Source organism: Sphingomonas gellani, from assembly GCF_900110035.1.
Lineage (GTDB): Bacteria > Pseudomonadota > Alphaproteobacteria > Sphingomonadales > Sphingomonadaceae > Sphingomonas > Sphingomonas gellani.
The window spans coordinates 54,814-110,037 of the sequence record NZ_FOCF01000008.1 but is presented as its reverse complement, the minus strand read 5'-3'; the positions used below and the strand labels follow the sequence as shown (position 1 = coordinate 110,037).

Genomic DNA, 55,224 nt, shown 5'->3' with positions numbered 1-55,224 from the left:
GCGTCGATGCCGAGCGCATCCAGCCAGAAGCGGTGGATCAGCGGCGATTTGCTGTGGGAGACGGGGTCGCCGATCACCTCGGCATAGGGTCTGGTCATGAGGCGCTCGTCGGGTTCGAAGTTTACGAAGTTGTCGGCAACGCATGAAATTGCGAGGCTCTGCGCGCGGGGTGCCGGTCAGGCGGGCAGGACCGCACGGGTCCTGAGGAAATCCAGCACCGGCAGCAACGGCATGCCCAGCACGGTGAACTGGCTGCCCTCGATCCTGGAAAACAGCTGCACGCCCGGCCCCTCGATCCGATAACAGCCCACGCACCAGGATATGGCCGGCCATTCGACGTCCAGATAGCGATCGATGAAGCTGTAGGACAGCGGGCGCACATGCATGCGCGCCGCCTCCACGTGCCGCCACACGGGACGACCGTCCTCCGCGATCACCGCCGCGCTCCACAGCTCATGGCGCGTGCCGCTCATCCGGCGCAGATGGTCCGCCGCCTCCTCGCGGCTTTGCGGTTTGTCGAGCAGCGTGCCGTCGGCCAGTGCGACGACCGAGTCCGAACCCAGCACCAGCGCGCCCGGCCGGCGTGCCGACACCCGCAGCGCCTTCAGCTCCGCCAGGGCATCCGCCAGGTCGCGGGGCGAGGAACCGGCCAGCGACGCCTTGGCGGCATCCTCGTCCACGCCCGGCGATTCCGCGGAAAAAGGCACGCCCGCCGCGGTCAGCATCGCGCGCCGCGATGCGGAACCGCTCGCCAGGATCAGGCTCACACCGCCATCGGCCATGCTCATTCGTCGACCGGCATCACCGCTCCCTCACGCTGCTGGACAAGCGCGATCACGGCGGCGGCCGTTTCCTCGATCGAGCGGCGGGTGACGTCGATCACCGGCCATCCCCGATCGGCGAACATGCGCCGGGCGAAAGCGATCTCCCGCGTCACTGCGTCCTGTTCGACATAGCTGGTGTCGGGCATCTGGTTCAGCGACAACAGGCGGTTGCGGCGAATCTGGATCAGCCGGTCGGCGCTGGTCGTCAGCCCGACGACCAACGGCCGCTTCAACTGGAACAGGGCGGCTGGCGGCGGGCTTTCCACCACGATCGGGATGTTCGCGACCTTGTAGCCGCGATTGGCGAGATAGATCGACGTTGGGGTCTTCGACGACCGGGACACGCCGGCGAGCAGGATGTCCGCCTCCTCCCATTCCTCCGACGCGATGCCGTCGTCATGCGCGATGGTGAACTGGATGGCGTCGACACGCGCGAAATACGCGGCGTCGAGGACGTGCTGGCGCCCCGGTTTCGCCTTGCCCTGCTTGCCGAACAGCGCGGTCAGCGCATCGTTGAGCGGGTCCATCGGCGCGACCGTCGGCAGGCCTAGCGCGGCACAGCGTTGTTCCAGGACGCGGCGGGTGGTGGCGTTGACCAAGGTGAACATGACCAGCCCGGGTTTCAGCGCGATCTCCTGAAGGACGCGCTCCAGATGGGTTTCGGTGCGCACCATCGGCCAGAAATGTCGCACCGTCTCCACATCGTCGAACTGCGCCAACGCCGCCTTCGCGATCGTGTCCAGCGTTTCGCCGGTGGAATCGGAGACGAGGTGCAGGTGCAGGCGCGTCATCTGCATGCCACCACCGTCGCGGGCAGGGCAGGGGGGTCATCGATACCCGTTCGGGATGGTTCTGTGGATAACACGGGGACAAAGGCTAGCGTAACTGCGCATCCGGGCCAAGGCGGGGAGCGGCCGTGGAAAAGCAGCGAGTTGTCCACACCGCGCCCCACAGGGAACGCATTCGTCCACAGCCTGTGGATAACGGGGATGGCCATCGCGGAATCGCAGCGCTACCGGGGATGCGCGTCGGTCAAGCTGTGGGCGGAATCGGGATGGCCCGGCAATTCCCGCGTCGGGCTGTGCCAACAACTTCCACATCCTCTTTTGAATCTTCTTTAAAGGTAGAAGGGTGACCGAAAGCTCTCCGCTCCTCGTTTCGACGCGCAAACCCTTGCTCGCGGCCCTGCGCGGCGAGCGGCAGGCGGTGGCCCCGATCTGGCTGATGCGGCAGGCGGGGCGATACCTGCCCGAATATCGTGCACTGCGGGCAGAGAAGGGCGGTTTCCTGGCGCTGGCCACTGATCCCGAGGCGGCGGCGGAGGTGACGCTGCAGCCGATCCGCCGGTTCGGATTCGATGGTGCGATCCTGTTTTCCGACATCCTGATGGTGCCATGGGCGTTGGGGCAGGACCTGACGTTCGGCCCCGGCGAAGGACCCCGCTTGGCCCCGCGCGCCGACACGCGCGAGGCGATCGCGCGGCTGAGTCCGGTCGACTCCGCGCGCCTGGCACCGATCCATGAAACCGTCCGGCGTGTCGCGTCGGCGTTGCCGGACGGGGTGACGTTTCTCGGCTTTGCAGGCTCTCCCTGGACCGTCGCGACCTATATGATCGCGGGCCAGGGGTCGAAGGACCAGGCCGAGGCGCGTAGCCTGGCCTATGCCGATCCGGGCGCGATGGCGGCGCTGGTCGACCTGATCGTCGACGCCACCGTCACCTATCTGGCGGACCAGCACGCGGCGGGGGTCGAGGCGGTGCAGCTGTTCGACAGCTGGGCGGGATCGCTCAGCCCGGCACAGTTCGAGCGGTGGGTGATCGCACCCAATGCCGCCATCACTGCGCGGCTGAAGGCGCTGTGCCCCGATCTGGTGGTGATCGGCTTTCCCAAGGGAGCGGGGGGCAAGCTGCCCGCTTATGCGCGTGAAACGGGCGTGGATGCGGTCGGGCTGGACGAAACGGTCGATCCCGTCTGGGCGAACAGCGTGCTGCCCGCAGGCATGCCGGTGCAGGGCAATCTCGACCCGCTGGCGCTGATGGCGGGCGGCGAGGCGCTGGACGACGGCGTGGACCGCATCCTGGCTGCGTTCGCCGACCGTCCTCACGTGTTCAACCTGGGCCATGGCATCGGCCAGCATACGCCGATCGGCCATGTCGAGCGGCTGATCGACCGGGTGAGGAACGCGCGATGATCCAGATGATGGGCGCGTATTATCTGTGGCTGCTGGCCGCGCACATCGTGTTCGTCATCTTCTGGATGGCGGCGATGTTCATCCTGCCGCGGTATCTGATCCATCATCAGGAAGCCGTGATCGCCGGGCGGACGGACGAGGCGGCGGAGTGGGGCGCGCGCGAGACGAAGCTGCGCCACGTCATCATGACCCCCGCAATGACCATGGTCTGGCTGTTGGGGCTGACGCTCGCGTTCGTCGGCCAGCATTGGGGTGAGGGGTGGCTGCATGCGAAGCTGGTGCTGGTCGTGGCGCTGTCGGGTTATCACGGCTGGGCGGTGGGCTATGCCAGGCGTCTGGGGCGTGGGGAGGTGCGGCTGAGCGGGCGGACGCTCAGGATGCTGAACGAGCTCCCTGCGCTCGGCGTCGTGCTGATCGTCATCCTGGCGGTGGTGAAGCCTTTCTGACGCTTTCGTCGGCCGGACGTGCCGACGCGGCTTGACGGGGGTGGTCGTCGCCCCTAGGTCTTTGGCCCAGCGCAGCGGGCCGTCCGGCCGCCGCTGCCTCCTCTACAGCTTCGCTTTCGCCGCGTTATTTCGCCGATCGACGCTCCCCGACCATCTACCCCGCATTCGGAAATCTCCATGCATCTCAAGGACCTGAAGAAGAAGACGCCAGCCGAGCTGGTGCAGCTCGCCGAGGAAATCGGCGTCGAGGGCGCGTCCACGCTGCGCAAGCAGGACCTGCTGTTCGGCATCCTGAAGGTACAGGCGGAGCATGGCGACCAGATCATGGGGCTGGGCACGATCGAGGTCCTGTCCGACGGTTTCGGATTCCTCCGCTCGCCAGAGGCGAATTATCTCGCCGGCCCGGACGATATCTATGTGTCGCCCAACCAGGTACGCAAACACGGCCTGCGCACCGGTGACACGGTGGAAGGCGAGATCCGTGCGCCCAAGGATGGCGAGCGCTATTTCGCCCTGACGAAGCTGACCAGCGTCAATTTCGACGATCCGGACGCGGTGCGTCACCGGGTCAACTTCGACAACCTGACGCCGCTCTACCCGGAGGAGCGGCTGAAGCTGGAGATTGAGGATCCGACGATCAAGGACCGGACCGGCCGCGTCCTCGACGTCGTCGCGCCGCTCGGCAAGGGTCAGCGCTGTCTGATCGTCGCACCGCCCCGCGTCGGCAAGACGATCATGATGCAGAACATCGCCCGAGCGATCAGCCTCAACCATCCCGAGGTGTACCTGATCGTGCTGCTGATCGACGAACGGCCCGAAGAGGTCACGGACATGCAGCGTACGGTGAACGGCGAGGTGGTATCCTCCACCTTCGACGAGCCGGCGACCCGGCACGTGCAGGTCGCCGAGATGGTGATCGAGAAGGCCAAGCGTCTGGTCGAGCACAAGAAGGATGTTGTCATCCTGCTCGACAACATCACCCGCCTGGGCCGCGCTTACAACACGGTGGTGCCGTCTTCGGGTAAGGTGCTGACCGGCGGTGTCGACGCCAACGCGTTGCAGCGGCCGAAGCGCTTCTTCGGTGCGGCGCGCAACATCGAGGAGGGTGGGTCGCTGACCATCATCTCCACCTCGCTGATCGACACCGGCAGCCGCATGGACGAGGTGATCTTCGAGGAGTTCAAGGGCACCGGCAACGCCGAGATCGTGCTGGACCGCAAGGTGGCGGACAAGCGCGTGTTCCCGGCCATCGATATCGGCAAGTCCGGCACCCGCAAGGAGGAGCTGCTGGTCGAGAAGGGCAAGCTGTCCAAGATGTGGGTGCTGCGCCGTATCCTGATGCAGATGGGCACCACGGACGCGATGGAGTTCCTGATGGACAAGATGAAGGACTCCAAGACCAACGAGCAGTTCTTCGACTCGATGAACCAGTAACGCGGGCGGGCACCCGACTGGGTGCTGCCCCGGCGACCATCGCCGGTCGCGGTGATATGGTACGAACAGGCGTGGGCTTCGCTCGCGCCTGTTTTGTTGTAAGGCCGTGGCGATGCTGCCCACGATCCTCGCCGCTGCCGCCGCCACCATCCAGGGTCCCGGCTCTCTCGCGGACATCTGGCACAATATCCTGAACGACTTCTCGCACCTGACCGACCCGGCCGCACTGGCCGCGTTCGGATCGGTGCTGATGATCGATCTGGTGCTGGCGGGCGACAATGCGATCGTCGTTGGCGCGTTGGCGGCCGGGCTGCCTGCCGAACAGCGGCGTAAGGTCATCCTGTTGGGGATTGGCGCGGCGCTGGTCATGCGCATCCTGTTCGCCCTGGCGGTGACGTGGCTGATGGGGATCGTCGGCCTGATCTTCGCCGGGGGGCTGTTGCTCCTGTGGGTCAGCTGGAAGTTCTACCGCGAGATCCGAACCGGTGCCGGTGGCGAGGCGCAGAACCACGGCATCACCAGAACGCGAAGCTTTGCCGGGGCGGCCTGGGCCGTCGCGGTGGCCGATGTGTCGATGAGCCTGGACAATGTCCTGGCCGTCGCCGGGGCCGCGCGTGCCCATCCTGGCATCCTCGTCGTCGGCCTGCTCCTGTCCGTCGCCTTGATGGGGCTGGCCGCGAACCTGATCGCGCGCATCATCGATCGCTATCGCTGGATCGCCTATGTCGGGTTGGCGGTGATCCTGTTCGTCGCCGTGCGCATGATCTATGAGGGCTGGGTTGGGTCGGATGGAACCGTGGGGCTGTCGAGCCTGTTCGCCTGATCCCCCGACCGGAAGCGCTGTGGAGCTGGTGCCATGAAGGTGAACGTCGAGATCGAATGTACGCCCGAAGAGGCACGGCGCGCCATGGGCCTGCCCGATCTCACCCCGCTGCACGACCGATATGTCACGATGATGCTGGAAGCCATGTCGGGTGGATTCAAGCCCGAAACCATGGAGCAGCTGACCCGCAACTGGGGCCCCATGGGTGAAGCGAGCATGACCCTGTGGCAGAGGCTGGTCGAAACCGGCATGGGCAAGGCCGGAAGCGGCAAGACGACCGACTGACGCCGATGTCGACGATCTTTGCGGTGTCGAGCGGCCGGCCACCGGCGGCGATCGCTGTGCTGCGGGTCAGTGGACCGGATGCGCTGTCCGGTGTTTCCAGGCTAGCCGGAAGGTTGCCGCAGCCGCGACTGGCTGGTCTGCGGACCTTGCGTGCGCCGGATGGTGGCGTGTTGGACCAGGCGCTCGTGTTGGTCTTCCCCGGCCCGAACAGCGCGACTGGGGAGGATCTGGTCGAGCTTCACTGTCATGGCGGCCGCGCGGTCGTGATGGCGGTCGAGGCCGCCTTGGGTGAAATCGCCGGCTTCCGCCCGGCCGAGCCGGGTGAGTTCACGCGGCGTGCCCTGATGAACGGGCGCATAGATCTGGCGGAAGCCGAGGGGCTTGCCGATCTGCTCCAGGCGGAAACGGAGACACAGCGGGTTGTGGCGATGTCCGCTGTCGAGGGCCGCGTCAGCTCGGCAGTGCGCGGATGGATGCAGCGGATCAGTCTGTTGTCCGCGCGTATCGAGGCAATGCTGGACTTTGCCGACGAAGATGATGTGGCGGACGATGCGGAGCTCGTGCGACAGATCGGACGCGAGATGGCGGAGCTTGGCAATGAGATCGCACAAGCACTGGCATTGCCGAGCGTCGACCGGCTGCGCGACGGCATCAGGGTCGTTCTTGCCGGACCGCCCAACAGTGGCAAGTCGACGCTGCTAAATCTAATGAGCCAGCGGGAGGCTGCGATCGTATCTTCCATCGCGGGCACCACCCGCGATCGTATCGAGGCAGCCGTTACTCGGGGTGGGCTGCCGTTCGTACTGACGGACACCGCCGGCCTTACTTTCGAGACCGACGATCCTATCGAACGAATTGGCGTCACGCGCGCCGAAGAAGCGATCGCGAATGCGGATGTGTTGGTTTGGCTAGGTGACGACCAGCCTCCGAGGGTCGACGCGTTGTGGGTCCATGCCCGCGCCGACATGGAAGATCGTCACAACACTCCTACGGGACGCTCACTTATGATCCGGTCCGATCGGCTAAAGACGATCGACACGCTGTGGGATTTCGTGACCAAATTGGCGGAGGACCTCGTACCGGCTGTGGATCGCGTGGCGTTCAATGCGCGTCAGCGGGAGTGTCTGGAGCTTTGCCGACGCTCGCTTTCCGTCGAGTGGACGGACCCGCTGATTGGTGGTGAGCAACTCAGGAGGGCTGGAGGCGCTTTGGCTTCATTGCTTGGACTCAACGCAACCGAGGCGATGCTTGACGCCATGTTCGGCGCATTTTGCATTGGAAAGTGATGTTCCACGTGGAACAACTTTGACGTACGGTACCGCAGCTTCTAGCTGAGTTACATGGTCGACGTAGTAGTAATCGGGGGCGGTCACGCCGGCACGGAAGCTGCCGCCGCCGCAGCACGATGCGGTGCAAGAGTCACTCTCCTGACCTTCGCTAAGTCGCAGATCGGAGCTATGTCCTGTAACCCTGCTATAGGTGGACTCGGAAAAGGTCACATTGTTGCGGAGGTGGACGCGCTGGATGGGTTGATGGCGCGCGCCGCTGACCGCGCCGCGATCCACTATCGGCTTCTGAACAGGAGCAAAGGAGCGGCCGTTCGGGGTCCGCGCGTCCAAACTGATCGCGTCATCTATGCCGAAGCCATACGGGATTTGCTGGCTACGTACCCGAACCTGACCATCGTGGAAGGTGAAGCCGCGGAGTTGGCTGTCCGGGATGGGCGGATCGGTGGTGTCGTTTTGACCGATGGCTCACGTCTAGATGCCGCATCAGTGGTCATCGCGAGCGGCACGTTCCTTGGTGCTTGCATGTACCGAGGTGACCAAGTGGATGAAGGCGGCCGGGTTGGTGAGCGCTCTGCAACCCGCCTGGCTGACCAATTGAAGGCGCTGGGCCTGACGACAGCCCGATTGAAGACTGGGACCCCGCCTCGCCTTGATGGTGGCACCATCGACTGGGCGTCTTTGGATCGGCAGCCTAGTGATGAAGAGCTCTGGACCATGTCGCCTATGTCAGCAGGGCGCAGCCTGCCTCAGCTGTCCTGCGCCATCACGAGGACGAACACGCGCGTACATGATGTAGTCCGGGAGAATATTGGTCGGTCGCCGCTCTTTTCCGGCGCCTTGGATGCGCGCGGCCCTCGATACTGCCCCTCGTTCGAAGACAAGGTGGTCCGCTTTGGCGATCGGGATGGCCACCAGATTTTCCTCGAACCAGAGGGTCTGAGTACATCCCTGGTGTACCCAAATGGACTCTCGACATCTTTGCCGACCGAGGTCCAGCGGACGATCGTTAAGGCCATACCAGGGCTGGAAAAAGCCAGCATCGTGGTTCCGGGTTACGCAGTCGAGTATGATTATCTCGATCCGCGGCAGCTGAGTGCGACCTTGGAGGTGAATGCGATTCCCGGTCTGTTTCTGGCCGGCCAAGTCAATGGAACGACCGGGTATGAGGAAGCTGCCGGCCAGGGGTTGGTCGCGGGCTTGAACGCAGTAGCATCGTCAATGGGCGGCGAACCGATCATGCTCGATAGGGCCTCGAGCTATATCGGTGTCATGATCGACGACCTGACCTTGCAGGGAGTCACCGAGCCCTACCGCATGTTGACCGCGCGAGCGGAGTTTCGGCTGGCGTTGCGTGTCGATAACGCGGCGGAGCGTCTTAGCACCGTTGCCAAATGTGCAGGTTGCCTTACGTCCGCCAGAAAGGCGCTGCAAGATGCACGTGTCTCGCAACTCAACTCTCTAAAGACTGACCTTCAACAGACTATGACAGCGCGAGAGGTGCAAGACGCTGGCGTGGCCGTGAGTGGAGACGGAAGCCGGCGGACTATGTTGCAGTGGCTTGAACGTGATAGCCTGGAGATCGAGCAGCTTTCGCCGGACATTGCCCGCCGATACTCGAGGGACATCGTCGACACAGTGACGCAGGACGCGCGCTACGCACCGTATCTACTACGTCAGGCGGAGGAGGTCGAACGCCTTCGGCAGGATGAGGCTTTGATGCTTCCGGCCGGCTTGGATTACGGGCGAATACCAGGTTTATCGGCGGAGATGATTGAGCGGCTGGGACGTGCCGGACCTCCGTCACTCGGCGCGGCTTCTCGGGTGCAGGGCGTTACGCCCGCGGCGCTTTCCGCGATCTTACTCCATGTGCGTCGCAAGGCAGCATGACCGAGGATCAAGCGCAATCCTGGATTGAGGAACGATTTGGACAGGGCGTCCTCACTCAATGCCAGCGTCTCGTCCGTCTGATACTCGAAGAGAGCGAACGGCAGAACCTGATCTCCCCAGCTAGTCGAGAGCAGATATGGGCGAGGCACGTAGTCGACTCGCTTCAGCTTGCCCTGTTCTCGGAGCAAAGCGGCGCCTGGCTGGACGTCGGCACGGGCGGTGGATTCCCTGGAATGGTGGTCGCTCTGTGCCGGTCTGGGGACCGCACCGTATTGGTGGAGCCGCGTCGCAAGCGGGCAGACTTCCTCTCCGATATGGCCGGCAAGCTCGGCATCAGCGAGCGCGTTGTCGTTCATCAAAGCCGTGTTCAAGTCGTGCGCACCCAGGCCCGCTTCATATCTGCCCGGGCGGTCTCCGACATCGAGGCGTTGTTCGCGATGGCTCAACATTGTACGATCGCCGAAACACGATGGTTGCTCCCACGCGGGACATTGACCAGCTTGGAAATTGACGACCTCGCTGCACGATGGTCGTTCATGTTCCACGTGGAACAAAGTGTTTCGGACAGTCGATCGTCAATCGCGATTTTTGATCAGGTGAAACGCAAATGACCGTTATCGCCGTGGCGAACCAAAAGGGCGGGGTAGGGAAGACTACGACCGCCATCAATGTTGCGACAGCTTTAGCCGCGACCGGCCTCTCTGTCCTGCTGATCGACCTCGATCCGCAGGGTAATGCCTCCACCGGTCTTGGCGTAGCACCTTCGGCACGAAGCCAGTCCAGTTATGATCTGCTGGTTGGGAATGCTAGTTTAAGGCAGGTGGCAGTCGGCACCCGCGTTCCGAACCTGGATCTTGCCCCCGCAACAGTCGACCTTTCCGGTGCGGAAATTGAACTGGTCGAGTTCGAGCATCGCACCCACCGCCTTGCTCAGGCCCTGCAGGCTACGGACAGGCGGTGGGACGTCGTCATCATCGACTGTCCACCATCGCTCGGGCTGTTGACGATCAACGCAATGGTCGCTTCCGATTCATTGCTGGTGCCGCTGCAATGCGAGTTCTTCGCGTTGGAGGGCCTCTCGCAGCTCCTCAACACCGTCGAGCGCATTCGGACCCGCTTCAATCCTGGACTGTCGATCGCTGGCGTTGCGTTGACTATGTACGACCGTCGCAACCGGTTGACCGAGCAGGTTGCGACCGATGTGCGCGCCGTGCTCGGGCGAGTCGTGTTCGACACGGTAGTGCCCCGCAACGTCCGTCTGTCGGAAGCGCCCAGCCACGGGCTTCCGGCGCTAATCTACGACCATCGCTGTCCGGGGTCTGAAGCATACATCGCCTTGGCGAAAGAACTGATCCAACGTCTTCCCGTCGATACGAAGGCCGCATGACCGACATCCGTAAAGCGCGCCCAGGTCTGGGCCGGGGCCTCAGCGCGCTGCTGGGCGACATCGCGCAGGAGGCGCCCGTCGGCGCAGGACAGCAGGCGCCTGGCTTGCGTACATTGCCGGTTAGTTCGCTTGTTCCGCACCCAGGACAGCCGCGCCGTCAGTTCGACGAGGCGGCTTTGGATGAACTGGCGGGGTCGATCGCCGCGCGCGGATTGATCCAGCCGATCGTGGTCCGTCCACATGGGCGCGAGTTTCAGATCGTCGCGGGGGAGCGCCGCTGGCGTGCGGCGCAGCGAGCGCGCCTGCATGAAGTCCCGGTCGTCATTCGCGATCTGAACGACGCGGAGACCCTCGAGATCGCGCTGGTCGAGAACATCCAGCGTCAGGACCTGAACGCGATCGAAGAAGCGAAGGCCTATCAGAAGTTGTCTGCGGAGTTTGGCCACACGCAGGACGCCTTGGCCAAGATCGTGCAGAAGTCACGCAGCCATATCGCCAACCTGCTTCGTCTGCTGGAGCTGCCGGACGACGTACAGGCGCGGGTGATCGACGGCTCGCTGAGCATGGGGCACGCCCGTGCGCTGATCGGTGCTCCCGACGTCAGCAATCTTGCCGAGCAGGTCGTGGTGCGCGGGCTGTCGGTGCGCGACACCGAAAAGCTGACGCGTGAGCGCAAGGGTCGCCAGCCGGGGCCGACGGCATCCGCGTCCGGGTCAACCGCGGCTCCCCATCCGGATGCAGATATCGCGGCGCTGGAGCATCAACTCAGTGATCTGCTGGGGCTGTCGGTGCGGATCGCGCATGGCGCGGCTGGCGGCACACTGACGATCGCCTACTCGACGCTCGATCAGCTCGACATGGTGTGTCAGCGCCTGACTGGCGATACTATCTAAGGGCTCAGCGTCGAGCTATGCGGCGCGCCATATCGAGCATTGCGTTATACGCGATGATGTCGCCCGGGGTATGTGCGGCCATGATCGCGCGCTCGGCGGAACGCACTGCGTCCAGCGCAGCAGCAATTCGCCCAGCTGGCCAGTGAAGCAAACTCGCGCGAACCGCAGCCTCTTGCGTGAAGTGGACGCGATGCCGCTTCATCGCGGTGCCCACATCGCCACCACTGTCGCTTTCCCTCCGTAGGTCCGCCAGCATCATCAGCTTGCGCCCGATCGCGCGAAGCCAGGGAATGGCGGATTGCCCTGACTCTGCCAGTTGCACCAGCAGGTCGCCCGCGTCGGTCACGTGACCCATAGTGACCGCTGTTGCGAAGCTTTCAGCATCCGCGTCGGTTAGATCCGCGCCGATTGCATCTATCGCCGCGTGGTCGAGCGGCTTGGGACGATCAGGCGCGGCATCGAGAAAGAGGGCAAGCTTTTCAACTTCGCGCGCCATGACGGCACGATCGCCAGCACTCGCCTCCGCAATGCGACGGGCAACGCCATGGTCGGGCTGGAGGCCAGCCTGTTGGGCCAACTCGGTGACCAGTCGGTCGGCTTCGCCAGCGCTGGGCTCATAACAGGCGTGGGCCAGCGCCTGACGGGAGTCGATCGCCAGCTTGACGATCTTCGCGCTGGTCTTGACCGTTGGCGCGATGACGAGGACCGGGTTACCGGCCTGTTCGGCCGACAGGAGGAGCGCCAGAGCCTCAAGAATGTCTTCGCCCGCGCCTGATACACGGATGAAGCGCGTTTCCTCGAACAAGGACATGCTGGCGGCCTCATCGGCCAGCAAGGCAGGGGTAGAGCGCAACTGCGACGGGGAAATGTCGACGCGCTCGGCGCCGGTGCCCAATGTCTTGGCGAGCAGGTCGCCGTACAGTCTTGCGCCTGCCTCATCAGGACCATGCAACAGGAACAGGCGGATGTCGGGCGGCGGTGCGCTGAGTGCCGCCCGAAGTCGCGTGGCATCCGCCTTCATCGGCCGGCGCTCATTGCGATGGTTGGGGCTTGCCCGCAAACAGGGCCACGCGCCCGACGATCTTGTCTGCCAGGATGGTGGCCAGACGCTCCAATGCCGTATTCTCCGCCGCGATGGTGGCATATTCGGACTGCACGACGTCGATGCCGGCGTCGGCTCCCGCGGTCGCATCCACCAGCACCGCATTGTTCGTCGTATCGATCAGCTGATAGCGTGCGCGCAACGTCCGACGCTCGCGGCTTACCGAATCGTCGCGTCGGACACCGAAGCCGGCGATCTTGTCATCCAGCCGCACCGACAAGCGGTAGCGTGCACTGCCGCCGGTGTTGGCCAGCCGATCGCGCAAGGCGTTGGCGACAAGCCAGCCCCCCTTTCCCTCGATCGGAGCCACATCCACATCGGCCAGGGTCGTAGCGACGGCGCCGCCCGCCCCGCCGGCATAAAGCGGCTTCAAACCGCATCCGGCCAGCGCAAGTGGCAGGAACAGAGCCAGCGCCCGCTTCATGCGACCAAGTTCACGAGACGGTCGGGGACCACGATCACCTTTCGCGGCGTCTGACCGTCCAGCAGCCGGACGATCTTGTCCGACGCAAGTGCAGCCGCCTCGATCTCGGCCTTGGACTGTCCCTTTGGGAGCACCAGCGTGTCGCGAAGCTTGCCGTTGACCTGGATGGCGATCGTCACCTCATCCTCGACCAGCAGGGCTGGGTCGAAGGTGGGCCAGTCGGCGTCGGCGATCAGGCCCTCGCGCCCGATGGCGGCCCATGCCTCTTCGGCGAGATGCGGCACCATCGGGGCGACCAGCAGCATCGCCGCGCGGATGGCAGCGGTGCGGGAGGCGGAAGGCTGCGCACGCTCGATCGCGTTGACCAGCTCGTACAGTTTCGCGACCGCCTTGTTGAACTGCAGCGCCTCGATATCGGCACCCACGCCGGCGATCGTCTGGTGCAGCTTGCGGTCGAGCGGCACGTCGGACCCGGCCTCGCCCACAGCATCGCCATCGAACAGCCGCCAAAGCCGTTGCACGAAGCGCCACGACCCTTCGATGCCGTTCTCCGACCATTCCAGGTCGCGTTCCGGCGGGGAGTCGGACAGCATGAACCAGCGCACCGCGTCTGCGCCATATTGATCCACGATCGGTTCGGGATCGACCGTGTTCTTCTTGGACTTGGACATCTTCTCGACGCGGCCGATCGTCACCGGCAGGCCGGTCGCGGTTTCCTTGCCGTCCGTGACCTCGTCCGGGTTGAGCCAGCGGCCGTCGTCGGACCTGAAGGTGGCGTGCGTCACCATGCCCTGGGTGAACAGGCCGGCGAACGGTTCCGCCATGTCCAGCTTGCCGATATGCCTCAGCGCGCGGGTCCAGAAGCGGGCATAGAGCAGGTGCAGGATCGCATGCTCCACGCCGCCGATATATTGGCCGACCGGCAACCACTTCTCGGCCACGGAGCGATCAAAGGGCTTGTCGTCGGGCTGGCTGGCGAAGCGTATGAAATACCAGGACGAATCAACAAACGTATCGAGCGTGTCGGTTTCCCGCGCGGCGTCGCCACCACAGGAGGGGCAGGGGATATGCCTCCATGTCGGATGCCGATCCAGCGGATTGCCCGGGATATCGAAGCTGACATCCTCCGGCAGCACGACCGGCAATTGCTCGCGCGGCACCGGCACGGCACCACAGGCATCGCAATGGATGATCGGGATGGGGGTGCCCCAGTAACGCTGTCGGCTGACGCCCCAGTCGCGCAAACGATAGACGGTGGAGCCGCTGCCCCATCCCTCCGCCTCGGCGCGGGCGATCACCTGACCCTTCGCCTCGTCGACGGAAAGCCCGTCGAGGAAGCGGGAGTTCACGATGCGGCCGGGTCCGGTATAGGCGGTGTCGCCGGCGAAGACCGGATCGACCGTATCACCCTCCGCAACGACGCGGGTGACGTCCAGCGCGTATTTGCGCGCGAAATCGAGGTCGCGCTGGTCGTGGGCAGGCACGCCCATCACCGCGCCCGTGCCATAATCCATCAGCACGAAATTGGCGATGTAGACGGGCAGCGTCCAATCGGCGTCGAACGGATGCTGGACCGCATAGCCGGTGTCGAAGCCCAACTTTTCCTGCGTTTCCAGCTCGGCGGCGGTCGTGCCGCCTTCCTTGCACCGCTCGATAAACGCGGCGGCGTCGGGATCGCGGCTGGCGAGTTCCTGCGCCACCGGATGATCCGCGGCAATCGCAACGAAGCTGGCGCCGAAGATGGTGTCGGGGCGCGTCGAATAGACCTCGATCGGCTGATCGAGCGGGACCACCGGCGCGAAGCGGAAGGTCAAACCGCGGCTGCGGCCGATCCAGTTCTCCTGCATCAGCTTCACCTTGTCGGGCCAATGCGCCAGGTCGCCGAGGCCGTCGAGCAGCTCATCGGCGAAGTCGGTGATCTTCAGGAACCACTGATTCAACTTGCGCTTTTCGACGGTTGCGCCGGAACGCCAGCCCTTCCCGTCGATCACCTGTTCGTTGGCCAGCACGGTCATATCGACCGGGTCCCAATTGACCGAGGACTCCTTGCGGTACACCAGGCCGCCGGCGAACAGGTCGAGGAACAGTGCCTGTTCGTGGCCGTAATAATCCGGCTCGCACGTCGCCAGTTCGCGCGACCAGTCGAGCGCGAAGCCCAACCGCTTCAGCTGCGCCTTCATTGTGGCGATGTTGGCGCGGGTCCAGGTGCCGGGATGCACGCCCTTATCCATCGCGGCGTTTTCGGCGGGCATGCCGAACGCGTCCCAGCCCATCGGATGCAGCACCTCGTGCCCGGTCATCCGCCGGTAGCGCGCCAGCACATCGCCCATGGTGTAGTTGCGGACGTGTCCCATGTGGATCTTTCCCGACGGATAGGGAAACATTTCAAGGACATAGGCGTGCGGCTTGCCGCTGTCGTCGCGGGCGGCAAAGGTGCCGCGCTCATCCCAGATCGCCTGCCAGGCGGCGTCCGACTTGAGCGCGTTGTAACGTGAAGCCATGATGGTCAGGTCAGCCGGCGATCGCCGCGCGCCGGAGGTCGCGGGCACGGGTCAGGATGATGTCCTCCAGCTTCTGGACCGTGGCGGCCTTTACCGGGGCGGCGACCCACTGGCCGTTCTGGTTCACCTCACGCAGGGCGGCCACGCGCACGGCGTCGGCGCGCAGGTCCTGGTCCAGGATCGACACCGTGACCTTCATCCGCTCCGACGGAGTCTGCGGATTGACGTACCAGTCGGTGACGATGACTCCGCCGTTCGAGTCCGTTTGCACCAGCGGCATGAAGCTGAGCGTGTCCAGGCTGGCGCGCCACAGATAGGCGTTGACGCCGATCGTGGTAACCTTCGACGCGGCCAGATCCGCCTTGGGCCGCTCCCCACCCTTGCTGCATGCCGCCAGAGGCGCGAGCAGAACCGGCGCGGTCAGGCCGAGAAGAAAAACGGTACGCAACGAGCGGGTCATCGGCGAGGCATCCTGGACGGGAAAATCTGCCTTTCGCTGTACAGGTGCACCCTGTGCCCCGCAAGCAGCCCGCCACGGGGAAGAGGGCGGCGTTTCGGTGATGGGTCCCGCCCCCGGCTGTGGGATCATGGCAACACCTGGGCATAATTGTCGCCGCGCGGCATTTGAGGGGGAGCGAATCGTGTTAGCGCTCCTTATTAGGGGACTCAGGCCAATGGGCCAGGGGGATGAGGTGACTGTGACCGCAGGGCGGATCATGACAATGCTTGCGGGTGGGGCGCTGGTCGCCGCTGCCGCGCTTGTCGTGCCCGGCGCGATGGGTGCAGCACCCGCCAGGGATGCGGCGGTGCGTCGCGCCGCGGCTTCCCCGATCCTCGGTACCTTTACGCCCGTCGCCGCCGATCCGCGCCTGGCCGCGATGCTGGCACGCGGCGGCATGGATGCGGGCAGCTTCCGTTTCACGCCTGCTGAGGTGCGGTCGACCAACCAGGCCGTGACTGTGGCCGTTCGTGCACGCACCAACCGCGCGATCGACAACAGCCGCGTGGCGAGCGCACCTGCCGCCTCCGTCACCACATTGTCGCCGGTCGCTTACAATCTGGGCGTGGCCGTGGGTTGGAAGCGGTTCGCGGTGGCCGGCGATGTGAGCCGGCTCGACATGGCGACGCGCCCCGGCAGTCGCGAAGCGGCGGACGTCGCGGTCAGCTATGCCGGCAATCGCTTTACCGGTCGCGTCCAGGCGGGTGCGGATCGTCCGCTGGGCGACGCGCCGAAGCTGGTCGAGCCTGCGCCCAGCTATTCGGTCGATCTGGGTGGATCGTACCGCCTGACCCGCAACCTGGATGTGACCGCGGGCGTGCGTTACCGCGCCGAGCGGGAGCGGCTGAACCGGTTCGATTCGGATCGGCGTGACAGCCAAGCCGTGTACGTGGGTACCGCCTTCCGCTTCTGAACGGGAAGCTGCTCAGCTGTGTGAGCGGCGCCGGGCGCATGACGTACGGGACGGCGACAGCGCATCGTGTCGATGGTGCGAGGGATACCGGCTGGTTCCGTGATGGCGCCCGCCGCTCTACGTCATCACTAGAACGAACACTGCCTGCCTCCAGCGGCGCAAGAATCAACGCGACGTAAGAGCGTCGATTGCGGCCCAGCCATGAAAGCCCAGATGACGGATGCGCAGCCAGCGGCGGCGGTCCATTCCTCCCAGCGCAATCAGCGGCAACCCGGCGGCCGTTCCGATCCGGCGACCCCGACCCGGCCCGACGCCCATCGCGGCGGGGTGGGAGCGGGTGGCGAAGATCGGTGACACGAACACCAGGTCCGCGCCCGTACGCCGCGCAGCGATCGCCTGCCTCCGGTCGTGCGCCGACCAGCTTCTCAGACCCAGCCCGTGCCCAGTTCCGTGCCCCGCGCCATGCACACCCGCCACGCCCGATGCTCCACCCGCCACCAGCAATACCAGGCGCCGTGCCGCGGCGACGCGCCGCACGCGTTTGATCAACGCGCGCCGCTGTGCCGGCGCGGTGGCGTGATGGCGCAACACCACACCCGAACCGGGAGGCAAGCGACGCAAGGCAGTCCACAGGGCCTCGCCGACCCGTTCATCGGTCATCAGCCACAGGCGCGGGATGATCTTCCGGTGCGTCACGGCTGTCCCTATAGCGCCCGCATGACCTCTCCTGCCAACCGCCTGGCCGACATCGGCGGACGTATCGCCCGTGCAGCCGCGCTCGCCGGCCGTCCCCCCGGCTCGACGACGTTGATCGCCGTGTCCAAGACCCATGACGCCGACACGATCCGCCCGCTGATCGCGGCGGGTCAGCGCGTCTTCGGTGAAAACCGCGTGCAGGAGGCCGCCGGAAAGTGGCCGGCCTTGCAGGAGGCTCAGCCGGGTATCGCGCTGCATCTGGTCGGGCAGCTGCAATCGAACAAGGCGGCGGAGGCGGTGGCGCTGTTCGACGCGATCCACTCCGTCGATAGGCCGTCGCTGGTCACGGCGCTGGCGCGGGCGATGGATGCCGCGGATCGTCGACCGGACTGCTTCATTCAGGTCAATATCGGCGATGAACCGCAAAAGGGTGGCTGTGCTGTGGCCGACCTGCCGGCGTTGCTGGCATCGGCGTGCGCGGTGTTGCCGGTCGCCGGGTTGATGGCGGTGCCGCCTGCCGGGCTGGAGCCAGCGCCGTATTTCGCGCTGCTGGCCAAGATCGCGCGGGACCACGGGGTGTCGGGATTGAGCATGGGCATGTCCGACGATTTCGAAACGGCGGTGACCCTGGGCGCCACGCACGTCCGGGTGGGCAGCGCCCTGTTCGGAGCGCGGCAGTGAGCGGGAACATCGTCTCCGTGCGTTTCGACGCCTTGCTGTTCGATTTCGATGGCGTGCTGATCGAGAGCGAGGCCAGCGGCAATCGCCACATCGCCGAATGGCTGACGGCGGCGGGCTGGCCGACGACGGTGGAACATTCCACCGCGCATTTTATGGGCCTGTCCGGCGCGTCGTTCCTGCAGGCGATCGAGCGCCATATCGGCGGGCCCTTGCCGGAGGCGTTCCATGCCGAACGCGCGGCCGAAAACGCGCGGGTGCTGGCCGAGGGCGTCGACGCGGTCGAGGGCGCGGTGGCGTTCGTCCGATCGCTGCCGCCCGAACTGCCGCGCGCGATCGTTTCGTCCAGCTCGACCGAATGGATCGACCGCCATCTGCGCCATATCGGCCTGCGCGACGCGTTCGGCAGCCATATCTATTCGGGCAAGGAGCATGTCGCGCGCGGGAAACCGGCGCCCGACCTTTACCTCCATGCCGCGCGCGAGCTGGGCGTGGACATCGCGCGGACGGCGATCCTGGAGGATTCCCCGGTCGGGGCGACGGGCGCGGTGGCATCGGGCGCGTACGTCATCGGGCTGTGCGCCGGCACGCACTGCGATGTCGGGCATGACGAGCGACTGCGGGCGCTGGGCGTCGACGCGATCGCGCAGGACTTCGCCGAAGTCGCGGCGCTGCTTGCTTGAGGCGCGTGGTTTAGACAGCCGAGGCTGAACACGAAGCGGGGTTGTCGCAGCAAGCTGGACCGTCCCCTCAAGCCTGCTCACCGACGCGCAGGACGTATCCCAATTCAGGTTCGATCGGTGCTGACGAAGCTATCGGAGCTTGCGGTCGCAACCGGTCGCGCCGTCCAGCGGCCCGGTCGAAATCGACGGAATCGATCCGCGCCACCGTCATGGGCTACACCAGCGCAGGGCGATTGGCCGGAATGGCCGAGGTCAATTCGATAGGGCCACCATGATCGCGCCTGTCCAGCCCCAGCGGCAGGTTGAGCACCCCACTAGTGGACCAGCCGGGTTGGCCGTGCGCGGTGAGAGCGCCCTCCGCCGCCGGCTAGCCCGCCAGCTTTGAGAAAAACGCCCGGTTGAAGAGCGTGCGCAGCGTGCCGCCGTTCGATCCGGCGCCCCTGTCGGCGCCCCTTATGCACGCCCCCTGTTGGGCAGTACGTGGTTGCTGGCGCCGGCCGAATTGAGCGGAACGTCGACCGGGCGCGCGGGTCTCAGGCGTGCGTGCCACAGGCATCTCGGTGAGCACTTCTGGGCACAGGATTACCCCCCTCAGGCCGCCGTCCCACCCAGCGTCATCCCCTCGCACAACAAGGTCGGCTGACCGACCCCGGCCGGCACGCTCTGCCCGCCTTTGCCGCACACGCCGACACCCTCGTCCAGAGCGAAGTCGTCGCCGATGCCGGTCACCTTGGTCAGCACGGTGGGGCCATCGCCGATGATCGTCGCGCCCTTGATCGGCGCGCCCAGCTTGCCGTCCTCGATCCGATACGCCTCAGTGCAGGAGAACACGAACTTGCCCGATACGATGTCGACCTGCCCGCCGCCGAAGCTCTTGGCGAAGATGCCCTTCTTGACCCGGCTCAGCAGTTCGGCAGGATCGTCCCCGCCGCCCTTCATGAAGGTGTTGGTCATGCGCGGCATGGGGGCGTGCGCAAAGCTTTCGCGGCGGCCGTTGCCGGTCGCGGCCACGCCCATCAGCCGTGCGTTCAGCCGGTCCTGCATATACCCCTTCAGGATGCCGTCCTCGATCAGCACCGTCTCACGGGTCGGCGTGCCCTCGTCGTCGATGGTCAGCGAGCCGCGCCGATCCTGGATGGACCCGTCGTCGACGATGGTGATGCCGGGCGCGGCGACACGTTCCCCGACGCGGCCCGAGAAGGCGGACGTGCCCTTGCGGTTGAAATCGCCCTCCAACCCGTGGCCGATCGCCTCGTGCAATAGAACGCCCGGCCAGCCCGGCCCGAGCAGCACGGTCATCTCACCCGCCGGGGCCGCAACGGAATCGAGGTTCACCAGCGCCTGCGCCAAAGCTTCGTCGATGCCGCGGTTCCACGTCGCCTCGTCGAACAGCCGTTCGTACAGATAGCGACCGCCGATGCCGAAGCTGCCGGTTTCGCGCCGCCCGTTCGACTCCACGACGACCTGGATGTTCAGCCGCACCAGCGGGCGCACGTCGGTGGCGACGAAACCGTCGGCGCGGACGATCTCCACCACCGACCATGTACCACTCAGGCCGACCGACACCTGCGCCACGCGTGGGTCGCGGGCGCGGGCGGCCGCGTCGATGCGCTGGCACAAATTCACCTTGTCGGCGAAGGGCACCAGATCGAGCGGATCGGCATCGGTGTAGAGCCTCGCATTGGTGCCGGCCGGTGCCGCCGCCTTCGCCCCCTGTGCCGGGTCGATCAGCGTCATGGTCTCTGCCGCGCGCTTGATCGCCGCCTCGGACAATTCGTTGGCATGGGCGAAGGCGGTCATTTCGCCGGACACCGCGCGCAATCCGAAGCCGGCGTTGGTGTCGTAGCTCGCCGTCTTCAGTCGCCCGTCGTCGAAGCCGAACGCCTCCGCCCGGCGATATTGCAGGAACAACTCACCGTCATCCGCCGCGCCCAACGCCGCGGCGGTCAGGCGCTGTGCCGCCTCCGGCGACAGCTGATCGCGGTACAGGAACGAGCGGGGATCGGGAGAAAGCGTCATGCCATCAGATATAAGCGCCTCGCCCGCCGGCGCTATCCCCGTTGCGCCGTTCAGGGCCGATCGGGCAGCGAATAGGTCAGATCGTACAGGTGCTTGCCGCCCTTGATCTCGATCGCCAGCGTGCCGGCGATCCCCGCCAGGTCGCCGGTGCCGCTGTCCGGTGCGATGATGATCGACAGCTCCGCATTACCCGTGGCGCTCATGGTGCCCCGGTGAAGCAGGACGAAACCGCCGCTGTGGCCATCCACCGTGCCGCTGAACTGGTCCACCGCGACATAAGCAGCCGGCTTTCCGGGCGCGGGCGTTCCCGCCGCCAGCATGGTGCCGCGCGCGGTGCCGGTGACCGGTCCGGCAAAGGTCTTCAGCAGGCCGACACGGCTGGTCGGCAGGCCGTCACCCTCGGCGGGTGCCTGCGACTCGGGCGTCATGACGATCTCGAACGTGCCGGTGGCGTGATGCATGCTGATCCTCCTGCCCTGTTCGGCCGAAACCGATGCCGGAACGATTGCCGCCAGCGCGAACAGGGCGCCGGCGCCGCGCATCAGTGGCTGCCGCCCTCTGCGTAATCACCCAGCGTCGACTGGTCCGCGCCGTCGGCCGGGCCGCCGATCAGGATGAAGCGACGGTCGCAATAACCGCAATCGACATAGCCATGCTCGTCGATTTCCAGGAACACGCGTGGGTGGCCCAGCGATGCGCCGCCCGGAATGTCCTGCGCGCCGTCACAGGCGACGCGGCGGTGGGTGACGCGGACGGTTTCGAGCGGCGGGGTCATGGATGCGCGACTAGCAGCGGAGCACCCGGACGATCAACATGGGATTGTGGGCGCCGGACCATGCGCCTATCGGCGGTGACCATGACCGACGCGGCAATCTCCATCCAGGGCCTGTGCAAGACCTACGCCGTGAAGGGCGTGCCCGGCGGCAAGCGCGCGCTGGACGGCGTGACCTTCGACGTGCCCGCTGGGTCGATCTTCGGCCTGCTCGGCCCGAACGGCGCGGGCAAGTCGACGCTGATCAACATCCTGGCGGGCCTGGTCAACAAGACGGACGGCGCCGCGTCGATCTGGGGCTTCGACATCGACGCGCATCCACGCAACGCGAAGGCGTCGATCGGCATCGTCAACCAGGAGATCCTATTCGATCCGTTCTTCACCCCGTTCGAGACATTGGAGATTCAGGCCGGCCTGTACGGCGTGGCGAAGCGCGACCGCCGGTCGATGGAATTGCTGTCGGCGGTGCATCTGGCCGACAAGGCGAATGCCTATGCCCGCACCCTGTCGGGCGGCATGAAGCGGCGGCTGATGGTGGCGAAGGCGATGGTGCATTCCCCGCCCGTGCTGGTGCTGGACGAGCCGACCGCCGGCGTAGATATCGAATTGCGCCAGCAGCTGTGGGCCTATGTGCGCGAACTCAACCAGGCCGGCGTGACCGTGGTGCTGACCACCCACTACCTCGAAGAGGCCGAGGAGCTGTGCGACCGTATCGCGATCATCAACGGCGGCCGGCTGATCGCTAACGAGCCTACGCGTGAACTGGTCGGCCGCGCGCAGGAAAAGGTGGTGGCCGTGACGGTGGACCGCGACCTTGCGGAAGCGCCCAGCAACGTGTGCTTCGACAAGGTGACGCTGAAGGGCGCCAGGACGCTGGAGATCACCTATCGCAAGGATCGGGTGAACGCTGGAGAGGTGCTGGCGGCCGTGACGCGCGACGGGCTGGGCATCGTCGATGTGTCCACCAAGGAGCCGGACCTGGAGGACGTGTTCCTCAACCTGACGCGCAGCAGCGCGGGAGGTTAAGGCGGGATAGGGGCGGGCGGCCGCCGCGGCAACGCCCGCCCTTTCTCCCTTATGGCTGCGACGAGGGAGCCAGCTTGGTATTGAGGACCCAGCCGATATTGTCGTTTTCGTCGGCGACTTCCCACCATGGGCCGTTCTTGTTGCCGGTGGGATAGACGATCGCGCCGATCGGCAAGGTGCGGATCACCTTTGCCGCTGCCACGGCGCTCGCGCGCATCGCGACAGGCGCTTGGGCGGTGAAGGTCTTGCTGGGCGCCGCCTCGGCGGTGCCGCTGCTTCCCGGCTGGAGCAGGCCCAGGCTGTTCACCAGCTTGCTGTAGGCCTGGATGAAGGAAAGCGTGACGATCCGGCCGATATCGGTATTGTCGTAACCGCCCCCGACCAGGCCGGCGGCACCCCCGAAGAAGCCCACGCCACCGCCGCCGCCGAACGACAGGCTGTTCTTGGCCGCATAGCCGTCCTCGACGGCGATTGTTTCGGTGGTACGGACGTTGGTGACGGACACCACCGTATTTGCCTCCATCTTCTTGTTGCGCAGGCCGCCAAGAAGGCCACCGACGCGTCCGCCGACCAGACCACCGATCCCGCCGGCCACCGCACTGCCGCTGGCATTCCCGTTCGCGCCCTGAATCTCTGCGACCAGTACGTAGTCGGCAGCCTTGATCTGACCTTGGCCAACATTGGACCGACGCTGCAGGCCGAGATCGGCGCCCACGTTGCGCTCCAGCTGCGCCGCCTGCAGCCCGCTACCGCGATCGACCAGGTTGAAGCATCCGGACCGCTGGATCAGCACTTTCAGCAGTTTTTGCGGCGGGGCCAGGCTGTACTGCGTCCAGCCGCGCGGATCGTCGCCATCGACGACGGAAATCGTGCCGAGCTTGCGCACGCAATGCGGTACGTCGTTCATCGTCGCCTGCTGCGTCTTTTCAGTTCCCGACGGGCGGGCGAGCCCCTGCGACAGCACGGGCGGTGCCAGGACAAGCGAAGTTATTGAAATAACGACCTTAATAGAGCTCATGAACAACCCCCCGTGCTTATCTTTGCCAACATGGCCTATGTTATGCGGTGCCGGCCGTCTGGTAAGTAACATCCCTGATCCGACCGGGCTAGACTGTGGCGGAAAGGCGGTGTGAGGATGCATCTCGCGAAGAGGATGAGCATCTGCCTTAGTCAGGCGGCATCTGTTCGGTGTAGGAAGAATGGTGCACAGGTCAGTGATGACCATTGAACCTGGCTTTGCCATGACGCGCACCGATCACTCGTACGGCGGGCGGGAATGAGCGGTTCCTCGTCGGACGTGCTGATCGTCGGATCGGGTGCGGCGGGGCTTACCGCCGCGCTGAACCTGGCCGATCGGTTCCAGGTGACGGTGCTGGCGAAGGGGGCGCTGAACGAGGGCTCGACCGCCTGGGCGCAGGGCGGCATCGCCGCCGTGCTGGAACCGGGCGACACGTTTGAGAACCATGTCGAGGATACGATCGTCGCAGGCGCGGGGCTGAACGACCGCGATGTGGTGGAGTTCGTGGTGGAGAACGCACCCGCCGCGATCGACCGGCTGCTCCAGCTCGGCGTGCCCTTCGCGACGGAGGGGAACGCGCTGCACCTGACGCGCGAAGGGGGCCATTCGCACCGCCGGATCGTGCACGTCGCGGATGCGACCGGCTGGGCGGTGCAGGAGGCGTTGCAGCGCGCCGCCGAGCGTCATCCCAACATCACGATGATCCCGGACCAGGTCGCGATCGACCTCGCGACCAGCCGCCATGAACAGCGTTACTCGGGCGCCGGGCATGTGTGGGGCGTGTACGCGGTCGATCGCAAGACCGGGCGCGTCAACCTGCACACCGCGCGCGCCACCGTGCTGGCGACGGGCGGGGCGGGGCGCACTTACCTGTTTTCCACCGCGCCACGCGGGGCGACGGGGGACGGCATCGCCATGGCGTGGCGTGCGGGCGCGCGCGTGTCCAACATGGAATTCATGCAATTCCACCCGACCTGCCTGTACAACCTGCAGGTCAAGAACTTCCTGATCACCGAGGCGGTGCGCGGCGAGGGCGGGCGGCTGATCAACCCGCACACCGGCAAGCGTTTCATGGAAGATTACGACGCGCGACTGGAGCTAGCGCCGCGCGACGTCGTCGCCCGCGCGATCGATGCGGAGATCAAGCGCGACGGGCTGGATCACGTCCATCTCGACATCAGCCACCAGCCGCCCGAGTTCGTGCGGGAGCATTTCCCCAACATCTACGAAAAGCTGATCGGGCTGGGCATCGACATGACCGCGTCGCCGATCCCGGTAGTGCCGGCGCAGCATTACACCTGTGGCGGCATCGTCATCGATCGCGGTGGGCGCACCGACTTGCCCGGCCTGTTCGCCGCCGGCGAGTGCACCCAGTCGGGGCTGCACGGCGCCAACCGCCTCGCCTCCAACAGCCTGCTGGAATGTTTCGTGTTCGGTGAGGCGGTTGCGGAAAGCATCAAGGGCGGCTGGGACGACCTGGCCGCACCGCCCGCGATCCGCGCCTGGGACGAAAGCCGCGTCACCGATTCGGACGAGGAGGTCGTCATCAAGCAGAACTGGACGGAAATCCGCCGGTTCATGTGGAATTATGTCGGGATCGTGCGGACCACCAAGCGGTTGCAACGGGCGCAGAATCGCATCCGCATGCTGACCGACGAGATCGCCGACCATTATGGCCATTTCCGCGTCACGCCGGACCTGATCGAGCTGCGCAACCTGTTGCAGACCGCCGACCTGATCGTGCGATCCGCGCTGGCCCGTCACGAAAGCCGCGGGCTGCATTACACGTTGGATTACCCCGACATGCTGGCAGAGGCCAGGGACACGATCCTGGTGCCCTGACCGGCAAGTTGATCTCGCTTAACCGAATCTTTGGCGCAGCTGGTGCAAAGCTTGCCGTTGTTACGGGAGCTTGCGGGTCATCATGGTGTGTTGAGCGTATTGCAGAACGGCTTTCGCCAGCGCGAACCTCGCGTGCGGGTGATCGTGCCGTGCCGCATGAACCACAATGGTGGCTGGCTGGACGCGTGCATCCACAACGTGTCCTCGCGCGGAATGCTGGTCGCGTCCGACGGGTCCGTGAAGTCGGGCGACTATATCGATATCCGACGCGGTACGCTGGTCATCATCGGACGGGTCGTATGGGCGAAGGACCGGTTCTTTGGCGTCCGCACCCAGGACCGGATCAGCGTCGACGCGCTGGTCGGTGAACCGCGTCGAGCGACCCGGCCCCCCGCCGCCGTGGAAGCGCCGGGCGAGCGGCGTTCCGCCACCCGCTACGCCAGCGAGGCGCAGGCCGCGCACCGGGCGGAGCGCAGCCGCCAGATGTCGTCGTTCATGCAATATGGCCTGCTCGTCTGCGTCGCCCTGATCGTCGCACTGGCGGCGGGCAGTCATGTCTATGGCCTGCTCGACCAGTCGATGGGTTCGGTCAGCGCCGCGCTGGGCGGACAATCGTCCACGGCGGGGCCGGCGCATGCGCCCCAGGCGCCGAACGGGAACTGACCCCTGCGGCGGTGATGAATCGATGAAGGACGTGACCATGTACGGGGCCCGGGCCGATCACGACGACTTGCGTGAGCGGATGACGCGATTTGCAGTGCTGCTGTCCGCTCCCGACGGCTCGGCCAATGCCTCCTTGTTGCGCCAACGGGCGGCGTTCGCCCGCTGCTTCGCGCTGCATGTCGCGGACGAGCAGAGGGCGCTGGCCCGGCTTGTCGCGACGGACCGGTCGATGCGCGACCCCTTGCGCGGGTACTACGACCGGCTCGGCGCGCTGCGCACGGATTATAGTGCGCATATCAGCACCTGGACCCCCGCCGCGATCGGCGGCGACTGGCACGGCTATGGCCAGGCCGTCTTCGGCTTGCAGGACCGGTTGCGGGATCTGATGGCGTGGGAGGAACGCAACCTGACGGTCCCCGCGGTGGCGTGACGCCATCGGCCGCGGGGATGCGTCGATATCGGCTACGTTCCGCGTCTAGCCGGTGACCTCCTTCACCAATTGACGCGCGGTTTCCTTCAACACCCCGACCGCGCCCGGATCGCGCGCCATCGCGGTCATGAATCCCTTGGCCTGTTTCAACGTCAGATGCGGCGGAAGCGGGGCGACATCGGGATCGCACTTCACCTCCAGCAGCACGGGGCGGTCGGCGGACAGCGCCTCTGCCCAGGCGCCCGCCAGCCGTTCGGGATCGTCGACGAAGATGCCCTTAAGCCCGATCATCTCCGCGAAACGGGCATAGGGGACGTCCGGCAGGTCCTGCGTCGTGGCGAAGCGGGGATTGCCCTCCATCACCCGCTGTTCCCACGTCACCTCGTTCAGGTCGCCGTTGTTGAAAACGCACACCACGAAGCGGGGATCGGCCCAGCGTTGCCAGTATTTCTGCACCGTGATCATCTCGGCCAGGTTGTTCATCTGCATCGCGCCATCGCCGACCAGCGCCACGACCGGGCGGGACGGATGCGCGAACTTCGCCGCGATCGCATAAGGCACCGCCGCACCCATGGATGCGAGACCCCCCGACAGCGACCCGCGCTGGCCCCGTTTCACCTGCCAGTCGCGTGCGTACCAGTTGGCGCAGCTGCCGGAGTCGGAGGTGACGATCGCATCGCTGGGCAACAGCGGCGACATCTCATGCACGATGCGCTGCGGATTGACCGGGTTGGCGGCGGCCATGGCGCGGGCGGCGATCGTCTTGCGCCATTCGGCCACGCCCGCCTCGATCCCGTCGCGCCAATCACGATCGCCCTTGCGTTCGAGCAGCGGCATCAGCGCCGTCAGCGTCTCCAGAGCGCCACCGTGCAGGTTGACCTCCACCGGGTAACGCAGGCCGAGCATGGATGCGTCCACATCGATCTGCACCGCGCGCGCCTGTCCGTCGGGGGGCAGGAACTCCGCCCAGGGGAAACCGGTGCCGATCATCAGCAGCGTGTCGCAATCCGCCATCATGTCCGACGATGGCTTGGTGCCCAGCAACCCGATCGCGCCGGTGACGAAGGGCAGGTCGTCGGGCAGCACATCCTTGCCCAGCAGGGCCTTGGCCACGCCCGCGCCCAGCCGGTCCGCCACCGCGACGACCTCGTCCGCCGCCTCGCGCGCGCCGGCACCGATCAGGATCGCGACCTTCTTGCCGGCATTCAGCACCTCGGCCGCGGCGCGCAGGTCGGCGTCGTGCGGCATAATGCGCGGACGGGCATAGCCGGGGCCCGAGCGGGTAAAGCCATGCGCCACCGCGGGCTGTTCCATCGCCTCGTCCTGCACGTCCTTGGGCAGCACCACCGCCGCGACGCCGTTGCCGGCCAGCGCGATGCGGAAGCCCCGGTCGACGACGTGGCGCGTCTGGGCGGGGGCGGACACCTCCTGCACGTAATCGGCGACGTCGGCGAACAGTCGGTCGAGGTTCAGTTCCTGTTGGTAGTTCGATCCCCGCACGGTCGTCTCCGCCTGCCCGGCGATGGCGTAGACGGGGACGTGGTCCAGCTTGGCATCGTACAGGCCGGTGACCAGATGGGTCGCGCCCGGGCCACCGGTCGACAGGCACACGCCGATCTCCCCGGTGAACTTGGCATGGGCGGTCGCCATGAACGCGGCCATTTCCTCATGCCGGACCTGGATGAACTCGATGCCGCTGCCCGCCTCTTCTGCGCGTTGCAGCGCGCCCAGCACGCCGTTGATGCCGTCGCCCGAATAGCCGAAGATGCGGGTCACGCCCCACGCCTTCAGCCGTTCCACGAAGAAATCGCTCGTCATCTGCGCTGCCATGATCCGTGTCCTTGCCGCCGTACGGGGCGACAACGGTGGGGGGCGCGCGATGTTGCAGCCGTTCAGGCGCGGGTGGCGCGGAAAAGCCCCAGGCGCCGTACCAGCGCGGGCATGGTGATGCCCTGCACCACGATCGAAAAGGCGACCACGGCGAACGTGACCCAGACGATCTCCTCCCGCTCCGCCACGCCCGCCGGCAGGGCGAGTGCCAGCGCCAGCGCCAACGCCCCGCGCAGGCCGCCCCAGAACAGCACGTGCTTGTATGCCCAGGGAACGCTCAACCGCGACCGGGCAAAGGCGATCATGACCGGGTACACCGCCACCGCGCGGCCGATCAGCGACAGCGCGATCGCCGCCGCCGACGCGAACAGCACGGTGCCGATCGGCACCGCCGCCTCCGCCCCGCCGATCAACAGGAACACCAGCGAATTGACCAGAAAGGCGACGAATTCCCAGTGGTTCAGAACGCCCTCGCGCCCGCTGTCGCTGAACGACCCCAGGAATCCGTAATTGCCGACCACCAGCCCGGCGGTCAGTGTGGCGATCACCCCCGATCCCCCCAGATGCTCCGCGAGAAGGAACGAGCCATAGGCGATCAGGGTGGTCAGCATCACCTCCACCAACCGGTCCTGCGTGCGCCCGGCGAGCAGCACCAGCGCGAACGACACGCCCAGTCCGCACGCGATGCCGCCCAGCACGGTGCCCACCAGTTTCAACGCGATGGTCGTCGCGCCCGCGTCGCCACCCGCCGCGATCCCGGCCAGCACGGCGAAGCCGACCGCCGCGGTGCCGTCGTTCAACAGGCTTTCCGATTCGACCAGCAGGTGCAGGCGATGGGGCACCGGCATCTGCTTGAACGCGGCGATCACCGACACCGGGTCGGTGGCGGCGACCAGCACCCCGAACAGGCCCGCACCGATCCAGCTCCATCCCGCCAGCCAGTGCATGCCCCCCGCGACGATCGCCGCCGCCAGCACCACGCCCAGCGTGACCAGCGCCGACAGCAGCGGCAACTCGCGGCGGAACGGCTTCCACGGGATCTGGATCGCCGCCTCGAACACCAGCGGGGGCAGGAACACCAGGAATATCAGGTCGCGGCTCAGCATCGGCACGCTGCCCGGCGCGGCCACGGCCAGGATCAGCCCCGCCGCGACCAGCGCGACGCTGTACGGCAGGCGAAGGCGCACGCTGGCGATCGCGACCAGCGCGGCGAGCAGCAGCAGCGCGCCGATGCTGGTCGGCTCGAACCCGGCAGGAAGGTCAAGGTCTTGCATGTTTCCCGCCTTTTCACACATTTCATCGCATCGTTGGGCGTTCTCGTCGCAACGGGCGATGGCGGTCATTGTCCCGTGTGGCCGTGTAACCGCAAGGGTTTGCCGACTGGTGGGGCATTTCGCATACGCATGACGCAACGGACGATCGCGGAAAAACGGGCAAGCGGGCGTGGCGGCATGCTGGCCGCAGCATGTGCCGGGATGGCGGCGTTGCTGCTATCGGCCTGCGGGTCGACGTCCCGGCCCGGCGCCAGCGCGATGGCCCCGGAACAGCTGCCCTCACCCATCGTGTCCATCCCGGTGCCACCGGTGACGCAGCGCCCCTATCGCCCCGCACCCTCTCCGTTACAGATGGCGATCCAGTCGCTGGCACGCGGCTTCCAGGGCCGCGCGGGGATCGCGGTGCGCGCGGTGGACGAGGGCTGGACCGTGGAAGCAAACGGGCGCCAGCGCGAGCCGCAGCAATCGGTGTCGAAGCTGTGGGTGGCGATGACGCTGCTCGACCTGCGCGACCAGGGCAAGGCGCGGCTGGACGAGCCGATCGTGGTGCGGCCGGAGGACATCACGCTGTTCCACCAGCCGATCGCCTATCTCGCGCTGAAAGGTGATGGGTTCCACACCACCGTGGGTGACCTGTTGACCCGCGCGCTGACGCACAGCGACAACACCGCCAACGACCGGCTGTTGACCTATGTCGGCGGACCGCGCGCGGTGCGGGCGATGATCGAGCGCAAGCAACTGGGCGATATCCGCTTCGGTCCCGGCGAACGGCTGTTGCAGGCGAAAACGGCGGGTCTGACGTGGCAGCCCTCCTATGCGCTGGGCAACGGGTTCGAGGTCGCGCGATCCCGCCTGCCGATGAGTGTGCGCGTCGCTGCGCTGGACGCCTACACCTCCGATCCGCCCGACGGGGCCGCGCCGCTGTCGATCGCCGATGCGCTGGCCCGGCTGGCGCGGGGCGAGCTGTTGTCGGAAACCTCCACGCGCATCCTGCTCGACACCATGGGCGCGTCGGTGACCGGCCGCGCCCGGATGCGTGCGGCGCTCCCGGCGGGGTGGACGATCGCGCACAAGACCGGCACGGGACAGGACCTCGGCCCGCGCAACGCCGGCTTCAACGATGTCGGCCTGCTCACCGCGCCCGACGGTCGCCGGTATGCCATCGCGGTCATGATCGGCGACTCGACCCGGCCGATCCGGGAGCGGCAGGTGCTGATCCAGAACGTCGCCGCCGCCGTCACCACCTATGCCGGGCGGGGCGGGGACGCGGTCGCGAACTGAGCCCGCGCCACAGCGGCCCGCGTGACGATTTCGTGACGAGCGCGGGACCATATCGCGCGCAAACTCGTTGTGCGGTCGCGAAAGCGGTCATTTGTGGCCGCGTGACATGGAGGTTCCGATGAACAGCACGACGATCGAGGGCAACGCGACTCAGGCCGGCGGCCAGATCAAGGAAGCCGTGGGCAAGGCGACCGGCGACCGGCAGCTTCAGGGTTCGGGCGTGGCCGATCAGCTGAACGGCTTCGTGCAGAAGAATCTGGGCCAGGCCGGTCCGCTGGCCGACAAGGCCAAGGCGTTCGCCAAGGAGCGTCCGGCCGCCACCGCCGCGCTGGTCGGCGTGGTCGGGCTGGCGCTGCTCAACACGCTGCGCGGGCGCCGCTGAGGCTGACGAACGTGCGGGCGGCGTCATCGGCGTCGCCCGTACCGGATGACCCGGCCGGCGGGACAACGGCTTTTCGCGATCCTTTGCGAACAGGCGCCGCCGGGGGCTGATTAACCGAGTGCGACCCGCTACATGGGCCGGACGATGCCCCATCTCTATCTCGTCGACGGCTCGGGCTATATCTTCCGCGCCTATCATCGCCTGCCGCCGCTGACCAATCGCCATGGCGAGCCGGTTGGTGCCGTGTACGGCTACACGTCCATGCTGTGGAAGCTGGCCGACGACCTACACAAGGCCGAGGGGCCGACGCACATGGCGGTGATCCTGGACAAATCGTCCAAGACGTTCCGCAACGAACTGTACGACCAGTACAAGGCGCACCGGCCGCCGCCGCCAGAAGATCTGGTGCCGCAGTTCCCCATGATCCGCGACGCCACCCGCGCCTTTTCCCTCCCCTGCCTGGAAGAGGAAGGGCTGGAGGCCGACGACATCATTGCCTGTTACGCGAAGGCGGCGCTGACGCAGGGGTGGCAGGTCACGATCGTGTCGGGGGACAAGGACCTGATGCAGCTGATCGAGGACGGCAGCCTCGACATGCTCGACACGATGAACAACCGCCGCCTCGGCCGCGCCTATGTCGAGGAGAAGTTCGGCGTCGGCCCGGAAAAGCTGGGCGACGTGCTGGCGCTGATGGGCGATGCGGTCGACAACGTGCCCGGCGTGCCCGGCGTCGGCCCGAAGACGGCGGCGAAGCTGATCAACGAGCATGGCGATTTGGAATCGGTGCTGGCTGCCGCGGCGACCGACACGTTCAAGAAGGGCAAGCTGCGCGACAATCTGATCGAACATGCCGACAATGCACGCCTGTCGCGCGTGCTGGTCACGCTGGAATGCGACAAGCCGCTGCCCCAGCCGCTCGACGAGCTGGAGCTGAAGGGCATTCCCGACGCGCCCCTGCGCGCGTTTCTGGAGCATCACGGTTTCAAGACGCTGCTGACCAAGCTGGGGCAGGTGGCGGACGAACCCGTGGCCGAACCCGCCGCCGTGCCGCATCTGGAGGATCCGCCCTGCGACCATGACGGGTATGAGACGCTGCTCGACGCCGCCGATCTGGACCGCTGGATCGCTGACGCGCGGGCCCAGGGCTTCGTCGCGATCGACACGGAGACGACGGGCAAGGACCCGATGGCGTGCGAGCTGGTCGGCGTCAGCATGGCGCTTGCACCCAATCGCGCGTGCTATGTCCCGCTCGGCCATACCGGCATCGGTGGCGGCGACCTGCTGTCAGAGGCACCGGCGCAGATCGACCGGGCGGCGGCGCTCGCCGCGCTGAAGCCGCTGCTGGAGGACGATGCGGTCCTGAAGATCGGCCACAACCTGAAATACGACATGATCGTGCTGGGCCGTCAGGGCATCGCCGTCGCGCCCTATGACGACACCATCGTGATGAGCTTCGACCTCGACGCCGGGTTGCACGGACACGGCATGGACGAACTTGCCGCGACGCACCTGTCGCACAGCTGCATCGCGTTCAAGGACGTGGTCGGCGTCGGCAAGAGCCAGCGCGGTTTCCATGAGGTCGATCTGGCCGCCGCCACCCGCTACGCCGCCGAGGATGCCGACGTGACGCTCCGCCTGTGGCGTCGCTTCAAACCGCGCCTGCCGCACGAACAGGCGACGCAGGTGTATGAAAGCGTCGACCGGCCGCTGGTGGCGGTGATCTCCGACATGGAACGCCACGGCATCAAGGTCGATCGCGAACGCCTGTCCGCGCTGTCCGCCGAGTTCGCGGGCCAGATCGCCCAGGCGGAGGGAGAGATCCACCGCATGGCGGGCGGGCCCTTCACGATCGGCAGTCCCAAGCAACTGGGCGACGTGCTGTTCGACCGGCTGGGGCTGAAGGGCGGACGCAAGGGAAAGTCGGGCGTCTATTCGACCGACGTCACCGAACTGGAACGCATCGCGCGCGAGGGCGGCGAGGGCAGCGAGATCGTCCGCAAGGTGCTCGACTGGCGCCAGCTGACCAAGCTCAAGAACACCTATACCGATGCACTACAGGAACAGATCAACCCCGAAACGGGGCGCGTCCACACCAGCTACAGCCTGACCGGCGCGCAGACCGGGCGGCTGTCGTCAACCGACCCCAACCTGCAGAACATCCCGATCCGTACCGAGGTCGGACGCCAGATCCGCGACGCGTTCGTGGCGGAACCCGGCAACGTCATCCTGGCGGCGGACTATTCGCAGATCGAACTGCGTCTGGCCGCGCACATGGCCGACGTGCCGCAACTGCGCGATGCCTTCGCGCGTGGCGACGACATCCACAGCCTGACCGCGCAGGAGCTGTTCGGCAGCGTCGACCGCGACACCCGTTCGCGCGCCAAGACGATCAACTTCGCGATCCTGTACGGCATCAGCCGATGGGGCCTGGCCGGTCGCCTGGACGTCTCGGCGGACGAGGCGCAGGGCATGATCGACCGCTATTTCGAGCGCTTTCCGGGCATCAACCGCTACATCGCGGAAACGCTCACCCATGTGCGGGAGCGGGGTTTCACCACTACGCTGTTCGGGCGCAAGACCCACTTCCCGCGCATCAAGAGCCGCAATCAGGGCGAGCGTCAGGGAGCGGAGCGCGCCGCGATCAATGCGCCGATCCAGGGCACCAGCGCCGACATCATCAAACGCGCCATGACCCGCATGAACCCCGCGCTGCACGAGGCCGGGCTGGGACATGTCCGCATGCTGTTGCAGGTGCACGACGAACTGGTCTTCGAACTGCCCGAGGGCGACGTTGCGGCGGCCAAGCCGGTGATCGAGCGCGTCATGGCGACCGCCGCCGAACCCGCGGTCAAGCTGACTGTGCCACTGGGCGTGGAGATCGGCACCGGCCCCAGCTGGGGCGCAGCGCATTGAGGCGCCATGCGGCAGCCGGCCAAGACCGGCTGACTCGCACAAGCCCGGCCGGCGGGGCACCAGCCCCGACCGACGCCGCGGCTTTGCCATGGCGCCCCAACGAGCGTCCGTCGCATGCCTGACCAATCCCAGGACATCGCCGCCCTGGCAAAGGGTGGCCGCACCAACATCGCAGGCTTCGTCCTGCGTCTCGCCGCGCGCATCCCGTTCCTGTTCATCGCCGGCCGCGTCTATGGCCCCGACCTGGTCGGCCGCTTCGCCATCGCGGTGGTCGTCGTGGAGCTGGCCGCTCTGCTCGCCACGCTGGGGCTGAAGCGGGGGCTGGCACAGGCGCTGGCGACCTCAGGGCGCCCGCATGCCTGCGTCGCATGGGATGCGATGGCGGTGGCGTTCGTCGCGTCGGTGGCGGCAAGCGGCGTTCTGATCGCCTTTCCGGAGATCATGTACCCGAACAGCGCGATCGTCGGGCTGGACCGGTGGCTGCCCTGCATCATCTTCGCCAGCGCGTGGTCGGACGTCAGCCTGGCCGCGCTGGCCTATCGCCACGACGTGAAGGCGACGGTGCGGGCGCGCGCAATCGTGGAGCCATGGACCATCTCGGCCGCCGCCTGGGCGTTCTCCTTCTACTCGCACCGCGACGGGCTGGTCCTGTCCTATGTCGCGTCGATGCTCGCGGCACTGGTGGCGAGCCTGGTGCCGTTCCTGCGCAGCTACGGCATGCCGCGCGGTTGGTCGCCGCAGATCCGGCCGCTGTTCGCGCTGGCCCGCGCCAACGCGCCACTGGCTGGGGCGGACGCGCTGGAATGGGGTAGCCGCAACGTCGACCGCTTCATCCTGGGCGTGATGTTCGCGCCAAAGATCGTCGGCATCTACTACATGGCGCAGCAGGTCGCGTCCCTGCCGCAGAAGCTGAAGACCAGCTTCGACCCGATCCTGGGGCCGGTCATCACCGACAGCCTGGCGCGCAACGACCGTGCGGCGGTCGCGAATCAGGTGCGACAGGTGGCGTTCTGGATCATGGCCGCGCAGGGCGCGCTCGCGCTGATGGGATCGATCCCCGGCGAGGCGGTAATGGGCGTGGTGGGGCCGCAATTCGTAGCGGGTACCGCGGCGCTCGGCTTCCTGCTGACGGCGGAGGTGTTGGCATCGACGGGCGCGGTCAGCGAATCGGCGCTGGTCTATGTCGCGCGCCTGAAGAACCTGGCGATCTCTGCGGGCATGTTGTTGTTCCAGGTGGGGTTAAGCTTCGCGCTCATCATGATCGTGCGGCGCGCGGGATGGCCACCCAATTACCAGGCGGCGATGCCGGCATTGGCGCTGATGCTGTCGGTCGGGCTGACGTCGCTCGTCAAGGCGCGCGTGCTGTCGGGGCTGCTCGGCGCATCGGTCAATCCGCTGCGCTGGCCGTTGGTCTGGGCCGCGCTGGCCGCGATCGTGGTGGGCACGATCTTCACATGGCTGCCCAAGCGGCTGGAGTGGCTGGAGATGGCGGCGGGCGAGCCGGCGATTCTGGGCGTCTATCTGTTCGTACTGTGGCGCTGGGCGTTCGGACCGGGCGACCGCGCACTGTTCGGCAGCATGCCGAAGGGTGAGGAGGCGACCTTGCCCCATGCCGGGGCGAAGGTGGGGTAGGGGCACTTGAGGGGGGTGTCCGGCGGCTAAGCCGCCGGCTGGACGTCGAACGGGTTGGCGCTGCGCGGCCTGACCCACCGGCCGGAGCGGGCGCTGCGCTTGCGCGCATCGGCCCCGGCGCGGCGGGGCCTGCGCCCGCTCAGTGTCGGAAGTGGCGCATGCCGGTGAAGACCATCGCCAGGCCGGCCTCGTCGGCGGCGGCGATCACCTCCTCGTCGCGGATCGAACCGCCGGGCTGGATCACCGCCGTGGCACCCGCCTCCACCGCTGCCAGCAGCCCGTCGGCGAAGGGGAAGAAGGCGTCGGACGCGACCGCCGATCCGATCGTGCGCGGGTTTGCCCAGCCCGCCTTGTCGGCGGCGTCCTTCGCCTTCCACGCGGCGATGCGCGCCGATTCCAGCCGGTTCATCTGGCCCGCGCCGATACCCACCGTCGCGCCATCCTTGGCATAGACGATCGCGTTCGACTTGACGTGCTTGGCCACCGTCCAGGCGAAGCGGCAATCCGCCAGCTCCTGCGCGCTCGGCTGACGCTTCGTCACCACGCGCAGCATGTCGTCGCTCAGCACGCCGTTGTCGCGGCCCTGCACCAACCAGCCGCCGGCGATCGACTTGGCGAACAGGCCATCGCGCGTAGGATTGGGCAGCTCGCCCGACAGCAACAGGCGCAGGTTCTTCTTCGCCGCGAACACCGCCAACGCACCCTCGTCGGCGTCGGGCGCGACCACCACCTCGGTGAAGATGCCGGCAATGGCGCGGGCGGTTTCCTCGTCCAGCGGCCGGTTCACGGCGATGATCCCACCGAACGCCGACACCGTGTCGCACGCGAACGCCTCGCGATAGGCATCCGCCAGCGTGGTCGCGGTCGCGACGCCGCACGGATTGGCGTGCTTGACGATGACGCAGGTCGGCGCGGCATCGCGGAACTCCGCCACCAGCTCCAGCGCGGCGTCCGCGTCGTTCAGGTTGTTATAGCTCAGCTCCTTGCCTTGCACCTGTCGCGCCTGGCCGATGCCGCGTACCGTGTCCCCGGTCGCGGCGTAGAAGGCGGCGGACTGGTGCGGGTTCTCACCGTAGCGCAGGCTGGCCGTCCGCTTCAGCGTGACCGGCAGCGTATCGGGGAACGCCTCGCCCTGATCCACCGTGCCGAACCAGCGCGCGATGGCGCCGTCATAGCGGGCGGTGGTGGCGAACGCCTTGGCGGCGAAGCGGCGGCGCTCATCCAGCGTCGTCTCGCCCCGTGCCACCGTGTCGTAATCAGCCGGATCGGTGACGATCGCGACATAGGCATGGTTCTTGGCGGCGGAACGGACCATCGAGGGGCCGCCGATGTCGATATTCTCGATCACCTCGTCGCGCTCCGCACCCTTCGCCACCGTCGCCTCGAACGGGTAAAGGTTGACGACGACCAGATCGATCGCGCCGATGCCGTGTTCCGTCATCGCGCGGGCATGCTCGGGATCGTCGCGCACGCCCAGCAGACCGCCGTGCACCGTCGGGTGCAGCGTCTTGACCCGGCCGTCCATCATCTCCGGAAAGCCGGTCAGCTCCGCCACGTCCTTCACCGTCAGCCCCGCGTCGCGCAGTGCGCGGGCGGTGCCGCCGGTGGATACCAGCTCCACGCCGTGCTCCGAAAGGCGGCGGGCGAGGTCGACCAGCCCGGTCTTGTCGGACACGGACAACAGCGCGCGTTTGATCGGGATGGTGGTCATGGCGTCCTCTGGTGAAACGGTGCGGCGTTCCGGGCGGCTCCTAGGGCGGCGCGGCGCGAGGGGCAACGCCGGGCGACGCCCTTGACCGTGAAGGCTCGTTCTGCCATGGGCCCGCCTTCGTGATCGGCCCCGCACCCCGGTGAAGCGGCGGCCCCGTCCTCCTGCCACAGGAGATCAACGGAGCGATACCGGGAACACCGTTGTTGCCATTGCAAGGAATATTACATGTCGAAGCGCGCCAGCGCCAAGTACAAGCTCGACCGCCGGTTGGGCGAAAACATCTGGGGTCGCCCCAAGAGCCCGGTAAACAAGCGTGAATACGGCCCCGGCCAGCATGGTCAGCGCCGCAAGGGCAAGGTGTCGGATTTCGGCATCCAGCTGCGCGCCAAGCAGAAGCTGAAGGGCTATTACGGCGACGTCACCGAGAAGCAGTTCAAGGCGTCCTACCAGGAAGCGTCGCGGATGAAGGGCGACACCAGCCAGAACCTGATCGGCCTGCTGGAACAGCGCCTGGACGCGATCGTGTACCGCGCCAAGTTCGCGCCGACGATCTTCGCCGCGCGCCAGCTGGTCAGCCATGGCCACATCCGCGTCAACGGCGTGAAGTGCAACGTCGCGTCGCGCCGCTGCTTCGTCGGCGACGAGATCACGCTGGGTTCCAAGGCGCAGGAAATGGCGCTGGTGCTGGAGGCGCAGAGCCTGGCCGAGCGTGAGATCCCCGACTATGTCGCGCAGGACGGCACGGCCAAGGTCACCTTGGTTCGCGTCCCGACGCTGGACGAGGTCCCCTATCCGGTGAAGATGGAACCGAACCTGGTCGTCGAGTTCTACTCGCGCTGATCGAGCGGTCCTGATCGTAATCCTAAAAGGGGCGGCTCCCGACGGGGCCGCCCCTTTTTGCGTCACATGCCCATGGCGCCGCGCAGAAAGGCATCGGCCTTGTCGAGCATGGTCGTGCGCGCCTCGCTGTCATCGAGCTGATGGTCCAGGCCGGGGAACTCGACCAGGGTCACCTTAGCGCCCTTCGCCTTCAATCGGGACGCCATGAGTCGCGACTGGCCGATGCCGACATTCTGGTCGGTGTCGCCATGGAACATCAGCACCGGCACCTTGATCGCGCCTGCATTCTGGGCCGGCCAGCCGGCGCGGATATAATCGCCCTTGCCGATAAAGGCGTCGACCAGTTTGTAATCCGTGAACTGGCTATGTTCCTGGCGCAGCGTTTCCAGATCCGTGACGGGCGCGATCGCGACGATCGCCTTGAACAGGCCGGGCTCCAGCACCCCCGATTGCAACGCCGCGTATCCGCCATAGGACCAGCCGACGATGCCTAGCCGGTCGGGACGGGCGATGCCTTGCTTCACCAGCCAGCGACCGGCGTCGTCGACGTCGCCGACCGAGGTTTGCCATGACCGGAACCCGTTGTCCTTGTACCAGGCCTCTCCATAGCCGGTGGAGCCACGGAAATTGGGCTGGATCACTGCAAAGCCGCGCGCCGCGAAAAATTGCACCAGCCAGCTGAATCCCCATTCGTCGCGGTCGCTGGGACCGCCATGCGGCATCACGATCGCGGGAAGGCCCTTTCCGTCGCTTCCCTCAGGCAGCGTCAGGTACGCCGGGATCGGCGTGCCGTCGGACGCGGGATAGGTGATCGCCTTTGTCGGGGACAGCTTCACGCCGTCCAATTCCGGCCGGACGTTCAACAACGGGCTGAGATGCCGCGTCTTCTTGTCGAACAGCATGAACTGGCCCGGATCCACGTCGCTGCCCGCGAACAGCAGTAGCCGGCTTTCGTCGGCATTCGCATCCACGAACGTCACCAGCGGCAGGCCCGGAACCGCCTTGCCAAGCGCGGCGGACAACGTCTTCAATGCAGGATCGAAGAAGTCGACTTGGCGCCGGTCGGTGACGAAGGTTACGCCGACCACGCGGTTTTGCCGCCCGATGCGGATCAGGCCGGCGATGTCCACATCGGGCCGCGCATAGACCAGTTCCTTTTTCAGGCTGCCGTCCAGCGCCACCTTGAACAGGGCGCGGCGACCGTCGTGGTTGTCGAACCCGTAGGCGACGTTCAGGTCGCGGTCGACGGCATAGGGATTGAACCCGCTCTCGGTCTGGGACGTCCCTTCCACGATGCTGAGCGTCTGCCACCGGTCATCACCCGGCTTCCGATAGCGATAGGTGATGCGACCCGCATCGTAGCCGCTCCCGTCGCGCTCACGCACGCCCATGACGCGGATAGTGCCGTGCCCATCCGTGATGAATTCGCGCGCCTCGCTGCGCGGCATTTGCACGGTCGTGCGGCGTAGCGTGACCGGATCGACCCGCTCCACGCCAAGACCCGACTGGGTCTGAACGACGATGCTGCCGGTGGAGGTTTCAGGGATGAAGTGACGCGTCATCAGCAACGCACCGCCGGCCGCTCCGGCGTCGTCGGCCAGCCAATCGATGATCGCGCCGCCGTTTTGCAAGGTCTGCAGCCCGTTGTCCGGCGCGCGGGCGCTCAGCATCTTGAGGTCGGTGCCGTCGGCGTTGATCGTGACCAGTCGTGTGAAGCCGACGATGTCGCGGCGCTTTCCGATGCTGGTGGAAATGCCGCAGACCAGACGGCTGTTCGTCGCCCAGCTGCAATAATCGATCTGTTCGGGATTGCCGGTCGAAGTGAACAAGACCTTGTTGGTCGGGACCGGGGCGGTGGACAGCACCAAGGCCTGTCTCCCACGCCCTTTCATGGCCACCACTGCCGCCAACCGGCTACCGTCGGGCGACAGGCTCATCTGCATGACCTGTTCGCGGGCGCCGAAACTCGCGGCAGTGTTGCCTGGGGCGTTGCCCGGCGCAGTCGCATTATTCTGGGCCGCCGCGGGGACACTGGTGCCCACCAGCAACGCAGCCGCCATCCTCATCATCGTCATGTGGTACCCCCCGGACGCAGACTATCGCGACCTTTGCGGACGGCAAGAGCATCGCTTGCCCAAATCGGTGCACTTTGTCAGACACCGGGCGACCCTTTCCCGGAGCCGATGACCATGCCCCGCCCGCCCATCCTGCCGATCGCGGCCGCCATCCTGGTTCTAGCACCGCCCGCCGGGGCGCAGGGGCCGGTTGCGACCGCCACGCCCGCGATCTCCGTCGATACGCTGCGCTCCGTGACGCAGGAGCTGTCGTCCGACGCCTATGAAGGGCGCGCACCGACCACGGCGGGTGAGGAAAAGACGGTTTCGTACATCGTGAAGCGGTTCCAGGCGGCCGGGTTGAAGCCAGGCAACAAGGGATCGTGGACGCAGGACGTGCCGATGGTGGAGATCGCGGCGGGGAATGTCGCGCCGTTCCGATTCACCGGCGGAAAGACGCCGGTCAGCATGGCGTACCGGACGGAGATGGTCGCCGCCACGTACCGCGTCACCCCGCGCGTGCAGGTCGCGAACAGCGACGTGGTGTTCGTCGGCTATGGCATCACCGCGCCCGAAAAGGGCTGGGACGATTATGCCGGCGTCGACGTGCGCGGCAAGACGGTGGTGATCCTGGTCAACGATCCCGACTGGCAGACGATGACGCGCGACGGTCCGTTCGAGGGTCGCGCGATGACCTGGTACGGCCGCTGGCCCTACAAGTTCGAGAATGCGGCCAAGCATGGTGCCGCCGCCGCGATCATCGTCCATGACACGGAACCGGCCGCTTACCCCTGGGCGGTGGTGCAGTCCTCCTGGACCGGCCCGCAATATGAGCTGGATGAGCCGGGCAACCATATGGACCAGAGCCAGGTGATCGGCTGGATGCAGCTGAACAAGGCGAAGGAGCTGTTCGCCAGCGCCGGCAAGGACCTGGACGCGCTGTCCGCCGCTGCCAAGGTGAAGGGGTTCCGCGCGGTGCCGCTGGGCGTCAAGTTCTCCACCGGCTTCACCAACGCCGTTCGCAAAAGCGCGTCCAAGAACGTGATTGGCGTGCTCCCCGGCACCAGCAATCCCGACGATTACGTGCTGTATTCGGCGCATTGGGACCATCTGGGCCGATGCGACGCGGTGAACGGCGACGACATCTGCAACGGCGCGCTGGACAACGCGTCCGGCATCGCCGGGCTGGTCGCGCTGGCGGAGGCGCAGGCCAAGGCGGGGGCGGCGAAGCGCTCGATCGCGTTCCTGGCCGTGACGGCCGAAGAATCCGGCCTGCTCGGCTCGCGTTACTATGCCGAGCATCCCGTCTATCCGCTGGCGCGCACGGTCGGCGGCGTGAACATGGACGTGCTGAACGTCAACGGGCGTACCCGCGACTTCGTGCTGACCGGCGCGGGCAAGTCGGAGATCGAGGATATGGCGCGCCAGTTCGTCACCGCACAGGGGCGCACGATCAGCCCGGAACCCAATCCGGAACGCGGCGGCTATTACCGGTCGGACCATTTCTCGTTCGCCAAGCTGGGCGTGCCGATGCTGGACGGCGGATCGGGCGAGGACCTGGAAAAGGGCGGCAAGGCGGCCGGTCAGGCGGCATCCGAGGATTATGTCGCGCACCGCTATCACAAGCCGCAGGACGAATATGATCCCAAATGGGACTGGTCGGGCGCGATACAGGACCTGCAGGTCTATTACGGGCTGGGGCGCAAGCTGGCCGATACGCCGACGCTGTGGCCGAACTGGTATCCGACGGCCGAATTCCGCGGCATTCGCGATCGTTCGCGCGCAGGTGTGAAATGAGCATGTTCGACGACGACGCGCCGACCACCCCGCCGCCCGCCGAGTGGGCGCCGCACGATGCGGTGTGGATCGGCTTTCCCAGCCATCCGGAGCTGTGGCAGGACGACCTCCACCCCGCGCGGGAAGAGGTCGCGGCCTTTGCCCGTGCCGTTCACGCGGATGGGCGTGGCGAGACGGTGCTGCTGGTCTGCGCGGATGACGAGGCGGCGGACGCGGCGCGCGAGCTGGCCCCCTTCGCGACCGTGGTGGTGGAGCCGTTCGGCGACATCTGGCTGCGCGATACCGGCCCGATCCTGACCGGTGACGGCGATGCGCGCGTGTTCGAGTTCAACGGCTGGGGCGGCAAGTACGATCTGCCCGGCGACGGCACGGTGGGCGAGGGGCTGGCCGAGGATCGCCGGGTACGGGTCACCCGCTGTGCCTGGGTGCTGGAAGGCGGCGCGATCGACGGCGACGGCACCGGCGTCGTGCTGACCACCGAGCAATGCCTGCTCAACCCGAACCGCAACGCGATCCTGTCGCGCGGCGACATCGAGGCGCGGCTGGCGCACGACCTGGGCATGACGCGCGTGGTGTGGCTGGAAAAGGGGCTGATGAACGACCACACCGACGGCCATGTCGACAACCTCGCCCGCTTCGTCGGGCCGGGGCGGGTCGCGGTACCGGAGGGGGCGGAGAACGACCCGAACTGGCGCATCTATCAGGATGCGGCCGAACATCTGCGCGGGCAGGGGCTGGAGGTGGTTACCGTGCCGTCCCCCGGCCGCATCCTGCACGAGGGGGAGATCGTGCCGGCCAGTTACATGAACTTCTACATCGGCAACGCTGCGGTCGTGGTGCCGATCTACGGCGCGCCCGACGATGACCATGCGGTGGCGGCGTTCCGATCCATCTTCCCGGACCGGGAGGTGGTCGGCCTGCGCGCCGATCACATCCTGACCGGCGGCGGCAGCTTCCACTGCATCAGCCAGCAGGTGCCCCGCGGGGCGGCGGTCGCGGCATGACCGACGCGCCGCTGCGCGTGGCCATCGTGCCCGTCACGCCGCTGCAACAGAATTGCACGCTGATCTGGTGCACCGCGACGATGCGCGCGGCGGTGGTCGATCCGGGCGGCGACCTGCCGCGCATCCACGCCGCCATCGCCGAGGCCGGCGTGACGGTGGAGAAGATCCTGCTGACCCATGGTCATATCGATCACGCCGGCGCCGCCAAGCCGCTGGCGCAGGCGCTGGGCGTTCCGATCGAGGGGCCGGCGGAGGCGGACCGGTTCTGGCTGGCACGGCTGGACGATGACGGGCGGCAATGGGGGGTCGAGGGTACACCGTTCGAGCCCGACCGCTGGCTGGTCGAGCGCGACCGGGTGACGGTCGGTGATCTGGAACTCGACGTCTACGAAACGCCGGGCCACACGCAGGGGCACGTGATCTTTCACCACGAACCGTCCCGCTTCGCGCTTGTCGGCGACGTGCTGTTCCAGGGATCGGTGGGGCGCAGCGACCTGCCCGGCGGCAATCACCAGCAGCTGATCGAGTCGATCGTCACGAAGCTGTGGCCGCTGGGTTCGGAAACCGCCTTCGTACCCGGCCATGGCAAGCCCAGCACCTTTGCCCATGAACGCCAGCACAACATGTTCGTCAGCGACCGCGCGCTTGCGGCGTAGCGGCCGACTGGTCGCGGTGGTGCTGGCGGCACTGTCGCTGTCGGCCTGTGGCGGTCGCGCGTTTCGCCCGGTCAGCGACCTGCCGGTTCAGATCGGCCGCCCTTACACGGTGCGCGGCGTCACCTATGTCCCGGCGGCGGATCCCGGTTTCGACGTGCTGGGCTATGCCGGTTGGTATGGCAGCGAGAGCGGCAACCGGGTTGCGTTGGGGGAGCGGTTCCGGCCCGATTGGGTCACGGCGGCGCACACCACCCTGCCGCTGCCCAGCTATGTCGAGGTGACCGCACTGGACACCGGCCGCACGATCCTGGTCCGCGTCAACGATCGCGGACCCTTCGCGCGCGGCCGCATCCTGGACCTGTCGCGCGGCGCTGCGGAGCAGTTGGGCATCCGCGCGAAGGGCGTGGCGGCGGTGCGCGTCCGCCGCGTCGATCCGCCCGAACGGGATCGGGAGAGGTTGCGCCGGGGCAAGCCGGCGGTGGAGCGGCCCGCGCCTGATCCGACCGCGTTGGCGAACCTGCGCGCGCAACTGGCCGCCGGAGAGCGCGCGGGGATCGTTCGCGCGCCCTGAACCGCTTTGCGTGCTGCGGCGGCCACCCGGCGCGGCCCGGCGGGGATCAGGCCGCGACGCGCTCCTGATGCTCTTCAAGCGCCAGCGCGCGGATGTCCGACGCCAATGAGTCGACGCGCGCCGGGTCTGCGTCCCAGGCGAACATGAACCGCGCTCCGCCGCCGATGAAGGTGTAGAAACGCCAGCCTTTCGTGCGCAGGCCGTCCAGGATCGGTGGGCGTGCGTGCAGGAACACCGCGTTCGCCTGCACCGGGAACATCAGGCTGATGCCGGGCAGGTCCTCCAGCGCGTCCGCCAACCGCGTCGCACACGCGTTGGCGTGGCGGGCATTGTTCAGCCACGCGCCGCTGTCGAGCAGGCCGACCCACGGCGCCGACAGAAACCGCATCTTCGACGCCAGCTGCCCCGCCTGCTTGCACCGATAGTCGAAGTCCAACGCCAGCGCGCGATCGAAGAAGATAATCGATTCGCCGACCGCCATCCCGTTCTTGGTCCCGCCGAAGCACAGCACATCGACGCCCGCGCGCCAGGTGATGTCCGCCGGTGTGCAACCAAGCGTGGCGCAGGCCTGCGCGAAGCGGGCACCGTCCATGTGCAGCTTCAGGCCCAGTTCGCGGCAGACGGCGGAGATCGCCAGCACCTCGTCGCGCGAATAGACCTGTCCGGTCTCGGTCGGCTGGGTGATGGTCACCACGCGCGGTTTGGGGAAGTGGATGTCGGACCGGCTGTTCGCCAGCGTGCGGATCGCGTCGGGGGTCAGCTTCCCACCCTCCGACGGGGCGACCAGCAGCTTGGACCCGTTGGAGAAGAATTCCGGCGCGCCGCATTCGTCGGTTTCGACATGCGCCGCGGACGAGCAGATCACGCTGTGGAACGACTGGCACAGCGAGGCGAGCGCCAGCGAGTTGGCGGCGGTGCCGTTGAACACGAAGAACACCTCGCACTCCGCCTCGAACAGCCGGCGAAAGGCATCGGATGCGCGTGTCGTCCACTCGTCGTCGCCATAGGCCACCGCCGATCCGTCATTGGCCAGCGTCATCGCGGCCAGTGCCTCCGGACAGATGCCGGCATAATTGTCGCTGGCGAATTGTTGGGGATGGCTGGACACGTCGACTCCCTTGCGCTGTTGCTGCGCCAAGGCTGGATCGACGTACGTTGCGGCGTCTGGTCCCGAGTTTGCCGGTCCGGCCACATCCCCCCGTTGAGGAGCCACCACCTTGCCCGGGAGCAGGTTGGTGTCGGACGTCGGCCCGACTCTTGATGCTGGAGCGCCCCTTAGCGGCGTCGGCAGCCGTCGCCAAGGGGGCAGGGTCGTCAGCGCCGCTCCGCGTCCGATTGCGTACGGATCGCGCGGAACTCCGACCCGGCGTTCCATTGCGGCCAATCACGGCTGTTCGCCAGGTCGCGTCCGATCCGAGCGAACAACGCGGTGTCCTCCGCCGCGCCGGACAGATCCCAATGCGGGTCCCACGCGTCGCAGGTCTGGTGGTAGCAGCGCATATAGCCGTCCAGCCATGCCTGCCCCGCCGCACGCCCGCCGACCGTCAGGTCGGGCGCACCGCTGATCGCCATCAGCAGCAGCGTGGGAACTCCGCGCCGCGCCAGGCTGAAGTGATCGGCCCGGTAGAACAGGCCGCGCTCCGGCAAAGCCTCCGGCGTCACCACGCGCCCCTGCGCCTTCGCCGCTGCGGCCAGCCGGTCCTCCAGATCGTTCTGGCCCCCCTTCGCGTCGGCCCCGACCAGCAGGACGTCGCGCGATCGCCCGGCGGTCTGGAGGATGTCGAACGTCAGGTTCGCCACCGTCCGCGCGGCGGGAAAGACGGGGTGCGCGGCATAGGTTTCCGACCCCAACAGGCCGCGCTCCTCGCCGGTCCACAGCGCGAACAGCACGCTCCGCTGCGGGCGTGGTCCGCGCGCGAAACCGCGCGCCACCTCCAGAACCGCCGCCACGCCGAGTGCGTCGTCGTTGGCGCCGGGGCGGATCGTGCGACCCTGGGCGTCCGGCGCGCCGCTGCCATAGGCGTCCCAATGCGCGCCGTAAGTCACCACCTCATCGGCATGGGTCGTGCCGGGCAACAGGGCGAGCACGTTGCGGCTTTCCATGGCGCTGTGGGTCACCGGCAGGTCGGCGGAAAACCCCGGCCCTTTCAGCGTCACCGGGCGGAAGTCGCGACGACGGGCCGCGCGCCGCAGCGTCGGCAGGTCCAGGCCGGCCCGTGCGAACAGCCGCGTCGCGGCGTCGCCCTGTATCCAACCCTGCAACAGCACGCGCTGATCGTCGGCACCGCGAACGACGTCGTAATTCTCGCCGCCCGGCGCGGTCACGGTCGACCAGCCATAGCCGGCACCCGGCGTGTCGTGGACGATCAGCGCCGCCACCGCCCCGCGGCGCGCGGCCTCCTCGAACTTGTAAGTCCAGCGACCGTAATAGGTCATGCGGCTGCCCGCGAATCGTCCGGCCGCATCCTCCCCCGGCTCGGCGGCGAAGTCGGGATCGTTGACCAGGAACACCGCGACCTTTCCGGTCAGGTCGACGCCCTTGAAATCGTCCCACCCGCGTTCCGGGGCGTGCACGCCGTGTCCGACGAACACCATCGGCGCGTCGACGATGCGGGCGCGGTCCACGGGTTGCACCGTGCTGACATAGATGTCGCGGTCCTGCACCAGCGCGGTGCCGCCGGCGCTGACCGTCCCCTTGCCTAGCTGGGTCCGGATCAGCGGAACCTTCTGCGTCCACGCGCCGTCCGGGCCACCGGGCTTCAACCCCATGGCTTTGAACTGGCCGACCAGCCAGTCCACCGTGCGGGCCTCGCCCGGCGTCCCGGGCGCGCGACCGCCGAACGCGTCGGAGGCCAGTACGCGGACGTCGGCGGACATGCGCCCCGCATCGATGCGCGGACCGGCTGCCTGTGCCGCGACGGGCGTCGCGCAGGCCAGGAGGGCCAGCGCCGTCAGTGCGCGCCTCAACCCCTTGGCTCCGGCAGGTCGATGCCGTGCGGAGCGGGTCCCGCATCGCCCCCGACCAGCGGCAGCGACAAGGCCCACAAGGCGAGCGCGAGTTGCAGCACCAGCGTCAGCAGCGCGCCCGCCATCCGGCCAGGCTTCCACCCGTCCATGCCGATCGGATGCGCGATTCGGGCCAGCAGGATCAGCCCGGCGGCGACCCACAACACCGGCCCGGTGCCGCGGGCAAGTTCCAGCACCAGTACCAGCGCGAACAGGATGGGCGCATTCTCCGCAAGGTTCGCCTGCGCGCGCATGCGGCGGATGAGCTGATCGTTGCCGCCATCGCCGACATAGATGCCGGTCGTGCGGCGGACCTGCGCGGCACGGGCGCTGAGCCACAGGTTGATCAGGGCTAAGCCACCGGCCAGAACCAGGCTGGCGGGGATGGGCATCAACGGCATAAAGGTGGTTCTCCGGTCGGCGGCGCGCCGCAAAAAGGGTGGCGGCGGCCCGGTCCAGGGTGGCACCGACGCCTTCCCCTTGCAACGCGGTCGAATCTCGCTATAGCGCCACGCTTCGCGATGCGTCCGGCCGCCATGTGCCAGCGCGGCCGGTTTCGGCCACGCCGGTGACGGCCGGGTTCGTCCTACCTGTTGATATTGCAAGGCTAAGGTGCCGAGATGGCCGTCCCCAAGAGAAAAACTTCGCCCTCCAAGCGCGGCATGCGCCGTGGCCATGACTCGCTCACGGTTGCCAGCTTCCAGGAGTGCCCGAACTGTGGCGAGCTGAAGCGCCCGCACAATCTGTGCACCGCGTGCGGCCATTATAACGGCCGTGAGATCGTCTCGGCCGAGGGCTGAACACTCCCTTTTACCCGGATCACAGCTAAGCCATGACCGATACCCCCTGGATCGCCGTCGATGCGATGGGCGGCGACAAGGGGCTGACGGTCATGCTGGCCGGCGTCGCGCAGGCGCGCCGCCGTTATGACGGGATGCGGTTCCTGCTGGTCGGGGACGAAGCGGCGATTCGCGATGGATTGCGCCAGCATCCGGGCCTGACCGCCAATTCGGAAATCGTCCACGCGCCCGATCTGGTCGCGTCAGACGAGAAACCGAGTCAGGCGATCCGCCGTGCCAAGACCACGTCGATGGGCGTCGCCATCAACTTGGTGAAGCAGGGGCGTGCCGCCGCGGCGGTGTCGTCCGGCAATACCGGCGCGCTGATGGCGATGGCGAAGCTGGCACTGCGCACCTTGCCGGGCATCGATCGGCCCGCGCTGGCCGCGCCGCTGCCGACGCTGGGCGACAATGACGTGGTGATGCTGGACCTCGGTGCGAATACCGAGGTGGATGCGCGCAACCTGGTGCAGTTCGCCGTGATGGGCGCCGTGTACGCCCGCGCCACGATGGACCTGGCCGAGCCGCGGGTCGCCCTGCTTAACATCGGATCGGAGGATCAGAAGGGCACCGGCGAAATCCGCGAGGCCGCCGCGATCCTGCGCGATGCCAGCGGGCTGCCGATGAACTTCACCGGCTTTGTCGAGGGCGACCGCCTGTCGCGCGGCGATGTCGACGTGATCGTGTGCGACGGCTTTTCCGGCAACATCGCGCTGAAGACCGCCGAGGGCACGGCGCGCTTCGTCGGGGATTTGCTGAAGCGCGCCTTTGCCAGTTCGGTGCGGTCGAAGATCGGATTCCTGATCTCCCGCCCGGCGACCGATCTGTTGCGCCATCACCTCGACCCCAATGTGCACAATGGCGCGGTCTTTCTGGGGCTGGGCGGCATCGTGGTGAAAAGTCATGGCGGCGCGACCGAACTGGGCGTCGCGACCGCGATCGGCAACGCGGCCAAGATGGTCCGCGCGGGCCTGACCGATCGCATCAAGCAGGACCTGTCCGCGATCGGACAAACGGCATGATCCGTTCGGTGATCCTCGGCACGGGATCGGCGCTGCCGGCGCGGCGCGTGTCGAACGCGGAACTGGCCGCGCAGGTCGATACCTCCGACGAATGGATCGTCGAGCGCACGGGCATCCGCTTCCGCCACATCGCGGGCGAGGGTGAGACGACCGCCTCGCTGGCGGCCGACGCGGCGCGCGGCGCGCTGGACGCGGCAGGGGTGGAGCCGGGCGCGATCGACCTGATCGTGCTCGCCACCGCGACACCGGACCAGACCTTTCCCGCCACCGCCACCAGCGTGCAGGCGATGCTGGGCATCGCCGATTGCGTCGCGTTCGACGTCGCGGCGGTATGTTCGGGATTCCTTTACGCGGTGCAGGTTGCCGACTCGATGCTGCGCACGGGGGTTCATCGCCGCGCGCTGGTGATCGGCGCCGAGACGTTCAGCCGAATCCTGGATTGGGAGGACCGCGCCACCTGCGTCCTGTTCGGCGATGGCGCGGGCGCGATCGTCCTGCAGGGTCAGGAAAGCGACGATGCCACCGGCCGCGGCATCCTGGCGACCCGTCTGCATGCCGATGGCCGCTACAACGACCTGTTGTACGTCGATGGCGGCCCGTCGAGCACCGGCACGGTCGGCAAGCTGAGGATGAAGGGGCGCGAGGTGTTCCGCCACGCCGTCACCAACTTGGCGGCCGTGATGGAGGAATCGCTCGGCATCGCCGGGCTGGAGGCGGCGCAGGTCGACTGGGTCGTACCGCATCAGGCGAATGCGCGCATCCTCGATGCCACCGCGCGCAAGCTGGGCCTGCAACCCGAAAAGGTGGTTGTGACCGTGGATCGCCACGCCAACACCTCTGCCGCCTCCGTCCCGCTGGCGCTCGACGTGGCGGTGCGCGACGGACGCATCCAGCAGGGGCAGATCGTCGTCCTGGAGGCGATGGGCGGCGGTTTCACCTGGGGCGCGGCGGTGATGCGGTTCTGAACCGGGACGGCCCGGTCGTTACGGCATTGCAATAGCCTCTTCCGATAGGGTCAGTGCTGCTGTACGTGTTTGCCCCGCAGGGAAAGGGAACCAGGAATGATTGACGCCGGGACGCTGACTCGCGCCGACCTTGCCGAGGCGCTGCATCGGGAGATCGGCCTGAGCCGCGCCGATTCGGCCAAGCTGGTCGAACAGATCCTTCAGGAAATGTGCGAGTCCCTGGCTCGCGGCGAAAACGTCAAGATTTCCGGGTTCGGCACCTTCGTGCTGCGCGACAAGGGCGAGCGGGTCGGCCGCAATCCCAAGACCGGCGTCGAGGTGCCGATCGCGCCGCGCCGCGTGCTGACCTTCCGCGCCAGCCAGATGATGCGCGACCGCATCGTGGACGCCGGCTGAGCGACGCCATGCCGGCGCCTTCCGGCCCAGCATCGCCGCCCTCCGCCGCGAAGTCGGAGGGGGCGTTTCGGACGATTGGCGAGGTTTCGCGCGACACCGGGCTGCCGCAGCATATCCTGCGTTACTGGGAAACGCGCTTCCCGACCCTCAGGCCGCTGACCCGCGCGGGCGGCCGGCGTTATTATCGCGCCGAGGATGTCGCACTGGTGCGGCGTATCGATCAGCTGCTCAATCGACAGGGCTATACCGTACGCGGTGTGCAGCAGTTGCTGTCCGGTGAGGGCGCGGACGTGCCGCCGGTTGCCCAGGAACAGGCACTGGGCGTGCGGCTTCGCGCCATTCGTGACCTGTTGGCGCGGGCGCTGCACGACGACGGCGTCTGAGCTGGCGGCTGCGGCCTGTGTCATGCAGGCCCTACGTGTCGGGCTGAGCCGCCGATGATGTTGCCGTCAGCACGAGCTGGGCCTGAGTGACGCGCCCGCCCCGAGCGCTGAACCCCCATTCCTTGAGCGCAAAACAAAAGGGCCGCGGCATCGCTGCCCCGGCCCCTTCTGATCTCGCTCTGCGAACGGCTCAGCCGTCGTAGTCGCCGCCCAGGTTCTGGTTGCGCGGCGGGGCAGCGGCGGTGAGGCGCAGCGCCTCGGCCGACGCCTGCAGGTTGCCGACGGCATCGACCTCATCATCGTCGTCCATCTGAACCTTTTGCAGGCCGTTGACGACCGACTCTTCGAGATGGTCGGGGCGGACCGTTTCCTCGGCGATCTCACGCAGGGCAACGACCGGGTTCTTATCCCGGTCGCGGTCGAGAGTCAGGTCGGCGCCGCCCGAAATCTGGCGCGCCCGCTGCGCCGCGAACAGCACCAGGTCGAAACGGTTGGAAATCTTGTCGACGCAATCCTCGACGGTCACGCGCGCCATGGACGCACTCCTTGTACTGGCGATGCGGAGAAAGTCGGGCCGTTACCGGCATGGAGCCACCGAGTCAAGGAAAGGCGGGTTAAGTGCCCCCCGCCCCCGTGGAGCCGGGGCCGACTTGCGTCGTGCGGACGCGGGGGCCATGACCCGCCGGATGGAGCAGCCCGCACAGCAACCGACCTTCAGGGTCGATGGCAATCGGCTGACCCTGCTCGACACGGGGCCGGCCCGGCTGGATGCGTTGCTCGCCTTGATCGACGGCGCGCGGACCAGCCTGCGCATCCTGTACTACATCTATGCCGACGACGAGGCGGGCCGGCGGGTCAATGCCGGGTTGATCGCGGCGGCGCGACGCGGGGTGCAGGTGTCGTTGATCGTCGATGGCTTCGGCAGCGACAAGGCGGAGGAGGACTTCTTCGCGCCGGTGGAGGCGGCGGGCGTCTCGATCTGTCGGTTCAGCCCGCGCTGGGGCCGCCGATACCTGTTGCGCAACCATCAGAAGCTGGCGCTCGCCGATGGCGAAGGTGGCGGGGGCCGGATCATCGTCGGCGGGTTCAACATCGAGGACGATTATTTCGGCACGCCGGCCGAACACGCGTGGCGGGACCTGGGCCTGTTGGTGGAAGGGCCGGCGGCAGCGCGGATGGCGCCCTATTTCGATGCCCTGCACGAATGGGTGAAGACGCCCAAGGCGAAGATGCGCCACCTCAACCGCGCGCTGTCGCGGTTCAGCGAAAACACGGGGCCGCTCCGCTGGCTGATCGGGGGGCCAACCCGCCGCCTGTCCCCTTGGGCGCGTGCGGTGCGGCATGACATCCGGCGGGGGCGGCGGGTGGACATCATCGCGGGCTATTTCACGCCCAGCCCGACCATGCTGCGCCGCCTGGACCATGCCGGTCGGCGGCCGGGCCAGTCGGTGCGCGTCGTCACGGCGTCACAGTCGGACAATGACGCCACCATCGCGGCGGCGCGCTTCACCTATGCCGGACTGCTGCGCAAGAAGGTGCGGATCTACGAATATCAGCCAACCAAGCTGCACACCAAATTGTACCGGGTCGACGATGCGGTGCATGTCGGATCCGCCAATTTCGACATGCGCAGCCTGTTCATCAACCTGGAGCTGATGCTGCGGATCGAAGACCCCGCCTTTGCGGCGCATGTCGGCCGGTACATCGATGGCGAGATCGCCCGATCGCGGGAGGTCACGCGCGAGGCGTATCGTGCGGCAACCGGGCCCGTCCAGCGGCTGCGTCAGTTCGTCGCCTATCTGTTGATCGCGGTGGTCGACCCGCAGGTGTCGCGGGGATTGAACTTCGGGGTCGGCTGAACCGGCAGACCGCGTCCTCAGTCCTTCCAGGCCCAGTAGAGCTGCGCCGGCGGCACGTTCCACCATTCCATGTCATGGTCGATGTTCGACCAGTGCGGCAGCAGGAAATCCTTCACCTTCGGGCTGAACTGATAGACCAGAAAGGCACCGCTGGGCCGCAGCGCGTCGTGCGTGGCCTCCGCGATCGCCGGGCCGACACCGGGCGGCAGCGTGGAAAAGGGCAGGCCGGACAGGATGTAGTCGGCCGAGTCATGCCCGTGATCGGCGATGATCTGGCCCACATCGGCGGCCGATCCATGCACCGCCGAAAATCGGCTGTCGGTGATGGTGTGGCGCAGATAGCGGATGAAGTCCGCGTTGGTGTCGATCGCGATCAGCGTCGCGTCGGGTGCCATCCGCTCCAGGATCGGGCGGCAGAATGTGCCGACGCCCGGGCCGTATTCCACGAACAGCTTGCACGCGGACCAGTCCACGGGTGCCAGCATCTTGCGGATCAGCTTGTCCGACGACGGGATGATCGAGCCTACCATCACCGGATGCTTGAGGAAACCCTGGAAGAACATCTGCCACGGGGACGCGACACCCGCCGGGCGGGCGCTGGCACGGCGGCGGGCAGCGGTGGTCGAGGAAGGGGGCATCGCGGTCCTGTGGTTCTCGTCGCGTCGCGGGGAAAAGCCCCCGTCGCACGTTTGGCGAACATGTTTCAAGCCATGGGGTTGCATGGGAACGGCGACCGGCGCAACCGCGATGCGACATGGACGATCATCAACCCGCCGATCGCACCGGGCAGACGGCCGTGATCTTCGTATCGCGGCGCAACGGGCTGGATGAGGCCGGCTATGCCGCCGCGGCTGCGCGGATGGATGCCCTGGCCGCAACCCAGCCCGGATACCGCGGCGTGGAGTCCGCACGCGACGTCCACGGGTTCGGCATCACGGTCAGCTACTGGGCTGACGACGCCGCAGCACGTGCGTGGCGCGATCAGGCGGAGCACGCCGCCACGCGGGCGGCGGGACGCGAGGGCTGGTACGATGCCTACAGCGTCACGGTCGCCACGGTGACGCGCACCTATTCCTGGGAACGGGACTGAACGGAGAGGCACTGAGCGGGAAGGGTAGCACGTCGACCCTTCCCGCCGGGGTCAATCCGCGCCCTTCGGACCGCGCGGCGTCAGCTGGCCCGGTGCGATGAAGCCGATCGGCTGCAACGCGGCGGCGTCCTGCTTCAACCGTGCGGCGATCTGCTCGTAATCCTTTTCCATCTCCGACGTGACGCTGGCGCGCGATTCGGTCAGTGCCTCCTCAAAATCGGCCATCGACACGGTGCCGGCATCGGGCGCGCGGCGCAGCGCGACCAGCCCGGCCCGGCGTACCACGTCGCCCAGATCGGCGCCGGTGAAGCGGTCGGTGCGATCGGCGACGATGTCGAGGTCGACATCCTCCGCCAGCGGCATCTTGCCCGTCTGGATGTTCAGGATGCGGCGCCGCCCCGCCTTGTCGGGCACGCCGACATAGATCAACTCATCGAACCGGCCGGGGCGCAACAGTGCCGGATCGACCAGATTGGGCCGGTTGGTCGCGCCGATCACCACCACCGATTGCAGTTCCTCCAGCCCGTCCATCTCGGCCAGGATGGTGTTGACGACGCGTTCGGTGACGTGCGGTTCGCCCATGCCGCCGCCGCGTGCCGGCACCAGGCTGTCGAGTTCATCGATGAAGATCACGGTGGGGGCGACCTGACGAGCACGGGCGAACAGGCGGCTGATCTGTTGTTCCGATTCACCATACCATTTGGACAGCAGGTCGGATGATTTGGTGGCGATGAAATTCGCCTCCGCCTCGCGCGCCACCGCTTTGGCGAGCAGCGTCTTGCCCGTGCCCGGCGGGCCGTAGAGCAGGAAGCCCTTGGCCGGGCGGATGCCCAGCCGCCGGAATGCGTCGGGGTTCTTCAGCGGCAGCTCGACGCCCTCGCGCAGCCGTTCCTGCGCCTTGTCCAGGCCGCCGACATCCTCCCAGCGGACGCGCGGCGCCTCCACCATCACTTCCCGCATCGCGCTGGGCTGCACCCGCTTCAACGCCTCCACGA

The 55,224-nt window shown here is 67.0% G+C and carries 55 protein-coding genes and 1 riboswitch (2 of these 56 cut by a window edge); of the genes, 33 read left to right on the top strand and 22 right to left on the bottom strand.

Annotated features, from left to right (window positions below):
• The 3 genes from BMX37_RS14820 to BMX37_RS14810 all read right to left on the bottom strand — a co-directional run.
• On the bottom strand, positions 1-98 hold the beginning of the coding sequence (locus BMX37_RS14820) for a shikimate dehydrogenase family protein (protein WP_093666538.1). It extends 712 nt beyond the left edge of the window; only the first 98 of its 810 coding nucleotides appear in the window; the start codon lies at positions 96-98; its stop codon lies off the left edge, out of view.
• 78 nt (positions 99-176) lie between these two features.
• Positions 177-782 (bottom strand): Maf family protein, encoded by a 606-nt coding sequence (locus BMX37_RS14815; protein WP_093666537.1) that lies wholly within the window; start codon positions 780-782, stop codon positions 177-179.
• 2 nt (positions 783-784) lie between these two features.
• Complete coding sequence (locus BMX37_RS14810; protein WP_093666616.1) at positions 785-1,615, bottom strand: pyruvate, water dikinase regulatory protein; 831 nt, start codon at positions 1,613-1,615, stop codon at positions 785-787.
• A 433-nt stretch (positions 1,616-2,048) separates the two neighbouring features.
• On the opposite strand from BMX37_RS14810, the gene hemE reads away from it, so the two are divergent.
• The 10 genes from hemE (at position 2,049) to BMX37_RS14760 (ending at position 11,458) form a co-directional block, all read left to right on the top strand.
• Positions 2,049-3,014 (top strand): uroporphyrinogen decarboxylase, encoded by a 966-nt coding sequence (hemE, locus tag BMX37_RS14805; protein ID WP_244501629.1) that lies wholly within the window; start codon positions 2,049-2,051, stop codon positions 3,012-3,014.
• A complete protein-coding gene (locus BMX37_RS14800; protein WP_093666535.1) occupies positions 3,011-3,460 on the top strand; it encodes a CopD family protein in 450 nt (149 codons plus the stop codon). The genes hemE and BMX37_RS14800 overlap by 4 nt, the downstream gene beginning before the upstream one ends.
• 177 nt (positions 3,461-3,637) lie before the next feature.
• The gene (rho, locus tag BMX37_RS14795) at positions 3,638-4,894 is read left to right on the top strand and encodes a transcription termination factor Rho (RefSeq protein WP_093666534.1); all 1,257 of its coding nucleotides are present in this window, start codon (positions 3,638-3,640) and stop codon (positions 4,892-4,894) included.
• 112 nt (positions 4,895-5,006) lie between these two features.
• Entirely contained in the window at positions 5,007-5,717 is a 711-nt protein-coding gene (locus tag BMX37_RS14790; RefSeq protein ID WP_093666533.1) for a TerC family protein, read from the top strand.
• A gap of 33 nt (positions 5,718-5,750) precedes the next feature.
• Positions 5,751-6,002: a DUF6489 family protein gene (locus BMX37_RS14785; RefSeq protein WP_093666532.1), complete on the top strand. Its 252-nt coding sequence runs from the start codon at positions 5,751-5,753 to the stop codon at positions 6,000-6,002.
• Positions 6,003-6,007: 5 nt separating this feature from the next.
• Positions 6,008-7,288 carry a tRNA uridine-5-carboxymethylaminomethyl(34) synthesis GTPase MnmE gene (gene mnmE, locus BMX37_RS14780; protein WP_093666531.1) on the top strand — a complete coding sequence of 427 codons (1,281 nt, stop codon included), beginning with the start codon at positions 6,008-6,010 and terminating at the stop codon, positions 7,286-7,288.
• Positions 7,289-7,342: 54 nt separating this feature from the next.
• A complete protein-coding gene (gene mnmG, locus BMX37_RS14775; RefSeq protein WP_093666530.1) occupies positions 7,343-9,178 on the top strand; it encodes a tRNA uridine-5-carboxymethylaminomethyl(34) synthesis enzyme MnmG in 1,836 nt (611 codons plus the stop codon).
• On the top strand, positions 9,175-9,789 hold the full coding sequence (locus tag BMX37_RS14770) for a 16S rRNA (guanine(527)-N(7))-methyltransferase RsmG (protein WP_093666529.1): 615 nt from the start codon (positions 9,175-9,177) through the stop codon (positions 9,787-9,789). Before mnmG ends, BMX37_RS14770 begins: the two co-directional genes overlap by 4 nt.
• On the top strand, positions 9,786-10,565 hold the full coding sequence (locus tag BMX37_RS14765) for a ParA family protein (protein WP_093666528.1): 780 nt from the start codon (positions 9,786-9,788) through the stop codon (positions 10,563-10,565). The genes BMX37_RS14770 and BMX37_RS14765 overlap by 4 nt, the downstream gene beginning before the upstream one ends.
• Positions 10,562-11,458 (top strand): ParB/RepB/Spo0J family partition protein, encoded by an 897-nt coding sequence (locus tag BMX37_RS14760; RefSeq protein WP_093666527.1) that lies wholly within the window; start codon positions 10,562-10,564, stop codon positions 11,456-11,458. Before BMX37_RS14765 ends, BMX37_RS14760 begins: the two co-directional genes overlap by 4 nt.
• A gap of 4 nt (positions 11,459-11,462) precedes the next feature.
• Here the strand turns inward: BMX37_RS14760 and holA are convergent, their stop codons facing one another.
• From holA to BMX37_RS14740, 4 genes are read right to left on the bottom strand one after another with little or no spacing between them, the layout of a single operon-like run.
• Positions 11,463-12,479 carry a DNA polymerase III subunit delta gene (gene holA, locus BMX37_RS14755; RefSeq protein WP_093666526.1) on the bottom strand — a complete coding sequence of 339 codons (1,017 nt, stop codon included), beginning with the start codon at positions 12,477-12,479 and terminating at the stop codon, positions 11,463-11,465.
• Between the two features lie 10 nt (positions 12,480-12,489).
• On the bottom strand, positions 12,490-12,984 hold the full coding sequence (lptE, locus tag BMX37_RS14750; protein ID WP_093666525.1) for an LPS assembly lipoprotein LptE: 495 nt from the start codon (positions 12,982-12,984) through the stop codon (positions 12,490-12,492).
• Positions 12,981-15,485, bottom strand: coding sequence for a leucine--tRNA ligase (gene leuS / locus BMX37_RS14745; protein WP_093666615.1), 2,505 nt, complete (start codon positions 15,483-15,485; stop codon positions 12,981-12,983). Before leuS ends, lptE begins: the two co-directional genes overlap by 4 nt.
• 10 nt (positions 15,486-15,495) lie before the next feature.
• The gene (locus tag BMX37_RS14740; RefSeq protein ID WP_093666524.1) at positions 15,496-15,945 is read right to left on the bottom strand and encodes a DUF3576 domain-containing protein; all 450 of its coding nucleotides are present in this window, start codon (positions 15,943-15,945) and stop codon (positions 15,496-15,498) included.
• Between the two features lie 256 nt (positions 15,946-16,201).
• Here BMX37_RS14740 and BMX37_RS14735 point away from each other — a divergent pair, with 256 nt between their 5' ends.
• Complete coding sequence (locus BMX37_RS14735; protein ID WP_093666614.1) at positions 16,202-16,897, top strand: hypothetical protein; 696 nt, start codon at positions 16,202-16,204, stop codon at positions 16,895-16,897.
• 165 nt (positions 16,898-17,062) lie between these two features.
• Here the strand turns inward: BMX37_RS14735 and BMX37_RS14730 are convergent, their stop codons facing one another.
• Positions 17,063-17,593, bottom strand: coding sequence for a thiamine phosphate synthase (locus BMX37_RS14730; protein WP_244501618.1), 531 nt, complete (start codon positions 17,591-17,593; stop codon positions 17,063-17,065).
• Positions 17,594-17,614: 21 nt separating this feature from the next.
• Between BMX37_RS14730 and BMX37_RS14725 the strand changes: the two genes are divergently transcribed.
• The gene (locus BMX37_RS14725; RefSeq protein ID WP_093666523.1) at positions 17,615-18,274 is read left to right on the top strand and encodes a YggS family pyridoxal phosphate-dependent enzyme; all 660 of its coding nucleotides are present in this window, start codon (positions 17,615-17,617) and stop codon (positions 18,272-18,274) included.
• A 17-nt stretch (positions 18,275-18,291) separates the two neighbouring features.
• Positions 18,292-18,954 (top strand): HAD family hydrolase, encoded by a 663-nt coding sequence (locus tag BMX37_RS14720; protein WP_093666612.1) that lies wholly within the window; start codon positions 18,292-18,294, stop codon positions 18,952-18,954.
• A gap of 591 nt (positions 18,955-19,545) precedes the next feature.
• Here the strand turns inward: BMX37_RS14720 and tldD are convergent.
• The 3 genes from tldD to BMX37_RS14705 are packed head-to-tail and all read right to left on the bottom strand — an operon-like array spanning position 19,546 to position 21,748.
• The gene (tldD, locus tag BMX37_RS14715) at positions 19,546-20,973 is read right to left on the bottom strand and encodes a metalloprotease TldD (RefSeq protein WP_093666522.1); all 1,428 of its coding nucleotides are present in this window, start codon (positions 20,971-20,973) and stop codon (positions 19,546-19,548) included.
• Between the two features lie 50 nt (positions 20,974-21,023).
• Positions 21,024-21,515: a DUF3224 domain-containing protein gene (locus BMX37_RS14710; protein ID WP_212611458.1), complete on the bottom strand. Its 492-nt coding sequence runs from the start codon at positions 21,513-21,515 to the stop codon at positions 21,024-21,026.
• Entirely contained in the window at positions 21,515-21,748 is a 234-nt protein-coding gene (locus tag BMX37_RS14705) for a zinc-finger domain-containing protein (protein ID WP_093666521.1), read from the bottom strand. The genes BMX37_RS14710 and BMX37_RS14705 overlap by 1 nt, the downstream gene beginning before the upstream one ends.
• An 81-nt stretch (positions 21,749-21,829) precedes the next feature.
• Here BMX37_RS14705 and BMX37_RS14700 point away from each other — a divergent pair, with 81 nt between their 5' ends.
• A complete protein-coding gene (locus BMX37_RS14700) occupies positions 21,830-22,771 on the top strand; it encodes an ABC transporter ATP-binding protein (RefSeq protein WP_093666610.1) in 942 nt (313 codons plus the stop codon).
• Between the two features lie 49 nt (positions 22,772-22,820).
• Here BMX37_RS14700 and BMX37_RS14695 read toward each other — a convergent pair whose 3' ends face one another.
• Complete coding sequence (locus BMX37_RS14695) at positions 22,821-23,996, bottom strand: CsgG/HfaB family protein (RefSeq protein ID WP_342027868.1); 1,176 nt, start codon at positions 23,994-23,996, stop codon at positions 22,821-22,823.
• A gap of 51 nt (positions 23,997-24,047) precedes the next feature.
• On the opposite strand from BMX37_RS14695, the gene nadB reads away from it, so the two are divergent.
• From nadB to BMX37_RS14680, 3 genes are all read left to right on the top strand, one after another.
• Positions 24,048-25,631, top strand: coding sequence for an L-aspartate oxidase (gene nadB / locus BMX37_RS14690; protein ID WP_093666519.1), 1,584 nt, complete (start codon positions 24,048-24,050; stop codon positions 25,629-25,631).
• Between the two features lie 90 nt (positions 25,632-25,721).
• Positions 25,722-26,294, top strand: coding sequence for a PilZ domain-containing protein (locus BMX37_RS14685; protein ID WP_139198099.1), 573 nt, complete (start codon positions 25,722-25,724; stop codon positions 26,292-26,294).
• 37 nt (positions 26,295-26,331) lie between these two features.
• Positions 26,332-26,724, top strand: a complete 393-nt coding sequence (locus tag BMX37_RS14680) for a hypothetical protein (protein ID WP_139198098.1) — start codon at positions 26,332-26,334, stop codon at positions 26,722-26,724.
• A 45-nt stretch (positions 26,725-26,769) separates the two neighbouring features.
• On the opposite strand, the gene BMX37_RS14675 is transcribed toward BMX37_RS14680, so the two are convergent.
• A complete protein-coding gene (locus tag BMX37_RS14675; protein WP_170841990.1) occupies positions 26,770-28,554 on the bottom strand; it encodes a thiamine pyrophosphate-requiring protein in 1,785 nt (594 codons plus the stop codon).
• Positions 28,555-28,616: 62 nt separating this feature from the next.
• Positions 28,617-29,828, bottom strand: a complete 1,212-nt coding sequence (locus BMX37_RS14670) for a cation:proton antiporter (protein WP_093666608.1) — start codon at positions 29,826-29,828, stop codon at positions 28,617-28,619.
• 129 nt (positions 29,829-29,957) lie between these two features.
• On the opposite strand from BMX37_RS14670, the gene BMX37_RS14665 reads away from it, so the two are divergent.
• The 4 genes from BMX37_RS14665 to BMX37_RS14650 all read left to right on the top strand — a co-directional run bounded on the left by BMX37_RS14665 (position 29,958) and on the right by BMX37_RS14650 (position 36,036).
• Entirely contained in the window at positions 29,958-31,109 is a 1,152-nt protein-coding gene (locus tag BMX37_RS14665; RefSeq protein WP_425288467.1) for a serine hydrolase, read from the top strand.
• 118 nt (positions 31,110-31,227) lie between these two features.
• A complete protein-coding gene (locus BMX37_RS14660; RefSeq protein WP_093666606.1) occupies positions 31,228-31,491 on the top strand; it encodes a CsbD family protein in 264 nt (87 codons plus the stop codon).
• Between the two features lie 144 nt (positions 31,492-31,635).
• Complete coding sequence (polA, locus tag BMX37_RS14655) at positions 31,636-34,404, top strand: DNA polymerase I (protein WP_093666605.1); 2,769 nt, start codon at positions 31,636-31,638, stop codon at positions 34,402-34,404.
• A gap of 114 nt (positions 34,405-34,518) precedes the next feature.
• Positions 34,519-36,036: a lipopolysaccharide biosynthesis protein gene (locus BMX37_RS14650; RefSeq protein WP_093666516.1), complete on the top strand. Its 1,518-nt coding sequence runs from the start codon at positions 34,519-34,521 to the stop codon at positions 36,034-36,036.
• 139 nt (positions 36,037-36,175) lie between these two features.
• Here BMX37_RS14650 and purH read toward each other — a convergent pair whose 3' ends face one another.
• Positions 36,176-37,747 (bottom strand): bifunctional phosphoribosylaminoimidazolecarboxamide formyltransferase/IMP cyclohydrolase, encoded by a 1,572-nt coding sequence (gene purH, locus BMX37_RS14645; RefSeq protein ID WP_093666515.1) that lies wholly within the window; start codon positions 37,745-37,747, stop codon positions 36,176-36,178.
• A 225-nt stretch (positions 37,748-37,972) separates the two neighbouring features.
• Between purH and rpsD the strand changes: the two genes are divergently transcribed.
• Positions 37,973-38,587 (top strand): 30S ribosomal protein S4, encoded by a 615-nt coding sequence (gene rpsD / locus BMX37_RS14640; RefSeq protein ID WP_093666514.1) that lies wholly within the window; start codon positions 37,973-37,975, stop codon positions 38,585-38,587.
• A 62-nt stretch (positions 38,588-38,649) separates the two neighbouring features.
• Here rpsD and BMX37_RS14635 read toward each other — a convergent pair whose 3' ends face one another.
• Positions 38,650-40,662, bottom strand: coding sequence for an alpha/beta hydrolase family protein (locus BMX37_RS14635; protein ID WP_244501617.1), 2,013 nt, complete (start codon positions 40,660-40,662; stop codon positions 38,650-38,652).
• Positions 40,663-40,776: 114 nt separating this feature from the next.
• On the opposite strand from BMX37_RS14635, the gene BMX37_RS14630 reads away from it, so the two are divergent.
• From BMX37_RS14630 to BMX37_RS14615, 4 genes are read left to right on the top strand one after another with little or no spacing between them, the layout of a single operon-like run.
• Complete coding sequence (locus BMX37_RS14630) at positions 40,777-42,438, top strand: M28 family peptidase (protein WP_093666603.1); 1,662 nt, start codon at positions 40,777-40,779, stop codon at positions 42,436-42,438.
• A gap of 2 nt (positions 42,439-42,440) precedes the next feature.
• Positions 42,441-43,442: an agmatine deiminase family protein gene (locus BMX37_RS14625; protein WP_093666602.1), complete on the top strand. Its 1,002-nt coding sequence runs from the start codon at positions 42,441-42,443 to the stop codon at positions 43,440-43,442.
• Entirely contained in the window at positions 43,439-44,098 is a 660-nt protein-coding gene (locus BMX37_RS14620) for an MBL fold metallo-hydrolase (RefSeq protein ID WP_093666513.1), read from the top strand. The genes BMX37_RS14625 and BMX37_RS14620 overlap by 4 nt, the downstream gene beginning before the upstream one ends.
• Positions 44,088-44,669, top strand: a complete 582-nt coding sequence (locus BMX37_RS14615) for a septal ring lytic transglycosylase RlpA family protein (RefSeq protein ID WP_244501616.1) — start codon at positions 44,088-44,090, stop codon at positions 44,667-44,669. Before BMX37_RS14620 ends, BMX37_RS14615 begins: the two co-directional genes overlap by 11 nt.
• Positions 44,670-44,715: 46 nt before the next feature.
• Here the strand turns inward: BMX37_RS14615 and BMX37_RS14610 are convergent, their stop codons facing one another.
• From BMX37_RS14610 to BMX37_RS18885, 3 genes are all read right to left on the bottom strand, one after another.
• Positions 44,716-45,777: a threonine aldolase family protein gene (locus BMX37_RS14610; protein ID WP_093666601.1), complete on the bottom strand. Its 1,062-nt coding sequence runs from the start codon at positions 45,775-45,777 to the stop codon at positions 44,716-44,718.
• A gap of 54 nt (positions 45,778-45,831) precedes the next feature.
• A riboswitch (SAM-I-IV-variant riboswitch) is annotated at positions 45,832-45,938 on the bottom strand.
• Positions 45,939-45,983: 45 nt separating this feature from the next.
• Positions 45,984-47,636, bottom strand: a complete 1,653-nt coding sequence (locus tag BMX37_RS14605; protein ID WP_425288466.1) for a M28 family metallopeptidase — start codon at positions 47,634-47,636, stop codon at positions 45,984-45,986.
• A complete protein-coding gene (locus BMX37_RS18885) occupies positions 47,633-48,076 on the bottom strand; it encodes an MAPEG family protein (protein ID WP_170841989.1) in 444 nt (147 codons plus the stop codon). Before BMX37_RS18885 ends, BMX37_RS14605 begins: the two co-directional genes overlap by 4 nt.
• 219 nt (positions 48,077-48,295) lie before the next feature.
• Between BMX37_RS18885 and rpmF the strand changes: the two genes are divergently transcribed.
• From rpmF to BMX37_RS14575, 5 genes are all read left to right on the top strand, one after another.
• On the top strand, positions 48,296-48,475 hold the full coding sequence (rpmF, locus tag BMX37_RS14595) for a 50S ribosomal protein L32 (protein WP_093666510.1): 180 nt from the start codon (positions 48,296-48,298) through the stop codon (positions 48,473-48,475).
• A gap of 32 nt (positions 48,476-48,507) precedes the next feature.
• Positions 48,508-49,536, top strand: a complete 1,029-nt coding sequence (gene plsX / locus BMX37_RS14590; protein ID WP_093666509.1) for a phosphate acyltransferase PlsX — start codon at positions 48,508-48,510, stop codon at positions 49,534-49,536.
• A complete protein-coding gene (locus tag BMX37_RS14585) occupies positions 49,533-50,501 on the top strand; it encodes a beta-ketoacyl-ACP synthase III (protein WP_093666508.1) in 969 nt (322 codons plus the stop codon). The genes plsX and BMX37_RS14585 overlap by 4 nt, the downstream gene beginning before the upstream one ends.
• A gap of 96 nt (positions 50,502-50,597) precedes the next feature.
• Positions 50,598-50,897, top strand: coding sequence for an integration host factor subunit alpha (locus tag BMX37_RS14580; RefSeq protein ID WP_093666507.1), 300 nt, complete (start codon positions 50,598-50,600; stop codon positions 50,895-50,897).
• Positions 50,898-50,905: 8 nt separating this feature from the next.
• A complete protein-coding gene (locus BMX37_RS14575; protein ID WP_093666506.1) occupies positions 50,906-51,280 on the top strand; it encodes a MerR family transcriptional regulator in 375 nt (124 codons plus the stop codon).
• A 190-nt stretch (positions 51,281-51,470) separates the two neighbouring features.
• Here BMX37_RS14575 and rpoZ read toward each other — a convergent pair whose 3' ends face one another.
• Entirely contained in the window at positions 51,471-51,815 is a 345-nt protein-coding gene (rpoZ, locus tag BMX37_RS14570; RefSeq protein WP_093666505.1) for a DNA-directed RNA polymerase subunit omega, read from the bottom strand.
• Positions 51,816-51,966: 151 nt separating this feature from the next.
• Here rpoZ and BMX37_RS14565 point away from each other — a divergent pair, with 151 nt between their 5' ends.
• Positions 51,967-53,139: a phospholipase D-like domain-containing protein gene (locus BMX37_RS14565; protein WP_093666504.1), complete on the top strand. Its 1,173-nt coding sequence runs from the start codon at positions 51,967-51,969 to the stop codon at positions 53,137-53,139.
• 17 nt (positions 53,140-53,156) lie between these two features.
• Here the strand turns inward: BMX37_RS14565 and BMX37_RS14560 are convergent, their stop codons facing one another.
• Positions 53,157-53,777, bottom strand: coding sequence for a class I SAM-dependent methyltransferase (locus BMX37_RS14560; protein WP_093666503.1), 621 nt, complete (start codon positions 53,775-53,777; stop codon positions 53,157-53,159).
• Between the two features lie 116 nt (positions 53,778-53,893).
• Between BMX37_RS14560 and BMX37_RS14555 the strand changes: the two genes are divergently transcribed.
• A complete protein-coding gene (locus tag BMX37_RS14555) occupies positions 53,894-54,229 on the top strand; it encodes an antibiotic biosynthesis monooxygenase (RefSeq protein WP_093666502.1) in 336 nt (111 codons plus the stop codon).
• A gap of 51 nt (positions 54,230-54,280) precedes the next feature.
• Here BMX37_RS14555 and BMX37_RS14550 read toward each other — a convergent pair whose 3' ends face one another.
• A protein-coding gene (locus tag BMX37_RS14550; RefSeq protein ID WP_093666501.1) for a CDC48 family AAA ATPase crosses the window boundary here: on the bottom strand, positions 54,281-55,224 show its final stretch. The gene runs 1,351 nt beyond the window's last position; 944 of the gene's 2,295 nt are visible here — the last part of the coding sequence; its start codon lies off the right edge, out of view; the stop codon is at positions 54,281-54,283.

Bases quoted from the DNA above. Each gene is read 5' to 3' on its own strand.
- mnmG (WP_093666530.1), top strand. From the start codon at position 7,343: ATGGTCGACGTAGTAGTAATCGGGGGCGGTCACGCCGGCACGGAAGCT.
- rpoZ (WP_093666505.1), bottom strand. From the start codon at position 51,815: ATGGCGCGCGTGACCGTCGAGGATTGCGTCGACAAGATTTCCAACCGT.
- leuS (WP_093666615.1), bottom strand. From the start codon at position 15,485: ATGGCTTCACGTTACAACGCGCTCAAGTCGGACGCCGCCTGGCAGGCG.
- BMX37_RS14585 (WP_093666508.1), top strand. From the start codon at position 49,533: ATGATCCGTTCGGTGATCCTCGGCACGGGATCGGCGCTGCCGGCGCGG.
- tldD (WP_093666522.1), bottom strand. From the start codon at position 20,973: ATGACGCTTTCTCCCGATCCCCGCTCGTTCCTGTACCGCGATCAGCTG.
- rpsD (WP_093666514.1), top strand. From the start codon at position 37,973: ATGTCGAAGCGCGCCAGCGCCAAGTACAAGCTCGACCGCCGGTTGGGC.
- BMX37_RS14555 (WP_093666502.1), top strand. From the start codon at position 53,894: ATGGACGATCATCAACCCGCCGATCGCACCGGGCAGACGGCCGTGATC.
- plsX (WP_093666509.1), top strand. From the start codon at position 48,508: ATGACCGATACCCCCTGGATCGCCGTCGATGCGATGGGCGGCGACAAG.
- lptE (WP_093666525.1), bottom strand. From the start codon at position 12,984: ATGAAGCGGGCGCTGGCTCTGTTCCTGCCACTTGCGCTGGCCGGATGC.
- BMX37_RS14665 (WP_425288467.1), top strand. From the start codon at position 29,958: ATGACGCAACGGACGATCGCGGAAAAACGGGCAAGCGGGCGTGGCGGC.
- BMX37_RS18885 (WP_170841989.1), bottom strand. From the start codon at position 48,076: ATGCCGTTGATGCCCATCCCCGCCAGCCTGGTTCTGGCCGGTGGCTTA.
- BMX37_RS14785 (WP_093666532.1), top strand. From the start codon at position 5,751: ATGAAGGTGAACGTCGAGATCGAATGTACGCCCGAAGAGGCACGGCGC.
- nadB (WP_093666519.1), top strand. From the start codon at position 24,048: ATGAGCGGTTCCTCGTCGGACGTGCTGATCGTCGGATCGGGTGCGGCG.
- rho (WP_093666534.1), top strand. From the start codon at position 3,638: ATGCATCTCAAGGACCTGAAGAAGAAGACGCCAGCCGAGCTGGTGCAG.
- BMX37_RS14630 (WP_093666603.1), top strand. From the start codon at position 40,777: ATGCCCCGCCCGCCCATCCTGCCGATCGCGGCCGCCATCCTGGTTCTA.
- BMX37_RS14565 (WP_093666504.1), top strand. From the start codon at position 51,967: ATGGAGCAGCCCGCACAGCAACCGACCTTCAGGGTCGATGGCAATCGG.
- holA (WP_093666526.1), bottom strand. From the start codon at position 12,479: ATGAAGGCGGATGCCACGCGACTTCGGGCGGCACTCAGCGCACCGCCG.
- BMX37_RS14725 (WP_093666523.1), top strand. From the start codon at position 17,615: ATGACCTCTCCTGCCAACCGCCTGGCCGACATCGGCGGACGTATCGCC.
- BMX37_RS14815 (WP_093666537.1), bottom strand. From the start codon at position 782: ATGGCCGATGGCGGTGTGAGCCTGATCCTGGCGAGCGGTTCCGCATCG.
- BMX37_RS14560 (WP_093666503.1), bottom strand. From the start codon at position 53,777: ATGCCCCCTTCCTCGACCACCGCTGCCCGCCGCCGTGCCAGCGCCCGC.
- BMX37_RS14675 (WP_170841990.1), bottom strand. From the start codon at position 28,554: ATGGCAGCGCAGATGACGAGCGATTTCTTCGTGGAACGGCTGAAGGCG.
- BMX37_RS14625 (WP_093666602.1), top strand. From the start codon at position 42,441: ATGTTCGACGACGACGCGCCGACCACCCCGCCGCCCGCCGAGTGGGCG.
- BMX37_RS14735 (WP_093666614.1), top strand. From the start codon at position 16,202: ATGACAATGCTTGCGGGTGGGGCGCTGGTCGCCGCTGCCGCGCTTGTC.
- BMX37_RS14635 (WP_244501617.1), bottom strand. From the start codon at position 40,662: ATGACGATGATGAGGATGGCGGCTGCGTTGCTGGTGGGCACCAGTGTC.
- BMX37_RS14710 (WP_212611458.1), bottom strand. From the start codon at position 21,515: ATGCGCGGCGCCGGCGCCCTGTTCGCGCTGGCGGCAATCGTTCCGGCA.
- rpmF (WP_093666510.1), top strand. From the start codon at position 48,296: ATGGCCGTCCCCAAGAGAAAAACTTCGCCCTCCAAGCGCGGCATGCGC.
- BMX37_RS14770 (WP_093666529.1), top strand. From the start codon at position 9,175: ATGACCGAGGATCAAGCGCAATCCTGGATTGAGGAACGATTTGGACAG.
- BMX37_RS14680 (WP_139198098.1), top strand. From the start codon at position 26,332: ATGTACGGGGCCCGGGCCGATCACGACGACTTGCGTGAGCGGATGACG.
- hemE (WP_244501629.1), top strand. From the start codon at position 2,049: ATGCGGCAGGCGGGGCGATACCTGCCCGAATATCGTGCACTGCGGGCA.
- BMX37_RS14695 (WP_342027868.1), bottom strand. From the start codon at position 23,996: ATGGTCATCACTGACCTGTGCACCATTCTTCCTACACCGAACAGATGC.
- BMX37_RS14810 (WP_093666616.1), bottom strand. From the start codon at position 1,615: ATGACGCGCCTGCACCTGCACCTCGTCTCCGATTCCACCGGCGAAACG.
- BMX37_RS14800 (WP_093666535.1), top strand. From the start codon at position 3,011: ATGATCCAGATGATGGGCGCGTATTATCTGTGGCTGCTGGCCGCGCAC.
- mnmE (WP_093666531.1), top strand. From the start codon at position 6,008: ATGTCGACGATCTTTGCGGTGTCGAGCGGCCGGCCACCGGCGGCGATC.
- BMX37_RS14580 (WP_093666507.1), top strand. From the start codon at position 50,598: ATGATTGACGCCGGGACGCTGACTCGCGCCGACCTTGCCGAGGCGCTG.
- BMX37_RS14705 (WP_093666521.1), bottom strand. From the start codon at position 21,748: ATGACCCCGCCGCTCGAAACCGTCCGCGTCACCCACCGCCGCGTCGCC.
- BMX37_RS14790 (WP_093666533.1), top strand. From the start codon at position 5,007: ATGCTGCCCACGATCCTCGCCGCTGCCGCCGCCACCATCCAGGGTCCC.
- BMX37_RS14700 (WP_093666610.1), top strand. From the start codon at position 21,830: ATGACCGACGCGGCAATCTCCATCCAGGGCCTGTGCAAGACCTACGCC.
- BMX37_RS14620 (WP_093666513.1), top strand. From the start codon at position 43,439: ATGACCGACGCGCCGCTGCGCGTGGCCATCGTGCCCGTCACGCCGCTG.
- BMX37_RS14660 (WP_093666606.1), top strand. From the start codon at position 31,228: ATGAACAGCACGACGATCGAGGGCAACGCGACTCAGGCCGGCGGCCAG.
- BMX37_RS14740 (WP_093666524.1), bottom strand. From the start codon at position 15,945: ATGACCCGCTCGTTGCGTACCGTTTTTCTTCTCGGCCTGACCGCGCCG.
- BMX37_RS14760 (WP_093666527.1), top strand. From the start codon at position 10,562: ATGACCGACATCCGTAAAGCGCGCCCAGGTCTGGGCCGGGGCCTCAGC.
- BMX37_RS14670 (WP_093666608.1), bottom strand. From the start codon at position 29,828: ATGCAAGACCTTGACCTTCCTGCCGGGTTCGAGCCGACCAGCATCGGC.
- BMX37_RS14575 (WP_093666506.1), top strand. From the start codon at position 50,906: ATGCCGGCGCCTTCCGGCCCAGCATCGCCGCCCTCCGCCGCGAAGTCG.
- BMX37_RS14650 (WP_093666516.1), top strand. From the start codon at position 34,519: ATGCCTGACCAATCCCAGGACATCGCCGCCCTGGCAAAGGGTGGCCGC.
- purH (WP_093666515.1), bottom strand. From the start codon at position 37,747: ATGACCACCATCCCGATCAAACGCGCGCTGTTGTCCGTGTCCGACAAG.
- BMX37_RS14765 (WP_093666528.1), top strand. From the start codon at position 9,786: ATGACCGTTATCGCCGTGGCGAACCAAAAGGGCGGGGTAGGGAAGACT.
- polA (WP_093666605.1), top strand. From the start codon at position 31,636: ATGCCCCATCTCTATCTCGTCGACGGCTCGGGCTATATCTTCCGCGCC.